We start from the raw sequence: 57,671 nt of genomic DNA on the forward strand, positions 1-57,671 counted from the left end.
GCATTGCGATGGCGGGACGCGGCCAGCATCAAGACGCGGGCGGCAAGATCGTTCACTTTGCGCCCAACACCAGCGGCACGATTGTCAGCAAGTCGATCAGCAAGGATTCGGGCCGTTCTTCTTACCGTGGCCTGGTCAAGATTTACGAAGGCGCGAAGGGCAGCAAAACCAATGTGGAATGCGACGCCCTCTTGCTCGACGAGGAAGCCCGCACCGACACCTATCCTTACATCGAGATTGAGGAAAAGGATGCCCGCGTGGGTCACGAAGCCACCGTCTCCAAGATCAATGACGAGCAGATTCTTTACCTGCAAAGTCGCGGCCTCAGCAAAGATCAGGCGGCAGGTTTGATTGTGCGCGGCTTCATCGAGCCGATTGCCAAAGAATTGCCACTTGAGTACGCCGTGGAGTTGAACCGGCTAATTGAGTTGGAAATGGAAGGCAGCGTCGGATAGTTGAAACCAGCACTGACCCTACTTGCCAAAATTATCTTTGGATTTGTTTTTCTAGTATGGTCGGTGCTTGCTATTACCTTTGACCCAAACATCTTGAAGCGTACTTTCTTTAGGCTTACCCATCAGGTCTATGCTCTGCAAGATATTGGCGAAAGTTATCCAAGACGTGAAGTGGCTGTGCAAGTCAAAGATACTGAGAATCCGAGTGCTGATGCCAGAAGGTGTATCGAAGCTTTTGAAATTTTCTCGTTAGATGATGGACAGACGGCGACTTGCCGAGTTTTTGTCAACCGTACTTCTTACGAGAGATTCAAAGCAGGAAATTCTACTTGTGAATTGGCGCGTGCTGTTCAAGGTGCTTATGCCTCGGCCAAAACTGCTGAAGTTTTTATGAACGAGGGCTCGCTCTGTTCGTAGTTCGGTTTCTATCCTCAAATCGAATTGTCGGGACAGCGGCTGAGCTTTCAGTAATTTCGGACGGAACTTCATTGGAAGAGAGAAGATAAACTTGAAACTCAATCACATCAACTTAGGCGTTACTGACGTTCCTGCCGCCGTCGAGATCTTCGAGCTTTTCTTTGGCCTTAAGCAGGCCGAAGGAATGCCCAGAAACGACAACATGACCTTCCTGCATGACGATGACGGCTCACTCATTTCTGTCTTCAAAAGCAAAGACGTGAGTTACCCTAAAGTCTTTCACATCGGCTTTTTGCAAGATACGCCGGAGCAAGTGCGGGCCGTTCACGCGCAACTCACAGCAGGCGGCCACCAAGTTCAAGCCCCTTACGAAAATCATGGGCGGCTGACCTTTTACTTCAATACTCCGGCTGTCTTTATTATTGAAGTCGAATCGTTCATGGGTTGATCTGATTTTCATCTTTAAGCTGCCCAAAACACTAAACATTTTGACCGGAATCCCAATCTCAACACAGTGGACTGGCAAAAGGAGAACCCCACCGCATGACCAATTCCCCATTCTCTGACCAACTCGCTGCCCACACTGGCCCCGACTGGCTGAATGCCAAGCGCAAGGCCAGCTTCGATCTCTTCGACACGCTCGAAGTGCCTCACAGCGGCGTGGAAGCCTGGAAGTACACCCAAGTCACCATCGATTTCGCCAAGCTGCGCCCGCATCCCAAGCGCGATATGGTCGCCGACCTCTCGGCCTTGCCTGCCAGCGTGCGCGAACGTCTGAGCAGCACCGACGTGGGCGCATTCTTGGTGATGGACGGCCCCGACGTGGTCTACCGCACTGAGTTGCCCACCGAGCTGAGCGCCAAAGGCGTGATCTTCACCGATCTCAAAACGGCGGTGGAGCAGTACCCCGACAAGGTTCAGCAGTACCTCTACAGTGTGGTTCCCGCTGAAGTGCCGGACGACACCACCATTGCCGCGCCCGGCACCACGCCCAGCAAATCACCCGATCCCAGCGAGGGCAAGTTCAGCGCTCTGGCGGCGGCCCTGTGGACAAACGGCGCGTTCGTCTACGTGCCGCGCGGCGTAGAAGTCGAGCTTCCGCTCGGGTCGTTCCGCGTGATGAGTGAGGCCGGCACCTACACCGCTACCCGTACCCTGGTGGTGGCCGAAGAAAACGCCCAAGTGACTTTTATCGACGAGCAAGACAGCGAAGACTTGCCCGGCACCTACGCTATCGGCGCAGTCGAACTCGTTGTCAAAGACGGCGCTCGCCTGCGCTACGTCAGCATCCAGAACTGGGGCAAGGGCGTCACCCACATTCAGCGCCAGCGCGGCGACGTGGGCCGTGACGCGACCCTCAACAGCCTCGTGGTCACGATGGGCGGCACCCTCAGCCGCACCGAAATGCAGAGCCACTTGCGCGGGCAAGGCTCGAGCAGCGAAATGCTGGCGCTCTACTTTGCCAACGAAGACCAGCACTTTGACCACTACACCCTCCAGCATCACGCCGCGCCCAACGCTTACTCCGATTTGCTCTACAAAGGCGTCAGCGACGACCAAAGCGTGGGCGTGTTCAGCGGCATGATCAAAGTGGACCTGGGCGCACAAAAAACCGACGCCTACCAAAAGCACCGCACCCTGATGCTCAGCAGCGAAGCCCAAAACTTCAGCGTGCCGCAGCTGGAAATCAACGCCAACGATGTGCGCTGTTCGCACGGCTCCACCACCGGCCCAGTGGATCAGGAGCAGCTTTTCTTTCTTCGTTCACGCGGCATCAGCAAAGAGTTGGCCGAGAAAATGCTGGTCACCGCTTTCTTGGAAGACGTGCTGGGGCGCGTGCCGCTGCAGAGCGTCGTCAAGTACATCGAAGGCATTATTGCCAAAAAGGTCGGCGCAGCCTAAACCACAACTGAGTGCTTGGACAGTCAGCCTCCGGTGTGGAGCTGGCTGTTTTTTTGGTCGCTGCAAAGAAGCTAAACAGGAGCAAATCGATTCTTCATGGGCAAAACCAGATTGGAAGCGTTTTCGGATGGTGTGCTGGCGAGCATTATTACCATTATGGCGTTGGAACTTGGAGCGCCTGAATGCTGCGAAAGTGTGTTATTCCCGACCAGCGGATCGAGCGAGTGCTGGCTGAGGAGGAAGTACTATCGGGCAGACAAAAACGAAAAAGCAAAAGCCCGTAGATGAATCTCCACGGGCTTCGGCTTTACTGGGGACTTACTGCAAGCGCTTCATGATGTCTTGCAGGCTTTGTGAGTCGGCCCAGTCCATTCCGGCCTGCACGTAGGTCATGGCCGTTTCCTTGTCGCCGCGTTGCAGGGCGATGTAAGCCAGTTTGGCGGCGCTGAGCGAGGCCCACTGCTTTTCGGTGTCGCTCAGGTCGTTGAGGTTCGACCAAGCGTTGTAGGCGTTGATCCACCACTGGGTCTTGGTGTAAAGCTGCGCCAAGTAAGCTCCGTAAGCACGGTCAGTGCTCATGGTGGAGGCGATGTAAGCCTGATCCACCGCCCCTTTCCAAAGGGTGCGGTCATAAAAGGCGGCGGGATAAGCCACGTCAGCCTGCACCGCGAGTTCGCTGGCGCGGTTGAAGTGGTCGCTGGCCGTCATGGTCATCGAATCCGACATGGCCGGATCAGCTGGAGCGGTGTCTTGTGCGCTGGCCAATCCTGCCAGAGCAAACGCTGTCAAAATGAGAATCTTTTTCATATCAACATGTATCTTAAGACGCTAATGTGCAGGACGTCTACGACTTAACCCGCTCTTGAGCCTTGCTTTAAGAGAATGTAAAGGAGAATCCATTTTGCCGCTCGCTTCATTTACCCGACGTTCACTGTTTTTTCCGCTGCTGTGCGCTTCTTTCTCGGTGGCCTTTGCTCAAACGCCTACCGTGGGCGCAGCCCCTCCCATCACCTGGTCAAAAAACATCAAGGCCCTCGGTGCCCTGAGTGTGGCCGACAACGGCGACGTCGTGCTGATCGGCTCGGACGCCAAGTTGCGCCGCTTAGACAGCACTGGACAAGAAAAATGGGCCTTCGCTTTAGGCGACATTGGCCGCGCCGCGCCGGTCATTACTCCTTCCGGCGTCACGCTGGCGGTGGCCTACGACGATAACCTGTACGCCATCGATGCCAGCGGCAAGAAGCTCTGGAATGTGCGTTTTGACGGTGATTTGTATGCCTCACCCGCGCTGAGGTCCGACGGCAGCATCGTGGTGGCCAGCAGTGGCGGCACGGTTTATGCCCTGAACAGCCAGGGCGGACAGCTTTGGAAATACAAAGTCGGCTCTCCCATCTACAGCAGTCCTATCGTCGCCTCAGACGGCAGCATTTACTTCGGCACGCAGGGCAATCAGGTGGTGGCGCTGACTGCAGATGGACAGCTCAAATGGCGCTTCCGCACCGGCAGCACCGTATTTGGCAGCCCCGCTCTGGACGCGGCAGGCAACCTCTATTTCGGCTCTGGCGACAAGAAAATCTACAGCTTGACCCCCGGCGGCGAGTTGCGCTGGACGCGGGCCACCGCTTCGTTTGTCAATGCCAGCCCGATCATTACTTCAAAAGGCTTGGTGGTGGTGGGCAGTTACGACGGTAATGTTTACGCTCTGAGCGACGCCGGACAAGACGTCTGGGTGTATCCGGCGGGCGCGGCCGTCGCGGCCCCAGCCGCCGAGTTGGTGGGCGGCGCGGTGGTGGTCGGCGATATGGGCGGCACCTTGCACTCCATCGGTGAGGGTGGCAAAGCGCTATGGACACTCAAAACCGGCGAGCGGATCGACACCAGCGTGAATGTCAGCTCGGCGGGGATGCTGTATTTTTCCACGGCCAGCGGCAAGCTCGATGCCATCGCCAATCAGCCGCCCCTCGCGGACGGCCCGTGGACGTACTACCGCAGCGTGGCGGCTGGCTATGGCCGCCCTCCAAGCAGCACTGAGGCCGCCGCGCTGACGGCCCTCAAGCGTCCCGCCGCTCAAAAAGCGCTGGCCCTGATCGCCCAGCAAGCGCTGATTGCCCAACAGCCTGTGAATCAGCAGCCTGCGCCCAAGCCGCCAGTCGCGCCGCAGCCAGCCTCGAAGCCCGCTGCCCCGTCAACCGCAGCCCCGCCAATTGCCCCTTCACCAATCACAGCCAAGCCGCAGCCCTCTCCCGCTCCAGTGGCTTCAAAACCAACCTCACCCGTCCCCACCGCTCCGCCCGCTGCCAAGCCTGTGGTGGCCGCTCCGCCTGCTGCCCCGGCCCCGGTAGTGCCTGCTCCGGCTCCGAAGCCGCTAGTACTTACCGCTGATCCTGCCGCGCTTGCTCTTTCCGCTGGAGCCAAAGCACGCGCCGACCAAGGTCAAATCGTGTTGCCGCTGCCGGAAGTCGTGGGAGCGCTCGGCGCTCAAATCCAAGTCCAAACGCCGCGCAGCGTCACTGTGCAGCTCGGCCCAGACAGCAGCACGTTGCCGGTGCGAATGCTGGGCAGTGGAGAGACCCGTGGGGCGTGGGTGGCCCTGAGTGATTTAGAGCGCCTGCGTGTGGGCGATCAATTGGGCCTGAACTCCTACGCCAAAGGCGTTTATCGTTTGCAGCTCGGCAGCAGATTAGCGCTCAGCTTCAAGTTGAATCTCGCCAAACTGCTGCCTTTTATGCCCGCCAAAGAATTTCCAGACGTGGTGGAGCGCCCCGCCAAACCATAAAGAGCAGGCGCTGAACGTCAGTTTCCCAACACATTCAGCGCCCAGTAGCTTTTAGAGTGAAAGCATGAAAGCCATTTGGAACGGTCAAGTCATCGCCGAGAGTGATGACACGGTAGTGGTAGAAGGCAACCAGTATTTCCCACTCAGCAGCGTCAAGGCAGACTTTTTGACGCCTAGCGAAACCCACAGCGTTTGCCCGTGGAAAGGCACGGCCAGCTACTACGGCTTGTCAGTGGATGGCAAGAGCAACCCTGACGCCGCTTGGTATTACCCTCAGCCCAAAGACGCCGCCAAACAAATCAAAGACCATGTGGCGTTTTGGAAAGGAGTGGAGGTTCGGGCTTAGCGCTTTTCATTTGCGCCAGCAAAAAACCGTGAGGAGCCTCAAGTCTTGGCTCCTCACGGTTTTTTGGTTGAGTGGGTTTAGGGCTTGGTGGGCGTGCTGGTGGAGTCAGGAGCGGGGGTCGTGGTCGCAGGCGTCTTGGCCGGCTCAGTACCGCTCGCGGCGGGCGGCGTGGTCACAGGTGTTGTCGTGACAGGCGGTGTGGCGGGTGTGGCAGGCTTAGGTGCAGCCGCCGCGATCCGTTTTTCCTGGGCGGCCAGCACGGCGCTGAGCTTGTTATCCACCTTGATGTCTTTCATCTGGGCTTTGATATACGCTTGCCCCGCTTCGGCCCGCTTCTGGGCCAGCAGTTGCGAGCGAATCACCGCGTCCACTTCTTTGAGCGGCTTGACATTGGCCCGCACCAGATCGGTGACGTAGGCCACGCTGTAAGTCTTGCCGTTCTCGATCACGTCGCTGACGCTGCCTTCACCGGCGGGGCGCAAGCTGGAGGTGTCGAACACGGCTTTGGACAAAGCGGGACTGAGCGCCGCGTCGCCTGCCGTGACGCTGCCGCGCTCCGAGACGGTGCCTCCGGCTTTGCTGGCAGCCTGCACAAAGTTCTTGCCGTCAAAACTCTGGCGGAAGGCCAGCGCTTTGGCGCGGTCAGTAAACACCGCTTCGCTGAGCGTGGCGCTGGCCTTGGTGGTGTACTTGGCGACGTTTTGTTGGTAGTCCTTGATCACGTCTTGGTCAGTAACCGAGGCGTCTTTGGAGCCGTAGAGGGCCAGTTGCTGAGCCAGATTGGCGCGGCTGCCCACCAAGTCCAGTTTCTTGTCGGCCACGATGGTCGGCGCGGCGTACTGCTCAATGAGCTGCTCGGCAATACCGGGCTTGAGAAACTGGTTGACCATGCTGCCGGCTTGATCGGCAGGGACTTGTTGCAGCAGCGAAGCGAACTGCTGGTTGCCGACGACGCCGCTCAGCACATCCGAATAGGGGATGTCTTGGCCGCCCACAGTCGCAACGGTGGGGTTGTTGATCTTCCACGCGGGCAGCACGTAATCGATCTTGGCGGTTTTGCGTAGGCCGTCAAACCACTTTTCGGCGGCGGCGGTCTGAAGGAGCTGGTTGACCTGATCGGTGATCTGCTTTTTGACGCTCTCGTAGGACTTGGCGGCGGCAGGCACGAACTGCTCCACCTTGACGATATAAAACTTGCCGCCCGAGGAAATCACGTCGGTCAGGCCGCCGCCGGTCAGGGCAAAAGCCGCCGCGCTGACTTCCGGTGGCAGAGCCACTTGAGTCACTGCTGCGGGCTTGCCGCCTGTCACGGGGCCGAGTGCGCCGCCACGGTCTTTGAACTCGGTGCTGTTTTCGCGGGCCAAAGTCGCAAAATCCGAGCCGCCCTTGAGTTGGGCCAGCAGAGCAGTAGCTTTGGCTTTGTCGGCCACCACGATTTCGCGCCCGATGATGCGGGCCTCGTCTTGGAGTTGATCTTTGTTGAGGCTGTAAAACTGCTTGAGCTGGGCTTCAGTGGCCTTGGGAGCCGCGTCCGCAATTGATTTTTGCTTTTTCTGAATCGCCAGTCCCGATTGCACTTCCTCACGGTAGGAGGCGTCGGTAAAGCCGATTTGGGCGAGGCGATCCACCCAAGCTTTGTTGTCGGTGAGATTGTTGCCCTTGCGGACTTTGTCTACTTGCTCATTGACATCGGCGCGGCTGATGTTCTCGCCGCTGCTGGCGGCCTTGAGCAGCGCGTTCTCGATTCGGCTTTCCACCGCCACCGTCTTGAGGTCTTCGCCCAAAATGCCTTCGGTGGTGGCGCTCAGCACCGGGTTGCTGCGTTGAAGCGCCTGAATTTCTTCCACCGTTACGGTCTGGCCGTTCACGGTGATGGCAGGCGTGCCGCTCGACTGCTTGCCAAACAAACTGCCGACGTTGGGGGTAAACTGATAAACCAGCCCCACCACCAACAAGACGGCCAAAAACCCCAGCAGGACGCTGGTGAGTACCTTTTTGTTCACTTGATTCCTCCTTGTGGTCATGCTAAGTTACTTGAGCTTTGCTGCTTCTCGGCGGCTTAGAGCCACTTCCGCACCCGTAGCTCAGTTGGATAGAGTGTTGGCCTCCGAAGCCAAAGGTCATAGGTTCAAGTCCTATCGGGTGCACCACCCTAAGCCGCGCCAGTTTCTTGCTGGAGCGGCTTTTTTTGATGGTACTCGGCCAACCTTTTCGGTTTGGAGAGGCGCTTTTTTCCGGCACACGGGCGCAAGTCTAGCACGTGCTTTTGGGGCTGTATGACGCTCAGGTGAGCAGCATGGGAGGGGCGGTGGGGGCTGAGATTTGGACATCGGTAGGGCATCTGTTTCAACTCGAAACTGTTCAATAGACGTCGGGGCGATCACCCACGCCGCCGACCAATCCCTGGAACTCCGTGAAATATTTTCATTCGGCAACTTTTAAGACACTTCACTTACCATCTGCATAGCGGCGATGTGCTTTACTACTGCCCATGACTTCACCTGCTGCTTCTGGATTGCCTGCCACGGAACAACTTTCGGTCGCCATCGTCGGCGGCTCCGGCTACGCGGGCGGCGAGTTTTTGCGCCTCGCCTTGTCGCATCCTCACCTCAAGGTCACGCAGGTCACGTCTGAGCGCAACGCCGGAATGCCGGTGCCGTTGGTGCATCCCAATTTGCGCTCGCTGACCAACCTCAAATTCCGCAAACTGGCCGACCTAGAGGCCGCCGACGTGATCGTGCTGGCCCTGCCGCACAACTCGGCGGCCAAGCAGATCGAGACCTTTGAAGCGCTGGGCCAAGTCATCATTGATCTGTCGGCGGATTTCCGGATCAAAGACCCCGAACTGTATGCCCAATACTACGGCGAAGCCCACCCTGCGCCCCAAAAGCTGAGCGAGTGGGTCTACGGCAATCCCGAACTCCACCGAGGGGACTTGAGGGGAGCCACCCGCATCGCCTGTGCGGGCTGCTTTGCCACCTCAGTGATTTTGGGCCTCTACCCGCTGCTCAAGCTCGGCACGGTGTTGCCCAAAGACATTATCGCCACTGGGCTGGTCGGCTCGAGCGCGGCGGGCGCGAGCAGCAGCGACGCCTCGCACCACCCTGAACGCGAGGGCAGTTTGCGGGTCTATAAGCCGGTCGGCCACCGCCACACCGCCGAGGCGATTCAGGAGTTGCCTGGCAGGTTTCCCCTGCACCTGACCGCCATCAGCACGCCCCGCGTGCGCGGCATTCTGACCACCATCCAAACGTGGCTGCCCGACGGCTACTCCGAGCGCGACGTGTGGGGCGCTTACCGTGAGATCTACGCCGAGGAGCCGTTTATCCGCATCGTCAAGATGCAAAAAGGCATTCACCGCTACCCCGATCCCAAGTTGCTCGACGGCACCAACTTTTGCGACATCGGCTTTGAACTCGACGTGGACACGGGTCGGGTGGTGCTGATGTCAGCGATTGACAACTTGGTCAAGGGCACGGCGGGCCACGCCATCCAGTCGCTCAACATCGCACGCGGCTGGGACGAGCGGGCCGGGCTGGGCTTCGCGGGGCTGCATCCGGCCTAAAGCGGGCTGAGCATCGCACGGCTGCGTAGCAAGTATTGATGAAGCTTCACCCGCTTATTCTCAAAGGGAATGAGCCAAAAGGCGGACGTTTACTAACCGGCATACCCGTATGCTAAACGCATGACGCGCCGCCCGCTGCTCAAGCTTTTGCCCATTTCGTCGTTGTGGAATCCTCGCCCGTCTCTGACACTTTCCGGCGTGGTTTTGGGCGTGCTGCTTTGTCTGCCCGCCCAAGCGGCCACGCTGGTTCGCAGCCAGCCCAGCGCCCCCCTGATCAAAGTCTCGCTGTCTCAACCTGCGTCTACTTCAACGGTCCCCAAGCCTGTTCTTCCCAGTTCTGCTCCTTCCAGCCCCGCCACCAGTTACAGCATTCCTATGTTGATTCCCAAGGTCATTTCCCGTTTTCCACACGATCCCAATGCGTTTACCGAGGGCTTTGAATTGGTGGGCAGTACCCTCTTTGAAAGCACCGGTTTGGTGGGCCAGAGCAGCATTCGCCGCACCAATTTGCAGAACGGCGAGGTGCTGCAAAGCCGAGTGCCGCCGAGCAGCAAAGTCTTTTCCGAAGGGCTGACGGTGCTGGGTGAAGTGGCGTATCAACTGACTTGGCAAGACGGCTTGGTGTACCTCTACAACGCGCAGAATCTCAGAAGCCTCGGCCAGTTGCGCTACCGGGGCGAGGGCTGGGGACTGACCAATGACGGCAAATCGCTGATCATGAGTGACGGCTCAGATACCCTCTACTGGCGTGACCCACTGAGCTTTGCCGTGACCAAAAAGCTCAGGGTCACGGCGGCGGGAGCAGGCATCGACAAGCTCAATGAACTGGAATATCTGGACGGCTTTGTCTATGCCAATATCTGGCTCAGCAACAAAATTGCCCGCATCGACCCGCTGAGCGGCAAAGTCACTGCTTGGATCGATGTCAGCAATCTGGCCCGTGAAGCGCAGGCCGCCGCCGCGAAAAATGGCCGAGAACTCGGCTTTGACGACGTGCCCAACGGCATTGCCCACAACGCTGCCAAGGGCACTTTGCTCCTGACCGGCAAGCGCTGGCCGCTGGTCTTTGAAGTCAAGCTGCCGTAAAGCGCAGAGCTGCTCAATCAGCGGGAGACCAGAAAAGTGGGGGAGGAGCAATTTCGCGCTCCTCCCCCGCTTTTGAACGTTTTCGGCGTTACTGCACGTTCAAGGTGATGGTGCTGATCGGAGTGCTGGTCAAGTCTTTACCGGAGCGCACCACATAAGTGATTTCGCCTTTGCCGGGATTGCTGCTGTAGCTCCAGCCGCACGAGCCGCTGACGGGCAAGGCTTTGTTGCCCACCACCCGCTCGCCGCGTTTGACGGCCACCGTGTAGCCCGCGCCGGAGCCTTGCCCGCCGAACCGGAACGGCGAGGAGACATTCTGGCCGTCGGTGAGAGACAGAGTGAACGCCTGAGTGCAGGCCGCAGCGTCGCCCGTGGCCGCGCCGACGGTGACGTCTGTGGTGGCCTGACCGCCTTCGCTGCTTACCTGGTACTTGTGCTGGCCTGCTGCGGGCGAAGGCACGTTCAGCGTCCAAGTGCCGTCACTGCCCACCGTGGCTGCTCCGATGTTTGCGCCGTCCTCGAGAACCGTGACGGTTTGGCCCGCCGCGCCGCTGCCGGTCAGATCAAACGCGCCCGCTACCTTGCCGCTCGGCGCATTGATGGTGGGTAGAGTGGGTGAAGTCGCCGCATCGGTACTGACACTGGCCGCCGTATCCGTTTGGGCTGTTCCTGTCTGCGTTTGATCGTTGGCTGCCGGAGTGGCCGCAGCGCTGCTCTCCGCTGCTGCCCCGTTTGCCGCGCCCGCCTTGATACGGAGTTGAGCGGTGTCACTTCCGCTGCTGACTTCGTAGGTGTGTTCGCCGCTGGTGGGCGCAGTGATCTCGGCGCTCCACTTGCCGTCTTGGCCCACCGCAGCGGTGCCGATTTCGCGGCCCGCTTCTTTGATGCTCACCGTTTGACCGGCCTTGCCCACGCCGCGCATGCTAAAGCTGGCGGCGGGCAAAGCAGCATTGGCCTGTGGCTCAGTCACGTTAAAGGCGTTGGTCGCTGCCATGTCGGTGCCTGTGGATGCGCCCGTTTCCATGCTCGTCTTGCGGTTCTGGTTGGCCAAAAAGTAGCCGCCTGCCAGCAACAAGGCGGCCAGTGGAATCGCCCACAGCCAACCCGCGCCGCGCCGCCGTTCCTCGCTGGGGGCCGCAGTGGGCTGGGCCGCTTGAGCAGGCTTCACCGTGTTGAAACCGCCGATCAGCGCGGCGAGGCCCACTGGAAGGAGTGCGCCGAGCTGAGGCCGCACAGACAGCAGCAGCGCTCCCAAGCCCGCCGCGCCCAGTGAATTGCTGCGGGCGTGCTCGAGCAGCAGCTTGAGCAGCAGCGGCAAGCTGAGGTGACTCAGGCGCGTCACCGCGCCGCTGGGTACATTCAAGTTGCCAGCGATTTGCCCGTTGATGGTGTCTGCGTTGCTGCCCAGCAAAACGGGAGCTGCCGAAACACCTACTTTTTCGAGGTCATCCAAGCTGCCGGGGCGCTCCAGCAAGGTATCGATGGCCCCGCCGGGCACGCTGGTGGCCAGGTCGAGCAGTTGCTGTCCGCCCGCCGGAAGCTGTGTGTGGGTACTCAGGGCGTCGAGTTGCAGCGGCCAGAGAGCGTTCAGGGCAGTCTCGGCTTGCACTGGGGTGAGGCCGGCGTGGGCGGCGAGTTGCCGGGCAGTCGAAGCGCCGAGGTGGCTGCGTAAAAATTCAAGGAGATCCATTTTTCCTCCAAAAGGAAAGCGGGGGGCTTAAGCTGGAAGACAGCAGTGGTGCGGCTGCCTCCAAAAAAGCGTGCTAGAGAAAATTAGGGAGTGGTGACTCGGAAGCCGAACCACAAGGCCATCTGGAGAGACGTTGAACCTATTTGATTGTTTCACGGGCTTGCCGAGGCCGCTTACATCATGACGTTAAAAAATGCACATTTTTGAAGTGGCCCGCTCAAGTCGAGTGGAAGTCGAAAAGGCCCGCCTCCGATGGACGAACGTCCGTCCCGAAAGGATTAGGCTGAGCAAGATGACTGGTAGAGCCGAGACTCAAGCGCCCCGCTGGCTTTTGGCTGGCGCGGCGGGCCAAATTGGCACCACACTCCGGCAGGGGCGGCGCGGCCATGACGAGGTGCTGCGCCTGACCGACATGGCTGAGATGGCGGTGGCAGCGTGTAGCGAAGAAGTACAGTGCGGTGAAGAAGGTATGCTCGCCGACCTCAGCCAAGTGATGGACGAGGTAAACGCCGTGATTCATCTGGGCGGTATTCCTGACGAGGACACTGACGAGCGGATTCGCGCCGCGCACCGAGCGGGCGTCCGGCGCATGGCATTTTGGAGTCCGTGGCGGTTCGCATCTGCTTGTTGTTGCCGCAGCCGCTCGAAGCCCGCCATCTCGTCGCTTGGTTCTCGCGGCGTGACGCTGTGGCACGCACACGCCTTCGCCGCACCGGATACCAGCTCTTTGACAGTAGCGGGCATCAGCGCCAACACCCAAAGCTGGCTGAAGCCGGACGGCTGATAAGTGCTGGGCCACCAACCGCAGGGCAACGCCAAAGGTTACGCCGCCGAGGTTCGGGGTATTCAGCTTCCCTAGAGTAGTAGCGCCGAGCGTTCTCAAGTCGACGTTTTCACGCACCTGGAATACCGGGGCCACGCTCAGACAGCGCCTTGATTCGCTTCTTCTCCCCCACTTTACTGACCACCCACCGCTCCCTCTCAATCGCCATTTGACCTACCGTTCGGTCAGCAAAAAGGAGTAAACTCAAGTCTATGACCGCTTCCCAAGGTGCGCCGGACGCCCCCGCTTTCAGTGTGGGCCGCGCCAAACTGATTTTGTTTCTGACGATCTTCGTAGCGATGTTGGGCTTGTCTGTCCTGTTTCCAATTTTCGGGCCGCTTTCACGGCAACTGGGTCTGAGCGAATCGCAAACCGGCTGGTTTTCCACCGCCTACAGCTTGATGCAATTTGTCTTCAGCCCAATCTGGGGTGCCCGCTCCGAGCGGATAGGCCGCAAACCCGTGCTGGTGATGGGCCTGATCGGCTTCTCACTGAGCTTCGGGCTGTTTGCTATCGTCGCTGATCTGGGTCTGCGCGGCGTCATCACCGGTACACTTTTATTCGTCCTGCTGGTCGGTGCCCGCTTTCTCGGCGGCATCTTGTCGAGTGCCACCCTGCCCACCGCGCAGGCGATGATGGCCGATTTGACCGACAGAGGCAACCGCGCCGCCGCGATGGGATTGATCGGGGCTGCGTTTGGCCTGGGCGTCATCTTTGGCCCCGGCCTCGGCGGTCTGCTGGCCAACTTCGGTTTGACCGTGCCAGTATATTTCAGCGCCGGACTCGGCCTCGTCACCGCTGTGCTGGCCCGCTTGACTCTGCGTGAAACCCGCGTCCCCAATACTGCTGCGCCCGCTTCCGGCAACCGCTGGGCGTTGGCGCAGGGCCCCGTCGTGGTGTTCTTGGTGATCAGCGCTCTGTTCACGCTGGCCTCGGTGGGCATGGAGCAGACCATCAGCTTTTATGTGCAGGACAATCTGAAGCTGACGGTGGCCCAAACGCCTCAGGTCGTCGGCGGAATGCTGGCCCTCTTCGGCCTGATCTCGGCGGCGGTGCAGGGCGGCGCGATTCGGCCCCTCAGCAAAAAACTCTCGCCGACCATGCTGATTCCGGCGGGCCTGGTGGTGATGGGCGCGGGCATGTTTGCCCTCAGCGCGGCGGGCGCGTTTTGGACGATGGCCGGTTCGCTGGCCCTGATCGGTATCGGCAGCGCCATTCTCGGCCCCAGCCTCTCGGCGGCGCTCTCGCTGAGCGTGAATGAAAATCAGCAGGGCCAGATCGCGGGCCTCAACTCCTCGGCGCTGGCGCTGGGCCGCATGACGGGGCCGCTGATCGGCACGGGGCTGTATCAGAGTGTCAGCCACCACGCGCCTTACATCTTGAGCGGCGGAGTGCTGGTGGTGCTGCTGGGGGTGGTGTTGGTGGTGCGGCCCCAAGTCAGGATGCCCGCGCCGGGGTAAACCGGTTCGGGCTGAGTCAATCCAGCCGCGTCAGGACTTTGATCTCAGCTCCAAAGACGAACTCGCCCACCTCGCCTTCAGGCATCAGAGGGGCGAGTTTTTCATTGAGCCACACCTGCACCTGCTCCACAGTTTCGCGGCCCGCGTCGGTGACGGCGATGGTGTTACTCTGGGTCAAAAAATAGGCGATCAATTGTTCCCGTTTCAGCTCCACAAGGTGGGTAAAATGCTCACTGTGCAGCGAAAACCCTGCCTGTCTTGCCTCTGGTTCGTCAAATGGGCGGCGGTCACGCTCGGCGCTGGGATACCGCTTCAAATACGTCTGCCACACATCCGAAAATTCTGCTTTGCCCACCAACTCGCCTGCAAACCAACTGTTGCAGATCGCCAGCACCCCGTCCAGCTTGAGGAGTCGCCGCGCCTCACGCAAGAAAGCGCCTCGCTCAAACCAGTGGAAAGCCATGAAGACCGTCATCGCGTCGGCGCAGTGATCTGGCAGCGGCAGCGCTTCAGCGGGGGAGAGGGCGTAAGTCACGCGGGGATGCGGGCGGGCGCGTGAAAGCATCTCCGGCGAGATGTCGTAAGCCCGCACCTCAATCACCAAGTCGGCCAGCGCCACACTGCACTGTCCGCTGCCGCAGGCCACGTCCACGCCGAGCGCCGTTCCTGTCAAAAAGGGCTTGAGCCGTTCCAACACCAGAGGTTGAACGTCAGGCCGTCCGGCGGCGTAGCGGGCGGCTCCATCGGCGCTGAGAAAAGGATTGGGCATAGCTGACTTTACAGGGCTGCTGAGTCGGCTTCCCCACTTCTGCTCTAAGGTGAGTTGTGCGGCGGCAGCGCCACGATCGCCAGCCAGAAGGTTTCAAACGTCCTGACCACTTCAAAAAATTCGCCCACGCTGACCGGCTTGGGAATGTAAGCGTTGACGTGCAGATCGTAACTGCGCCACACGTCGGCCTCGGCCCGCGAGGTGGTCAGCATGATGGTGGGAATGCGGCGCAGTTCGGGGTCGGCCTTCAGAACCGCCAGCAGTTCAAGGCCGTTCATGCGCGGCATGTTCACGTCCAGCAAGATCACGTCCGGCATCGGGGCGGTTTGGTAATTGCCCTGCTGGCGCAAAAATTCCAGCGCTTCCACGCCGTCACGGGCCACATGCAACCGGTTGGCGATGCGGGCTTCTTCAAACGCTTCTTCAGTCAGCATCACGTCGGCGGGATTGTCTTCGACCAGTAAAATTTCAATGGTTCTCATGAATGTCCTTCGGGGAAAAAGGGAGTGGAGACGTGCTGAGCGTTGGTGTAAGCGGCTTGGGTTCGGTCAGGGGTGGGCTCACAGCCGCCGGAGCGCGGTGCTGATACGGTAATGTAAACGAAAAGGTGCTGCCCCGTTCCAAGGTGCTGTCGATGCTGAGCTGTCCGCCGTGCCGCTCCACCACATTTTTGACCACGGCCAGCCCGATGCCGCTGCCCTCGAACACCCCGATGCCGTGCAGCCGCTGAAACACCCCGAAGATGCGCTCAAAGTAAGCTGGATCGATGCCGATGCCGTTGTCGGCCACCGAAAACTTCCACGCGTCGGGCAGCGCTTCGGCATAAACTTGCACACGCGGGGGCCGCGCCGGATCGTGAAATTTGAGGGCGTTGCCGATCAAGTTCTGAAAGACGTGGCGCAGCAGTTCGGGATTGCCCCAAGCCTGCGGCAAAGTGCCGACTTCGATGCTGGCGTCGGTGCGCTCGATCAGATGCTGAAAATCCTTGACGATACTGGCGACGAGCGGCTGAACTTCGAACAACTCGGTGGCCTTGGCGTGCTGGCGTACCCTCGAATACAGCAGCAAATCCTGAATCAGCCCTTTGAGGCGGTGGGTGGCGCTCAGCGTAAAAGCGATGTACTGATCGGCCCGCTGATCGAGTTGGCCGCTGTAGCGTTTGGCCAGCAGTTCGGTGTAGCTGCCGATGGTTCGCAGCGGTTCTTGCAGGTCGTGGCTGGCGACGTAGGCGAACTGCTCCAGCTCGCGGTTGCTGCGCTCAAGGTCGCGGTTGGTGCGCTCCAGCACGCTCTGGGCTGCCTTGAGGCCTTCCTCGCGCTGCTCCACGGCGTCGGCCATCCGGTAAAACTGGCCGCGCAGCGCCTGGACTTCCCGCACTGGCACGTCCAGCAGCATTTCGCCGTAGTGGCCCTGAGCGATGCGCTCGGCTCCGGTGTTGAGGGTTTTCAGACCCCGCGTCAGGGTGCGGGCCGAGCGCTGGGCCGCAAAAAAAACCAGCAGCAGGGCGCTGAGCAGACCGGTGATGGTGACGCTGCGGGTCAGGCGCAGGGTCATCAAACTGCTGCTGGCCGCCGCTTCGCGCCTCAGCATCTCGTTACGTTCCAGCATCGCCAGCACGTCCCGCACCGTGTCAATCAGCTCCTTCCCGTCTGCTTTTCCGATCAGCGCTGCCGCCTGCGCCGCCGAGCTGGGCCGCACCAAAATTTCCGGCTCGGCCACCCGCGTAGTCCAGCGCTCCACCAAAGTGCTGACGCGGCTGAGGTTGAGCCGCTGCTGATTACTGACGCTGAGTGTTTGGAGTTGCTTCAAGCGGATTTTCACGCTGGCGCTGCCTCTCCGGTAAGGCTCCAGATACTGCGTGTCGCCCATGATGACGTAGCCGCGAATGCCGGTTTCCATATCGATGATGTCGCGGGCCAGTAAGTTGATCAGATTGAGCCGCACCTGCGCGGCGTTGAGCTGCTGAACTTGCAGCGCGTTGCGGTCAATCCCCCAAATCACCGCCCCCGTGACGGCCAGCAGCAGCAGCAGCGGCCCCAGAAGAGGCAGCAGCAGAAACTGGGTCAGGCTTTGGGTGCTGAGGAGAACCGGGCGCAGGCGCATTCAGGATGCAGTGTAGGGCAAGTGGAAAGCAAAACGAAAAGGCCCAGCCGTGACGCGTGGCTGGGCCTCTCCTTTACACCCTTTACCCGGTCAACCGCTCCGACCTGCGCCGCAGCAGGGCGGCCACCACTTGCCGCACCAAGCTGACGGTAAGGCCGATGCCTGCGGCGATAAACGCCAGTTTTTGAAATTCGGGATTGGAGGGAAACTTGATGGTGGCGTCCACCGAGGGCGCGAGTTTGGCAGCGGCCAGAATCGGCAGGGCAAACAGCGCCGCTGCGAACGGCAGGAGGAACGGCCCCCCGGCGTGTTTGATGACCAGGCAGGCCAGCAGCGCAGTGGCGATCAGCGGGAAGATGGTCCACCACTGCTCCGGCACGCTGGCCACCGGCAAAAACGGCCAGAAGGCCAGCGAAATGGCTCCCAGCGGTAAAATGCCCAGCACAACGGCGCTGTAGCCGAACCAGTTGCCCGCTTCGTCGGCAATCAGGGTCAGCACGATCCAGGCGACCAGTTTGGTCTGCCAGTCGAGCGGTAGGGTCATCACGTAAGCCAGTGCGCCGAGGCTGAGCAAACCCAGCACCCACATCACTGCCACGAACTGCCGGTGGCGGGTCAGGGGATTGGTACGCTCAAGCCGCGTGGCCGCGCTCATGCCGTCCTCTGGCGGGCCGAGACGAGCAGTTCGGCATCTTCATCATCAAGGAGGTCGTCGTCAATCAAACTGCTGTCCAGTGGGTCGGTCAGGGCTTCGCCTTCGGCCAACTCGTCGGCCAGACTGCTGGCAGCTTTCTTGCTCTTTTTGGAAGCGGCTTTGGGCTTGGCTTTGGAAGGTTTTTTCTTGACGGCCCCCAACGCCTCTAACTCGCCCGCGTCCACGAGGCCTGCCGGATCGAGGCCAGGGCGCTCGCTTTCGCTGAGCGGTTCGGGGACCACGTCCACCATCGGTTCGGCTTTGCTAGTTGCTCCGGCACTGATCGCCTTGCTCAGTACAATGCCCGGCACCTTCCGCAAAAACTCGCCGGTGTAGCTCGTCGGGTGCGCGGCGACTTGCTCCGGCGTACCCGTAGCGACAATTTGACCGCCGCGCACGCCGCCTTCCGGCCCCAGATCCACGATCCAATCGGCACACTTCATCACGTCCAGATTATGCTCGATCACGATGAGGGTATTGCCGCCTTCCACGAGGCGCTCCAGCACTTCCATCAGCTTGCGGACGTCCTCGAAGTGCAGGCCGGTGGTGGGCTCGTCGAGAATGTAAATGGTCTTGCCGGTGGCCCGCTTGCTGAGTTCGGACGCCAGCTTGATGCGCTGCGCCTCGCCGCCCGACAAGGTGGTGGACGGCTGGCCGATTTTCATATAGCCCAGCCCCACGTCGCACAGAAGCTGCATCTTGCGCTCGATGTTGGGAATCGCCTCGAAGAAGCTGTAGGCGTCTTCCACGGTCATGTCCAGCACGTCGGCGATGGTCTTGCTGTTGTATTTGACTTCCAGCGTTTCACGGTTGTACCTTGCGCCCTTGCAGACCTCGCAGGGCACGTAAATGTCCGGCAGGAAGTTCATCTCGATCTTCATCACGCCGTCGCCCTTGCAGTGTTCGCAGCGCCCACCCTTGACGTTGAACGAGAACCTTCCGGCCAGGTAGCCGCGCCTGCGGGCTTCGGGAGTGCGGGTAAACAAATCACGGACTTCAGTAAACACGCCAGTGTAGGTGGCCGGGTTGCTGCGCGGGGTGCGGCCAATCGGACTCTGGTCGATCTCGATGACTTTATCGAGGTAATCGATGCCGGTGATGGCGTCGGCCTTGCCGGGGGTGGTTTTGGCTCCGTTCAGGTCACGCGCCAGGGTGGCGTGCAGGATATCGTGAATCAGGGTGCTTTTGCCCGAACCGCTCGGCCCCGTCACCACCGTCATGGTGCCCAGCGGCACGTCCAGCGTCACGTTCTGGAGATTATGTTCGCGTGCGCCGATCACTTTAAGGCGCTTGCCGTTGCCGCGCCGCCGCTTGGTCGGCACTTCAATCTTGAGTTCGCCGCGCAGGTATTTGCCGGTGAGGCTGTCGGGATTGGCTTTGATTTCTTCGGGCGTACCCACCGCCACCACCTCGCCGCCGTGGACGCCCGCGCCCGGCCCCATGTCCACCACGTAGTCGGAGGCCATCATGGTGTCCTCGTCGTGTTCGACGACCAGAAGGGTGTTGCCGAGGTCGCGCAGCCGCTTGAGGGTTTCGATCAGCCGTCCATTGTCTTTGGGATGAAGCCCGATGCTGGGTTCGTCGAGCACGTACAGTACGCCGGTCAGGCCGCTTCCGACCTGAGTGGCCAGCCGAATGCGCTGCGCCTCGCCGCCCGACAAGGTGTTGGCGGTTCTGTCGAGGCTCAGGTAATCCAGTCCCACATCCACCAAAAAGGTCAGGCGGGTGCGAATGGCCCGCAAGACGGGAGCGGCCACCGCCGTGCCGAAGGCGTTGAGGCCGTACTCGTAGTGGCGGGGACGGGCAACCTTGGCCGCGCCGCCGTCGTGCTGGCCGAGGTAGGGCGCGATGACGTCGTGGTTGACCTCGCCCGCTTGCAACTCTTTGAAAAACTGATCGGCGTCGAGCACGCTCATCCCGCTGGCCTGCGAGATGTTGAGGCCGCCGACGCGCACCGCCAGAATTTCTGGCTTGTAGCGGGTGCCGCCGCAGGTCGGGCAGGGTTGCAGCTCCATCATCTCTTCGAGCTTTTCGCGCATGAATTCGGACTCTGTTTCGGAGTAACGGCGATCCAAGTTGACCAGCACGCCCTCAAACTCGGTCATGAAGCGCATGGTTTCCTTGCCGCCGCGCCGGTAGACCACCTCAAAGGGTTCGCCGGGGCCTTGCAGCACGGCGTCCTGGGCCGATTTGGGAAGGTCGCGCCAGGGGGTCTTGAGTTCAAAGCCGAGATGCTCAGACAAGGCTTTGAGCTTGTCCCAGTAATACACGCCGCCGCCGGTGCCCTTCTTGCTCCACGGCAAAATCGCGCCTTCGGCGATGCTGAGTTTGTCGTCGATCACTAAGTCTGGCGAGAACTCGCGCTTGCTACCGAGTCCGGCGCAGTCGGGGCAAGCGCCGTAGGGGTTGTTGAAGCTAAACGAGCGGGGTTCCAACTCTTCCAGTACGCTGCCGTGTTCGGGGCAGGCAAACTTCTCGGAATACAGTTCTTCCTCGCCGGAATCGGGAAACAGGACGCGCAACAGCCCTTCGCCGCGTCTCAGCCCCAGTTCCACGCTTTCGGCCAGTCGGCTCCGGTCTGCTTCGCGTACGGTCAGGCGGTCGATCACCACGTCCACATCGTGCTTCTCGAACTTTTCGAGCTTGAGTTTCTCGGCCTCGTCGAGTTCGTAGAGCACCCCGTCAACGCGCACGCGGGCGTAGCCTTCGCGGCGGACATCGGCGAACAGTTTGCGGTACTCGCCCTTGCGCCCGCGCACCAATGGAGCCAGCAAAATGGCCCGCTGATCGGTGAAGCCCAGCATCAGCTTATCGGTGATCTCGCTGGGACTCTGGCGCTCAATTTTGCGCCCGCAGACCGGGCAATACGGCGTGCCGACGCGGGCATAAAGCAGGCGCAGGTAATCGTGAATCTCGGTGACGGTGCCCACCGTGCTGCGCGGGTTGTGTGAGGTGGTCTTCTGATCAATCGAGATGGCCGGTGAAAGGCCCTCGATGCTCTCCACGTCCGGCTTTTCCATCAGCCCCAGAAATTGGCGGGCGTAAGCTGAGAGCGACTCAACATAACGGCGCTGCCCTTCGGCGTAGATGGTGTCGAAGGCCAGCGTGCTTTTGCCGCTGCCTGAGACGCCGGTAATCACGATGAACTTATCGCGGGGCAGTTCAACGGTGACATTTTTGAGGTTATGTTCTCTTGCGCCGCGCACAATCAGGTTTTGCAAAACGGGAACCTTCCTTTTGAAGCGGCTTTCCCGCACCTTGCCGGGTCGCCGCATGCTTGCTAAGAATATATGTTGAGGGCAGAAGTGAAGGGGCCGCTTCTGGGTAAACGTCATATTCTACACCGTCAGGGGGGGTAAGCGTATGGGTGGAGAGGTACGGTGAGCCGGGGAAGTGAGCGGCCATTCATGTGACGCAAGCTCACCAGTTGGACGCCCATTGCTACAGGGTTTGATCAGCCCACAGCACTTGTTCGGCGTGCCAAGCGCTGAAGGCCAGATAAGCTGGATTGGTCAGATTGGCCCAGCCTGCAGCCGAGAGGCCGGTGGCTGGGAAGGAGTCATTCTTGTCAAAGAAGCCACGGCGTGAGCTGAGGTAGACGACGCGCTTCTGCCAGCACAGGGCGACAAATTCAAGATCCGGCTCCACCACGAAGAAGTCGGCGAACTGAGATGGCAAAACGTCTGCCAAGGCATGCCAGTTGATCCGCTGCAAGTCCAAGTATTCCGGAACAAAACGTCTGGGTCGGTACTTGGATTCGTAACCGAGACTGGGGCCGTTAAACTCTGGTGTCATATCGATCATGCTCCGGTTTGTCAACCCTTCATACGTTCCAGCTACAGCAAGGAAATGGCGAGTGCCGAGTAGATTCCTTGATTGAACGATCTGGTTGAAGTGATGAACAGTTCCGCCGAGAAGGAGGCCATCAAAACTATATTGGGCGCTTCCAAGTCTTTCCCCTTTGATCTCCAGCACTTGGGCAATATCTTTTGTCAGGCCGCCAAAGGATTCGATTCGGAGACCATCACGCAAAGAACCTTCGTCTGCCCAGCGCGACCAGAGGAAAAAATGAGAGCTGAACCATTCGCTCTCGATTAGAAGCTCGCGGTCTGCATAGCTCTTTCCACAGCCATGCTGGATTCTTATGCAGCGCTTCTTTGAGTCATATTCGACATAGATGCGAACCCAGTAGGACGCAAATTGATCGTAAGCTTTAATCATTCCACGGTAAATTCGGCCTCGATCTTTCTGTCTGATATGTTGCCCATCGGTTCTGTAAATTTCGTAGTAGGACGTAATAATGTTAGACACTGAAAGTGTTTCCCCTTCAGCTCATTTTCACTCAAGCCGTCTCAAGGTCAATCGGGCGTCGGGCGACAGGTTGGCCGAGTGAAACGGCTTCATTTTAAAGTCTTCAGGGAACAGCTCGAAGCGGCCATGCGTGACCGTGGTTGCCAGCATGGTTGCCAGCAGCGCCTCGGCCATGCCCGCCCCCAAACAGGTGTGCGCTCCAGCACCGTAAGGCTGGAAGGCTCCTTTTTGTTTGTGCTCGTGGCGCGGTTCCAGAAAGCGGTCGATGTCGAAGCGGTCTGGCTCGGCAAAGAGTTCCGGGTTGCGCTGGGCGGCGAAGAGGGCCATCAGCAGTTTCTCGCCTTTCTTGATGGGGAAGCCCTGAATCTCGAAATCCTGTTTGGCGGTGCGCGGCAGATTGTTGGCGATGGGATGGAGCCGCATCACTTCCAGCACCACCGCGTGCAGCACCTTCAGTTCGCGCAGTCGGGCGGCAGGCAGGCCAGCTTCGACAAGCGGACGCGCCTCGGCCTGTACCCGTGCCAAGACCTCGGGTCGGCGGTACATCTCGTAGAGGCACAGCGAAAAAACGCTGACCACCGTGTCCAGACCGGCCATATAGGGGATCAGCATCATAAACAGCAGTTCGTCGCGGTTGAGCAGATCGGGACGCTCGTTCATCAGGCCGCGCAGATCGGCGACGTAGGTCGATGACAGAGCGGGCAAACCCTCCGGCGTATCCGCTTGATCGAGAATGTCTTGCGCGATGGCGCGGGCGCTCTGTTGGGCCTTCAGATAAACTGGGCGGCGCAGGGACGAGGGCCGGGCTGAGCCGACAATATGCACCGCCAGTTGGGCGTGCCAGTAGGTGATGAAATCATTTAGATGGGGGCCAGGACGGCGTCCTAGCGTCAGGGTGCCGATGCAGTCGGCCACCAGCCGCTGCGCGAAGGGAACGACCTTGAGGTGGCCGCTGACCCGAGTCTGGTCGAGCGCCTGACGGGTCAGATTCATAATCAGTGGGAGTTGCTCCAGCAGCCGGCTCTTGGCAAAGCCGTTTCTGGCTGCCGCCCGGTACTTGAGGTGGTCGGCCCCCTCCAGCATGGTCAGGACTTGCCTGCCACCAAATTCGCGGATCATGCCTTCCCAAGTGTCCCAAGCATCCACCTCGCCGGTATTGTTGGCCATTGTCTCGGCGGCGGTGGGGCCGCCCACCACGATCAGCGACTGACCCAGAATCTTGACCCGGTAACATGGCCCCAGACGGCGGTACTGGTGGGCCAGAAAGGTTTCGGTGTCGCGCACCATCGGGATCAGGCTGCCGAGGAAGGGAAGGCCGGGAGCGACGGGCAGGGTTTTGGTGGTCATGACATTCTCCAGAAGAGTAGCTTGGGGCCGGGCTTCAGCTTAAGCCAAGAGGCAAGCAGATGCTGGAGCTTCAGCGCTGGAGCAGAGTTGCAGCGGACGGCCAGCGCTAAACTGAACGAATGCTCGCCCGCTGGCAGACCGCTCCGCTGCATACCCGCGTGTCTCGCCTCTTTCCAGTGGGTGTGATCGTTTTGGTGCTGGTGATGCACAGGGCATTGCCCCTCCCCGATTCGCCATTTCCGCTGGCTTACGCCGCTCTGTTCGACGCGACCGTCACGGCCTCCGCGCTGGTGTGGTGGCTGACGCCCAAAGCCTCGCGTCGCCCCAAGCAACTCATGATGGTCGCCGCTCAGGGTGTGGCCCTTTGCGTCCTGGCTTTTCCAGCGCTGCGGCATCTGTTGTGGCTTGAACTGGGTGGGCTGGGGCTGGCGGGTTGGCAAGCTTATATGGGCTGGCGTCAGCCGCTGCCTGCCGACTTTGCCGAGCGTGACGACTTAGAGCGGGCCTACCTGTGGTGGGAGCGCCTCAGCTTGCGGCCCCGCTTGTTCAGGATGGTCGTGTTTGAAATGACGCTGCTGAGCCACCTCGTCCGGCGGCCCCGCTTTGCCGCTGGGCGGCAGTTTGGCACCCGTAAAGATGCGACAACCGGCGGAATGCTCGGCATGTTGCTGTTTCTGAATTTGGTGGAAGGCTGGCTGTCTCATCTGCTGCTCTCACACTGGAATTTGACTGCGGCTTGGCTATGGACAAATCTGAACATTATGGTCGCAGTGTGGCTGCTCGCTTATGGGCGGGCTTTGGCGCTGCGGCCCGTAACCATCAGCCAGCGGCGGCTCTACCTGCGCTCCGGCCTACACTGGACGCTGAGTGTGCCGCGCTCGGAGATGCTGGAAGCGAGCTTGCTCACCGCTCAAGACACCGAAGCCTTCAATTTGGCAATAGACAACCCGCCGAATGTGCGCCTGACCTTCCGCCGCCCGCTCACCTTGCTGGGGATTTACGGCACTGAGCGCCAAGTGTCGGCAGTCAAACTCCATTTAGATGATCCGAAAATGTTTTTAACTTGCCTTGCTGAGGGTATTGAACAGAAATAAAGTAAAAGTATTATCCTTTTTTACAGTAACGGTTCTTTACTTAAATCTGCTCAGATTGGCTGGGCAAGCTTTCTCTTACTGCCCCAAACATTTCTCGACTACGGCGGTGCAGGGTGCGGTAAAATTCTCCAGCCTGCCGCACTCATGTATGGTCAACTAACAGTGTCTTTAGCTCTATGGAGTGGCAATCTCATTGTATGGCCTCATACCGACTAGGGCTGAACGGTTCCTTAAGCTGGCAGCAGGTCAGAGAAAATGGGCACTAAAAAGCCTAAATTGGCATCGTTCTGTATACTTTTCAAAAAGTACAGATCCGAGGGCCAAAGCTCACTCTGTGCCTTAAAAGGAGCCGGTTATGCTTAAGAAAACCCTGCTTTTGACGACAGCCTTGGTTCTCGCTCCCTCTGCGTTTGCTGCTGGTGAGACCCCCACCTTACCCAACAACAGCATCGCTGGAATCGTAGTGAGCAATCCTGATTTCAGCACCCTGCTGGCAGCCGTAAAAGCAGCTGGTTTGGTGGATACGCTGAACGGCTACGGCCCCTTCACAGTGTTTGCGCCGACCAACGCGGCCTTTGCCAAGGTTCCAGCCGATCAGCTCAAAGCGCTGCTGAACGACCCGGCCAAACTCAAGGCCGTGCTGCTCTACCATCTCGTGTCGGGAAGAGTCATGGCGGCGGACGTGGTCACCATGACAAGCGCCAAGAGCTTGCAAGGCTCTCCGCTGAATATCATGGTCAATGGCAGCACCGTGATGGTCAATGACGCCACCGTTACTGCAACCGATATTTCGGCCACCAACGGCGTGATTCACGTGATTGATACTGTACTGCTGCCGCCCAACTGAGGCAGGCTGCAACAAGCGAATTTTAGAGAAGAAAAGCGCCGCTCCTTTCATAGGAGCGGCGCTTTAGTCATGTCAGTTCAGCTCAGATACTAATCTCAGCGAAGCGGGCATTTTCGCGGATAAATTCCTTGCGAGGCCCCACGTCCGTTCCCATCAAAGCTTCAAAGACTTCGTTGGCAATAATCAAATCTTCGATGCTGACGCGCTTGAGTACCCGGCCTTCAGGATTCATGGTGGTGTCCCAAAGTTGGTCGGCGTTCATCTCGCCTAGGCCCTTAAAGCGCTGAATCTCGTACTTCTTGCCTTCTTTGTTGGCAGCGGCCACATGCTTTTTCAACTCGTCTTCGGCGTACAGGTAAGTGCCTTTGTTGCCGCTGGTCTGACGGCCCACCACGATGCGGTAAAGTGGCGGCTGAGCAATGTAAAGGTGGCCTTGCTCCACGATAGGGCGCATATACCGGAAGAAAAAGGTCAACAGCAGCGTGGTGATGTGTCCGCCGTCCATGTCGGCGTCGGTCATGATAATGACTTTGTGATACCGCAAGTTGGAGAGGTCGAAGTGGACGTTGTCGCCCGTTCCCTCCACGCCCGCGCCAATCGCGCCGATCAGCGAGCGGATTTCAGCGTTCTTGAGGATCTTGTTGAGTTCGGCTTTCTCGACATTGAGGATCTTGCCGCGTAGAGGCAAAATCGCCTGGAAGCGGCGTTCGCGTCCGCCCTTGGCGCTGCCGCCTGCCGAGTTGCCTTCCACGATAAACAGCTCGCTCTCGGCAGGATCCTGCGAGGAGCAATCGGCCAGCTTGCCTGGCAGGTCATCGTTTTCCAGCGGGTTGCTGCGGCGGATGATGTCGCGGGCCTTGCGGGCCGCTTCACGGGCGCGGGCGGCTTCGGCGGCCTTCTCGACGATGGTTTTGCCGATTTTGGGGTTCTCTTCCAAGAACTCGGCGAACTTGTCGCCCACCACCGCGTTGACGGCGGTCTGCGCCTCGCTGTTGAGCAGCTTGACTTTGGCCTGCGACTCGAACTGCGGCTCTTCTACCTTCACAGACACCACGCAGTAGATGCCTTCCAAGAGGTCGTCTCCGCCGGGGATGGGGTTTCCGGCCTTGATCATGTTCTTGTCGCGGGCGTACTTGTTCAGGATGCGGGTGTAAGCGGTTTTGAAGCCGGTCAGCGGCGTGCCGCCGTCGCGGGTGCGGATCATGTTGGCGTAGGTCAAGATGTTGTCGCTGGAGTAGGTGTTGGCGTGAATGAACGCCACTTCCACGTCCACGCCGCTGTGCCTGCCGCGCATCACGATCGGCTGGTCGTACAGCAGCTTGGTGTCGTCAATCACCAGAGCGCGGGCGAAGTTGGCGATGCCGCCCTTCTCATGGAAGGTTTCTTCCTTGATCTCGTCGCCGTGCAGCTCGATACGCTCGTCGCGCAGCACGATCTTGAGGCCGGTCAGGTAGGCCAGCTCCCGCAGACGACCCCGGATGCGGTCGTAGTTGAAGCTGTTGTCGAACTCGTTGAACACCTCGGCGTCCGGCAAGAAGCTGACTTTGGTGGCCCAGCGCACGTCGGCTGGAGTGTCGCCCAGCACTTCCAGCGGCGTGACCACATCGCCCTTTTCAAAGCGGATGTGGTGGAGCTGGCCGTGCTTATTGACGGTCACGTCGAGGTAGGTACTCAGGGCGTTGACCACGCTGCTGCCGACGCCGTGGAGGCCGCCCGACACCTTGTAAGCACCCTGGCCAAACTTGCCGCCCGCGTGCAGCTCGGTGAAAATCACTTCGATGGCGCTGCGGCCCTCGGACTTCATGATGTCCACCGGAATACCGCGCCCGTTGTCGGTGACGGTGGCCGCGCCGCCTGCGTGCATGATGATATGCACTTCGTCGGCAAAGCCCGCTAGGCCCTCGTCAATGGCGTTGTCGATGATCTCGGTCATCAGCTGGTGGTAGCCGTCAACGCCGGTGCCGCCCTGCACGTACATGCCGGGGCGTTTGCGAACCGCTTCTAAGCCTTTGAGGACGCTGATCTGGCTGGCGTCATATTCTTGGAAGGGTTGCTCCTGAAACTGCTCAGGCTCTTGAACTTGTTCGGGAGACAGCGCCACTTCGGGCAAATCAGATGAGGTCATGAAACTCCTTTATGTTGTGGGCGTAGCTTGGCCGGGGTCGAACGCGCCTGTGATTTCTTGCGACAGGACACGCTTCTTGTTACTCCTCAGTATAGCATTTCGTGGCAGATCGGTCAAGGAAATTACGCTATGAGCGGAAGCGGTCCGGTGTGTTTCATATCGCCGTTTTTGCCGCTTGGGCGCGGGTTTTCAGCGTCTTCTTGCTTTTACTCGCCGCCCGACCCGTTACCCTAAGCAAATGGACTTGCTGCGTGCTTTTCACGATTGGACTTTCAACACGCCTTACGCCAAGCTGGCTCCCAATCCCTTCACGCTGATTTGCCTGATCCTGATGATCTGGAGCGTGGTTCCGGCGATTCGGGGCGTGGTGGACGCGGGCTTTGTATGGGTGACCCGCCTGAGTTGGGCCGTCTTCTTGCTCTACGGAGCCAGCGGCATCGCACTGGCAATCACCGGCCTCAAAGTGCCGAGCGCGGTGCTGGAGGCAGGCAAAACCGTCACCAAGTACGGCTTCTTGCCCGACCCCAAGCGCAACTTGGAGCATTCGATGTACGCCATTTTCGCGGTGGCGAGCTTGTATTTTATCGAAGTGCTGATCGCGGGCAAAATCATCGAGCGGCGAAAAGGCTTGTATTTTTTGCCGGTGGTGACGCTCTTTTTGTGGGGCTGCGCCTACATGGTCGGGCGGGTAGCGGTCTTTCCAGGCGAGTGAGGTGGGGGCGCTACGCTTCTAGCCCGCTTTCGTCTACCGCTTCGCCCACGCTCAAGACTTTCAGAACTTCCTTCAGGGCAGAGCTGTCCTCGGCGCTGATGCCGTGCCGCTCGGCCAGGTAAGCCGCGACCCACGCGCCGAAGTACCAGAGGGCCAGCGTGCCCGCGTAGCCACTCGACTCTTCTGGAAACGGAACTTGCAGCACTTCATCTATTCGCGTCTCCAGAACTTCACGGGCCAGCAGCAGCTCCGGCGTTTCGTCACCCAAAATGACGGCCACCTTGCTGTCGCCCTTTTCGTGCTGGGCTTCAAACGCGCCGGTCACCACGTACAGCGGCTCCTCAGCAACGGCGATGCTCAGCGTTTTGCCGACGCGGGCCAGCAGGTGTTGCCAGATGTGGGTCAGGGCGGCGTCTTCGGGGGCGGCCAGCAGCAGCGGCGTGCGTTGCCACAGCGTCCAAGCCAAATCGCGGGCGGGGTTGCCCTCGTCCACGTCGGGGGCGCACTTGGCGGCCAGAGCGCCGAGCAGTTGGTCGGCGGCTTGGGCGTCTTCGGCGTGTCCGGTGGCGTAAGCGGCGAACTGGGCCAGATGGTAGGTCGCGCCGATACCGCTGGGAGCCAGAAAGGTCAAATCGCGGTTGGACGCGCCGATTTGCTGAACGCCCGCCCGCACCACCGCCGCGCCGCTGACTTCGCTGAGTCCGGCGTAGTCGCGGGCGATCTGGGCGGCGTCGGCACTTTCCAGCACGATCTGGGTGCCTTCTTTGGTGAGTTTGCGCTCAACCAAGGTGTCCAGCACGGCGGCGCTCAGCGCTCCCGCACCCACCCCCACGACCCCGTAAGGCGCGGTGAGGGCGCGGGTCGGCCCCTGATAGGAAGTAGGCAAGCTCAGCAGGTCGTCAATCAAAGAGGTCTTGGGCAACATGGCCCTACGTTGCCACGCCCAGCCGCCAAAGGCAAAGCACGCGGGCACACTCCAGCAGATATGAGAGCGGGGAGCGCTTCCTCTACCCGCCAAACGAACAGTAAAGTTTGAGAATGTCTTTGCACCATTCTCTCAATGTGAGCGCGTGAATCCCTATTTGATACTAATCTTTGCCATCGTGCTGGAAGTCATCGGCACCTCTGCGCTCAGGGCCAGCGCGGGGTTTTCCAAGCTGCTGCCGAGTCTGGTGGTGGCGCTCGGGTACGGCGGCGCGTTTTACCTGATCAGCAAAGTGCTGACCGCCTTGCCGCTGGGGCTGACCTACGCCATCTGGTCAGGCGTGGGCACGGCGCTGACTGCTCTAATCGGCTGGTTTTATTTCCGCGACGCCTTCAGTTCGCTGGCCCTGCTCGGCATCGCCCTGATTATCGCGGGCGTGGTGGTGCTGAACTTGGGCGGCGCGGCACACGGCAAGTAAAGCGCTCAGCCTCTAAACTACCCGCATGACCTTCATCGTGATTTCCGGCTTATCGGGCAGCGGCAAAAGTACGGCGCTCAAAACGCTGGAAGACGCCGATTATTTTGCCACTGACAACTTGCCGCCGGAGCTGTGGGGGGCGCTGGGCGACCTCGCGGCGGCCCGCAGCATTGACCGGGTGGCCGTGACCACCGACGCCCGAACCCGCGATTTTCTGGCGGCTTTAGACAGCAGCTTGTCGCGTCTCAAGCAGCGCCGCCTTGACGTGCGGGTGCTGTTTTTGGAAGCCGACTCGGAAGTGCTGCTCAGGCGCTACAACCTGACCCGCCGCGAACACCCGCTGGGCGATCCGAGCTTGATGCTGGACTTCCGGCGCGAACGCGACCTGCTCGCGCCGCTGCGGGCCGTTTCCGATACCGTGATTGACACCACCACCTTCAGCGCCGCCGACCTCAACAAGCGGCTGCTCGACTGGCTCAACATCACCAGCAGCTTTGATTTGCGCTTGTTTACCTTCGGCTTCAAACATGCCCCGCCCCGTGACGTGGATCTGGTGCTGGATATGCGGACGCTGCCCAATCCGTTTTACTCACCGGAACTGCGTGAGAAAACGGGTTTAGATGCCGATGTGGCCGCTTACGTGTTCCAAGACGGAGCCAGCGAAGCCTTTTATCAGCACACCCTCACTTTTTTGCGCGACGTGGCGGAGCGTGCCCACACTGGAGGGCGTCACAGTTATAATGTCGCCATCGGCTGCACGGGAGGCCAGCACCGCAGCGTGGCGGTGGCGGCCCGCTTGGAGCGTGACCTTACCGATTTGGGGGCACGCATCATCGACCACCGCGATATGCCGACTCAAGGAGGCTAAGGATGTCCTGGCTGCCATTTCGGGTTGTTGACCAGGGCAGCGCCGATGACGGTGCTTGGCCGCACCTCTCGGGCCTGCCCGCGAAGAGCGCCCCACCTCTACACCCTCGCCAAGACTTATTTTCTTCCTCACTCGCTCGGCTCGGTAAAGCTTTACGAGGAGATGCTTAGTGGTGCAAAAATCGCAAAAGCCCTCAGTGCCCTTGCCCGGCTTGACCTCAAAAACCAATACCTTTAATCCGTCCCAATCTGCTCGCTGGGGCCGGGCGCTGAGCAATTTCAAGTCGGCCAACCACATGCGCCGTGCCAAGCGCTGGCTGATGCCGGGCATGGGCATCAAGCGTTGGTTTGCGCTGTTCGCCGTCTGCACCTTCATTGGCGCGTTGGGCTTTTTGCACTTCACTTGGACGGGGCCGCTGCATTTCGTGGCGACCCGCTGGATTTTGTGGCTCAATAATTTTACTGAGCCCGAAGTGCTGCCGCTGTGGGTCGTCGGCAGCGTGGTGATGGCGCTCTCACTGGCCGGCGCATTTACCGCCATTACCATGCTCAACCGCTCGCTGCTGCGCTCAGTGGGCACCGATCCCGGCGAAGCGGTCAACGTGATCTACTCGCGCACCACGCTGGCACGCGGCCCCAGAGTGGTGGCGGTGGGCGGCGGCACTGGCCTGTCCAACGTGCTGTCGGGTCTCAAGGCCTACTCATCTAATCTGACAGCGGTGGTCACGGTTTCCGATGACGGCGGCAGCAGCGGCCGGCTGCGCGAGGCGCTGGATATGATCGCTCCGGGCGATTTGACCGACTGCTACGCCGCGCTTTCCGACAGCCCGGTGCTCGCCCGCTTGCTGCTGCACCGCTTTGCGCGGGGAGAAGGCATCGAAGGGCACACCTTCGGCAATTTGCTGCTGGCGACCTTGTCTGAGGAGCAGGGCGGGCTGGGCGGCGCGATGCAAGAAATCCACGAGGTGCTCAACGTGCGCGGCGCAGTGTATCCGGCGACCACTCAGCCCGCCACGCTGATCGCCCGCCTCAAAAACGGTCAGGAAGTGCGCGGTGAAAGTCATCTGGCCGACTGGGGTGGGGGAGACGGCAGTGGAGTCAGCGCGGGCGCGGTGGGCATCGAGGAAGTGCGCCTTGAGCCGCCGAACTTGCCGACCCTCAGCGCCGTCACGCAGGCGATTGAGGGCGCTGAGCTGATCGTGTTGGGGCCGGGGAGTTTGTTTACTTCCATCATTCCGGCGCTGCTGGTACCGGGCATTCAAGCGGCCATCTGCGCTTCATCTGCGCCGCTGGTGTACGTGGCCAGCATCATGACCGAACCCGGTGAAACCGATGACCTGACCTTAGATGATCACCTGCGGATGATCGAGCGTCATCTGGGCCGCTTTCCCGATTTGGTGGTGGTCAACAACGAAGCGGTGCCCAGCACCGTGCAGGCCCGTTACCGCGAAACTGGAGCTGTCTTGATCGCGCCGCACAGCCAGGATGCCCGTGTCCGGTCAAGTCTGCGTCACAGCCCGATGCTGCTTTCTGGCCAGGCCCATCACGATCCGCACAAGCTGGCGCTGGTGTTGGTGGGCCTCCTCGGCAACGGACATTCCCGTTGGCACAGCTTTCAGGCAAACAGCCTTCAAGCAAGGAGCAAGCAGGGGTGAGGGTTTTTGTTCAAGGCGACCGTACTCCAGCGGCCTTGCCGCCGCCCGTTCGCAGCACCGTTTAAACAACCACTAAACAACCACAACCCACATCCAAGTTCCCGTACAAATGCGCTAACGTGCGGTCATGACATCTTCTCCCAGCCACGACGCCGAATACACCCGCAAGGTGGCGCTGGGCATTCTCAGCACGTTGCAGCACAAGGGCCTGATCAGTTCCGCTGAAGTGGACGCTATTTTGCGGGCCGCCATGCCCAAGCCGCCTGCGCCCTCGGCTCCACTGGAAGTGACGCCCGCTTCTCCGCCGCCCAAGTCTGACCCGACCCGCGTGCGCCGTGAGCCGTTGCCGCCGCCGGTCTTTGACATCGAGCTTTAATCCTGTCGATAAGCCGCTTGGCCCTGCCGAGCGGCCTTTTTCTTGGGACCGTAACTGTCTTCTTTGGTTTGGATGAGAAGCTGATAAGGTTGACTCCATGAGACAGGTGACCTTGCATTGTGGCGAACGTGTAATACAGTGCATCCCAAATGACACTGCTTTCCTTCACCTTGTTTCTCCCGCTGCCCTTGGATACCCCTCATGTCTAATACCCTGATCATCGTCGAAAGCCCCGCCAAAGCCAAAACCATTGCCAAATACCTCGGCAAGGGCTATACCGTCGAGTCGTCCATCGGCCATATCCGCGACCTCCCCAAAAGCGCCGCCGAGATTCCCGAAAAATACAAGGGTCAGGCTTGGGCGCGGCTGGGCCTTGATATCGAAGACGATTTCAGGCCGCTTTATATCGTCTCGCCGGACAAGCGGGCGCACGTGGCGTACCTGCGCAAACTCGCCCAGCAAGCCGACGAAGTGATTTTGGCCACCGACGATGACCGCGAGGGTGAGAGCATCGCCTGGCACCTCTACCAAGAACTCAAGCCCAAAGGCGTCGTCAAGCGGATGGTCTTTCACGAGATCACCAAAGCCGCCATTGAAGCTGCTATTGCCAACCCGCGTCAGATTGACAGCAACCTCGTGGAAGCCCAAGAAACCCGCCGCGCTCTCGACCGCCTTTACGGTTACGAAGTCAGCCCGGTGCTGTGGCGCAAAGTCGCTCCCAAGCTCTCGGCGGGGCGGGTGCAGAGTGTGGCGACCCGAATGCTGGTCGAGCGTGAGCGCGAGCGGATGCGTTTTGTGGAAAGCCAGTGGTGGGATATTGAAGTCGGCTGCGTCACCGCCGACGGCGAAGGCTTTCCGGCGCGGCTCCTCGAAGTCGGAGGCGTGCGGCTGGCTCAGGGGCGCGACTTTGACCCGCTCACCGGCAAACTCAAGCCGGACGCCCAAGTGCTGCGCCTTGACGAAGAGACGGCCCGCGCCTTGGCCGATTCGCTCAAGGAACAGGCCCTCAAAGTCCTGAGCGCCGAGGAAAAGCCGTTCAGTCAAAAGCCCTACGCGCCGTTTATCACCTCCACGCTCCAGCAAGAAGGCAGCCGCAAGCTGGGTTTCGGCGCTCAGCGCACCATGCGGGCGGCTCAGAAGCTCTATGAGGGCGGCTATATCACTTACATGCGAACCGACAGCACCACCCTCAGCGGCGAGGCGATCAGTGCCGCCCGCGCTCAGGTCAAAGCGCTTTACGGTGACGCTTACCTCCCGGCGCAGCCGCGCAGTTACACCAAAAAAGCCAAGAACGCCCAGGAAGCCCACGAAGCCATTCGCCCCGCCGGAACCGCTTTCCGCACGCCGGACAGCCTCAAGGCCGAACTCGGCAGCGACGAATGGAAGATGTATGACCTGATCTGGAAGCGCACGGTGGCCTCGCAGATGGCCGATGCACGCGGACGCCGGATGCAGGTGCGCCTGGGCGGTCAGACACAGGGTGGTCAGACGCAAGACGCCCGTGAAGTGCTGCTGAGCGCTTCGGGCCGCTCGATTGATTTCCCCGGCTTCCTGCGGGCCTACGTGGAAGGCCGCGACGACCCACAAGCGGCGCTCGAAGACCGCGAAACGATTTTGCCGCCGCTCAAAGAAGGCCAGCAAGTCACTGCCGCCGACCTGGTGCCGTCGGGCCACCAAACCCAGCCTCCAGCCCGTTACACCGAGGCCAGCTTGGTGCAGTCCCTGGAAGGCGCGGGCATTGGGCGGCCCAGCACCTACGCCAGCATCATCGGCACCATTCAAGATCGGGGTTACGCCGCCAAGAAGGGGCAAGCGCTGGTGCCGACTTGGACGGCTTTCGCCACCTCTGCTCTCCTTGAGCACCATTTCGGCACGCTGGTCGACTACGATTTCACCGCCAAGATGGAAGAAGACCTCGACGATATCGCGGGCGGGCGGCAGCAGCGCGGGCCTTATCTGCGCTCGTTCTTTTTGGGTGAAGGCGGCGGCATGGGGCTGCGCCCGCTGATCGAAACGCAGATGGAAACCATCGACCCGCGCAGCATTGCCACCATCGCCGTGCCGAAGCTGGAGGGCAGCGGCATCGAGGTGCGGGTGGGTAAGTACGGCCCTTATCTGACGCGGGGCGAAACCAAAGCCAACATCCCCGAAGACCTGACGCCCGACGACCTCGACATGGCCAAAGCGGAAGAACTGCTCAGCCGTCCCAGCGGAGATAGGATCATCGGGGAAGATCCCGGCACCGGGTTGGCAGTGGTCGCTAAAGCCGGACGCTTCGGGCCTTACGTACAAATTGGCGAGGAAAACCCACCGGTTCGCACCGCCAGCCTGTTTCCCAGCGACGATCTGGCCACGCTCGGTTTAGACAGAGCGCTGAAACTGCTGTCGCTGCCGCGCATGGTCGGCGTCTCGGAAGGCGAAGAAATCTGGGCGCATAACGGCAAATTTGGCCCCTACCTCAAGCGCGGCAACGATTCGCGCAGCTTGGCGATTCCCGAGCAGCTTTTTACCACCTCGATGATCGAAGCCGAGGCGCTGTTCATGCAGCCGCGCTTCAAGGGCGGGCGCGGCGCGTCGGCGGCTCCGCTGGCCAGCTTCGAATTCCCTGACCGAGCGCCGATTACCCTCAAAAGTGGGCGCTTCGGGCCGTATCTGACTGACGGCGAGCGCAACGCCACCTTGCGCAAGGGCGAGGATCAGAGCAGCCTGAACGCCGTGGACGCCCGCAACATCTTGGAAGAGCGCGGCAAAGAGCCGAAGAAAAAAGAAGCCAAGGGCAAGCGCACGGCGACCAAGGCATCTGGCAAAGTGCCTGGTAAAACAGCGGCCAAGCCTGCAACTAAGAAAGCGGCCCCTAAAAAGTCAGCCGCTAAAAAACCCGCCGCCAGCAAAACAGCCGCCAGTGCTGCGGCCAAACCCAAAACGCAGCCGCTGACGTGGGCGCAGCTTAGGCCCCACCTCAGCGTCCTAAGCGACCAGGAACGCGCCCTCGTGACGGCCACCCGTGAGCGCGGCGAGAAAGTGGAGGCGGTGGCTCCTGAGCTGGGGTTGGACGTGAAAAAGGCCAAAGGCATGGCCCTGCAAGCCAGCAAGAAACTCAACCAAGCCGCGCGGGAAAGCGGAGCGCCCACCGGAAGCTGAAGCGGTGCCAAGCCTGCCGCCGCACCCACCTGCCGCGCTCAATGTGCTGCGGCTGGCCAAAGTCACGCCGGACGTTGCCGTATGGCTGCCCGCGACCAACTTGCGGGCGCTGCACCTGACCCGGCCCACCTCTGGCGCGGCGGGCGGAGCGGTCATCTGCTCGGAAGGTGAGTTGCTGATCGACTTCGAAGGGGGCGCTTTCTTGCATCTGCGGCAGGGCGAAGCCTGCGCCCTGCCCAGTGCCCACCGCCTGCTGCCGGCACGCGGCACTTGCACGGTGCTCTTGGTCGCCCAAGGCACTTGAATAGAGCCTGACCGAGCGCTCCAAGCCTTTTTTTGAGCCTTAATTTTAATTTTAACCTGTCAATTGATACGGTTACAGCCGCATTTGGTGTGGCCTAATGACACGCAGATGACGTATTTGGCAGATTCCAGCGGGCTTTTTACCGCCAGCGAAGTGGAGGCGCAACTCGGCGTACCCGCGACCACTTTGCGTCAGTGGGAGCGCCGGTACGGCCTGCCGAATCCTGAGCGCAACGCCAGCGGGTACCGGCTCTACAGCAAGCGCGACGTGGCACTGATCGACTTCATTCGTCAGCGCATCGAAGAAGGTGTGCCCGCCAGCCGCGCCGCTGAGCTGGCCAGAGGGCAATTCGGCTTGTTAACCGACGCGCCTCAGCAGACCCCGTCTTACTCGCCAGCTGCCCAGTCCACACGGCCCGCTACTGGGCAGACCGATACCGAGCCGACCAGAACTGGGACAGCAGGATCTGAGCTGGCCGACGCTGATCCTGTCTCCGTCCAAAACTTGACGGCGGCGCTGCTGCGGGCCGATTTGAGCCGCGCTGAGGGGCTGCTCGCACAGGCGCAGGCCCAGCTCGGCACCGAGGGCCTGCTGATGAAGCTGATTCAACCGGCGCTGCTGGACATCGGTGAGCGCTGGGAGCGCGGCGAGATCACGGTGGCCCACGAGCATCAAGCCAGCGCTTTTCTCAGAACGCACATCACCAACTTGCTGAATGCGGCGGGTCACAGCCGCTTCGGGCCGAGCGTGGTGGCCGCCTGCGGGCCGCGTGAGCAGCACGAGTTGGGCCTACTGATGCTGTGCGTAATGCTGCGGCGCATGGGCGTGCAGGTGCACTATTTGGGAGCCAACACCCCGCTGGCCGATTTGGGCGTCTACGCCCGCAGCGTCGGAGCGCGGGCCATTTTGCTCAGTATCAACACCCATGAAGCGCTGCAAGAAGCTCTTGAGCAGCGCCACGACCTGAACTCCGGCCAAAAAGGGCAGGCCAGCGAGATTCCGGTGTTCGTGGGCGGTCACGTCATCAATGTCCACCCCAGCGCCGCCGCCGAATTGGGGCGCTGGGCGGGCAGTGACGGCCTGCAAGCCGCCCAAATGATCGTCGCCACCTTGGAGAGCCGCTGATGATAGAGCCGAACAGCCGCAGCGTAGCGGGCAAAGTGGGAATGCGCTACGCCAGAAGCACCTACATCTTCCGGCAATATGACCCGGTGATGGGCCTTTACCGCGTCGAAACAGGGCTCATTCGGCTGGGCCAAGTCACCTCGCGGGGCCGCTTACTGACCCTGCGTTTGGTGCAACCCGGCGATTATTTTGGCGAAGACGCTCTGCACGCCGCCGTCTACGGCCACCACGCCGAGGCCCTGACCAACTCGGCAGTGGTGGGCATCGATCCGGTGCAGTTATCCGAGACGGCTCTGCTCGACCTGGCCCGCAGCTTGGGCAGTCAGCTGGGGCGGGTGCTGGATCATGAAGTCAATTTGCAGTCCGGCGACCTCAAATCGCGGGTGGTGCGCTACCTTCTGCACCTCGCCGATACGCCGCTGGGCGCGGAAGACCCCGAAAACCGCTTGTATGTGCGGGCCACCCACGAACTGCTCGCCGAGGGCAGCGGCAGCACCCGCGAATCGGTCAGCAAAGCGATTACCGAGCTGCGGGCAGCGGGCCTGATCGCCACCGGCTACCGCCACATCACGCTGACGGATTTGGCGGGTCTGAGGGCGCTGCTGGCGGGCGCTCTCCAGCCTCAGCTCAAAGGCTGACAGTGCCGAAGGTAAATGAACGCCCCAATGTAAAGGAAGCGCAGAGTAGCTAGCCTAAAGCAAAAGAACGCCGAGGAGACTTCACTGTGATTCAATCTGATTTCGTTCAGTCTAATAAAACGCAGCGCATCTTGGTGACGGGAGCCACCGGCTTTGTCGGCAAAGCGGTGGTCACGGAGCTGCTCAAAAGGGGCTACACGGTGTTTGCCGGGTCGCGTGAGGGCAAAGGGCTGTCCGGCGCGGCAGGGGTCAAAGCCGATGTGACCAACCGCGAGGGAATGCTGACGGCAGTCGGTGACGTGCAGCCCAGCGCGGTGATTCATCTGGTGGGGATCATCGCCGAAAAAGGCGACCAGACGTTTGGCAGGGTGCATGTGGAAGGCACCCGCAACGTCCTCGCTGCTCTGCCTACTGGAGCACGGTACGTGCACATGAGCGCTCTGGGCGCAGATCCCGCCAGCAAAAGCGGCTACAGCTCCACCAAGGGTCAGGCCGAGCAACTGGTCAGAACCAGCGGCGCGGCTTACACCATCTTCGAGCCGTCGCTCATCTTCGGCCCCGGCGACGATTTCTTTGGGCGCGTTCTGAAGAACTTGGTGTCTCAGGCACCGATTGTGCCGCAGATTGGTGACGGGCATTTTCCCTTCCGCCCCGTCAGCATTCAGGACGTGGCCGCCGCTTTCGCGGGCGCACTCGAGCGGCCTGCAACGGTGGGGCAAACCTACCAACTCACCGGCCCGGTGCAGTACAGCTTCCGCGAGCTGCTGCAACTCGAACTGGGAGCGCTGGGGAAAAGCAAACCGGTGGTGCCGGTGCCGCTGCCGCTGATGAATCTGGCGGTGCCGCTGATGAACTTGTTGCCCAACCCGCCGATCACCAAAGACCAGTACGCCATGCTGCTGGAAGGCAGCACCGCCGACCCCGAACCGGCCCGCCGCGCTTTTGATTTGCCGATGCTGAATCTGGAAGAAGAGTTGCCCAAGTTGCTGGGGAAGTCGGCAGCTGACAGTAAGAAAGCGGAGAAATCCAGCGCCTGAAGGTAGAGCGTGAGCCTCGGAGCTGCGCGGGAGCTTTGCCGACAACTGAACCTCAAAGACGAACCCGCTTTTCTGGCGGCGGGCGCGACTTGCCGGGTTTACCGAGTGGGCGAGGCGGCGCTGCGGATAGGGAAGGGCCGTTTCACGGTGGACGCCGAACTGCGCCGCGCTTTGCTGGCCTCCGGCGTTCCTGTTGCTGCGCCTTTGGTGTTGGGCGGGGGCTGGAGCCTCGACACGTTCCTCAAGGGCGAGTCTACGCTGCGCATTGGCGAAGCCCAAGCCGAGCAGATCGGCGCAGCGGTGTCGGTTTTGCATTCGCTTCCGGTATTGGGCTGGGGCCTGCTAAGCGATCAGTCGGGGCCATTCGTGGGCCAAGCGGAGAACTTGCTGAGCGGCGTCCAGACCCGCCTGCAAGACGCTTGGCCGTTTGGAAGCACGCCTCTCGAACACCATCTGCTGATCCGCTTTGCTCCCGATCTGCTGCCGCGACTGCGCCCACTGAAAGCTGCGATTCTGGCGCTGGCCGACCTCGCGCCCGTCATCAATCACAGCGACCTTCACCGCGAACAGTTTTTGTTTGAAGACGGGCAGCTCACCGGCTGGCTCGATTTCGGCGACGCTGTGGCGGGGCCGCCGGGCTGGGACGCGGCCTCGTTCGCTTATTTTTGGGGATGGAAGCGGCTTCCCGCGTTTTTAGAAGGCTACAGTTCATCTGCGCTCATTCAGTCTCAGCTTGCCGCCCAGGCCCGCTTGATGGCCGTGCCGCTGGCATTCCATAGGGCCAGCTGCCTGGCCTTCCAATCTCAGCGTTTGATGCGGGCAACGGCCTTCGTGCGCTCAGCGCTGGGCGATTAGAGGCAGGCGGTCAGCGTCCGTACACCAACTTTCTGACCAGCCATTCCAGTGGCCCACTTTGAAAGCGCCTGAGGTAGAGATTAGACAGCCCGACTTGCAAGAGGCCTAGGCCCAGCGCCAGCACTAAAGCGGGTAGCGCTCCCCACTGGCGGTAGAGGCCCGCGCCATACGGATAAAACAAACTGGTCATGATCAGCGACTGGGCAATGTAATTGCTCATGGCCAACCTGCCGGACGCGCCAAAGGCTGTGAGCCAGCCGAGTTTGCCTGAAGCGCTCAACAAACCCAGTCCGCCGATGTACGCTAGGGCCAGCGCCAAGCCGCCCGTCAGGCGCACCAAAATGCCCCAGTAGTCGGCGCTGTAGCTGGCTTGGGTATTCAAATAGGCCAGCAGAGCGCTCAGCGGCAAGCCCACCACTGCGCCGCCGAAGAGCATCAGCCGCAGCGTGGAGCGGTGCTGCTCCGGCCACCACAGTACGCCACTGCGGTACAGTGCTCCGCCGAAGCAGAAGAGTGCCAGCAACCAAAACCCGTCGAAGCTGATCACCGAGACGATACTGGGCAGCGCTTCGTGACCGCGCTCCTGCACGATTTGGGCATAAGTTTGCCCCGTCTGCACGGTGTCGGGAATGCTCCGCAGGCCATTCGGGACGCTGAGCGCTTGTAGTGTGAAGGGGAGTGCCCAGAGGCCGCCAGAGAACACGCCCACCCACACCAGCAATTTGGGCCGCGCCGTTTCCAGCAAAATCAGGGCCACGCCCACCAAAGCGTAATTGGCAATGATATCGCCGTGCCACACCAAGACGTAATGCAGCGCCCCGGCGGCCAGTAGCACCGCCAAGCGTCTCAGCAGCAAACCGCGCCCGCCGCGTTCCAAAAAAGTAAAGGCCCCCGCGCCAAACAGCATGGCAAACACGCTGATGAATTTGCCATTGAAGAACAGATCAATCACGACTTGGGCGGCCCGGTCTGCGCCGCTTTGCTGCCACTCGGCGTAGCCCGCGAAGTCTTGGGCGTTGACGCACAAAATGCCCAGCAGCGCCAGGCCGCGCAGCACGTCCGGTAGCGGGGCGCGGGCGCTTGGGCGAGTGGCGGCGGGCGGGTCAGGCGAAAGCATGGCTCAGCCTACGGGAAAGCGGGGCGGGGCAGAGCAAGTGAAAAGGCGGAGAAAAAGTTCAATCACAGGCCGACAGCAAGTTGGGCCGCGTTTCCAAACCGCGCCGGGTTCTGAAGTTTTGCCAGCGCAGCAGTTCGCTGACCTGAGCGCTGATGATCTCTTCAGCTTGGGGCAAGGCTCCTCGCCGCCAAGCCAAGTTGCGGCTGACCACGCTCTCCAAATCGTCCAAATTGTAGAGGTGCGCTCCCTTGACCGTATCAATATCGGGATTGAGAATGCGCGGCACGCTGATGTCGATCAGCATCATCGGTCGCTCTGGGCGGCCCTCCAGAGCACTCTCTACCCCAGACGCGCCCAGCACGTAATGCGGCGCGGCGCTGCTGGCGATCACCACGTCGGCTTCCGGCAAAGCTTGATGCAAGTAGTCGGCGGCGCAGACACGGCCCCCCAACTTGTCGGCCAGTTGGCGGGCGCGGGCCTCGGTGCGGTTGACCACGATGATGTCGGATACGCCCGCCGCTTTAAGATGGATCAGGGTCAGCTCGGCCGTTTCGCCCGCGCCGAGAATCAGAGCGGTGCGGCCCGCCAGGTTGCCCAGCCGCTGTTTGGCGAGGTCAACGGCGGCGCTCGACACGCTCACCACGTTATCGGCCAGCCCCGTTTCAAAGCGCACTTTCTTGCCCGCGCTCAACGCTCCCTGCGCGGCCTTGTTGAGCAGCGCTGCCGTATCGCCCGCCTCGGAAGCGGCCTGCCACGCCCGCTTGACTTGCCCCTGAATTTGAGTTTCGCCGATCACCAAGCTGTCCAGGCCCGCTGCAACCCGGTAGAGGTGTAGGGCAGCGGCCTCACCCTCATAAAGGTAGAGATGCTCGCGCAAAAAGTGGCCCCACGCGCCCTCGAAAGCGGATAAAGGATCGCCGTCAATGCCTGCCAGGTAAACTTCAGTGCGGTTGCAGGTGGAAAGCAGCATCACTTCCTGGGCGTGCAGACGCAGGTGGGCCAGCAAAGCTTCCCGCTCGTCCTCGCGCACGGCGGCCCGCTCGCGAACTTCAATCGGCGCGGTGGTGTGGTTGAGGCCCACGACAGCCAAATCCAGTGCCGGAAGGCTCAGCACGCGGCTCACAAACCCACCGCCGTGCGAATTTGAGCGCGGAGATCACGGATGGCCACCTGTTTGGCCTCGCCACTCAGCAGCAAAGCCGCGTCACGCTGGCTTGTCCAAGTGGGAATGGGCAACTCGGCAGGCAAACACAGTGCCACCTTTTCGCGCAGAGCTTGGGCCAGCATCGGCAGTTCGGCTCCGGTGCTGATGCTGACGCTGACGCCGCCGCGCTCCAGCACCGCCGGAAAGCGCAGATTGCCCGCCTCGGCCCGCCCCGCGTGGTTGATGAGCAAACCTGCGGCTCTGGCCAAACGGGTCACTTCATCATTCACGTCGGCGTTGCCTGTGCAGGCCACCACCAAACGCACCCCAATCAGATCGCCTAGCTCAAAGGGGCGCTGGATGATTTCAATGTTGAGGGCTGCCAGTTCCGGCAGAAGTTCAGGAGCGACAACCCGTACCGTTAGGCCAGCCGTCAGCAGCGTAGCGGCGCGGCGCAGGGCCACTGTTCCGCCGCCGACCAGCAGCGCTGTTTCACCTTCGAGATCGAGCATAGCGGCCAAATTCACTGGGGCAGTATAAGCCTCGGTACAGGGCGCAACGTCCCCGACCGAACGGTAGGAAACCCGCGCTGCAACGCAATTTTTGCCGATCCGCAACGCAGCTTCTTTAGATGCCCTCAAAGAAATCGCTGTCTACTTTTTTGATCTGGTAAGTGGTGCGGGTGATCACGCCCACGCCGTACTGGATCATCAACTCGGCCAGCGTTTCGCCGTCAATCAAGATGATGTTGCCGATCTGGCGGGCGGTGTCGTTGGCGCTGGGACTGAAGCCAGCGGTGGTGATCAGCACGCCTTTTGAGGCTTTGTGGTAGGTCAGGCTGTCGGAAAAGTTGCGAACTTCCTGACTGCCCACGTTGCTGGCCCACTGCTTGGCCTGAATATAAACTTTGTCTAAGCCGAGCGGGTCTTGCTTGACCACGCCGTCAATGCCGTTGTCACCGCTGCGGCCCAGCGCCTGACCCGCGTCGCGCACGCTGCCGCCGTAGCCCATCGCCACCAGGAGTTGCACCACCAAAATTTCAAATTGTTGCGGTGTCAGGGCGCGGACTTGGCTGAGGAGTTCGTCGGCAAGGGCGGCGCTGAGTTCGGTGTAGAGCTGGTCAAGCTGTTCTTCGGGGGAGACGTCAATGGATTCAACTGCGCTCAAACTTGGCCCGGCTTGAGTGTCCTGCTTCCCGCGTCCAGCGACTTTAAAAGCTTGAAACTCTGGATAGACTTTCAGGTCATTTTGGACGATGCGGCCTGAGACACGTTCCAACAGCTCACGGCCACGCGCTGTGATTTGCACATTGCCGCGCCCCACCGTTTGCACCACTTGCGCTTTGCTGAGGTAAGTTTTGGCCCAGCCAACACGATTGGCAAACGTGGTTTGCCTGCCACTCGGCAAGAGTTCTTCAAGCTCCCTCTGGGTCAACTGGAAATGCGCCACCAACTTCGCGGTCACCGCTTGCATAGTCTGAACTTGGCCGTCTTGCAGGGCTTCTAGCAGGGGACGCATCAGGGTTTGATAATCGAGAACGGCCATGTCTCAGTTTAGCCCAAATTAAAAGGCCGCCCACTCTTCGGCAGACGGCCCCAATTCAATTTCTGACGCTCAGTCCGTATACGCTCCCACTGCCGCGCTGCTCACCAATTTGGCGTACTTGGCCAGCACCCCGCGCTTATACCTCGGCTCCGGCTGCACCCATGCTTGGCGGCGGCGCTCGATCTCGGCTTCGTCTACGTGCAAAGTCAGCTGGCAGGTTTCGGCGTTCAGCTCGATGGTGTCGCCTTCCTGTACCAAAGCAATCGGCCCGCCCACATACGCTTCCGGCGCGACGTGGCCGACGACCAGCCCAAAAGTGCCACCTGAAAACCTGCCGTCGGTGATCAGGCCCACGCTGTCGCCGAGGCCCTTGCCAATGATGGCCGAAGTGGGCGAGAGCATTTCCCGCATCCCCGGCCCGCCTTTCGGCCCCTCGTAGCGAATCACCAGCACGTCACCAGCTTTGATCTGGTCTGACATAATGGCGTGCATAGATTCTTCTTCCGATTCGAACACGCGGGCCGGGCCAGTAATTTTGATGGATTTTAGGCCGCTGATTTTGGCCACCGAGCCTTCCGGCGCGAGGTTGCCGCGCAAAATGGCGAGGTGTCCCTGCGCGTACAGCGGTTGATCGTAAGGCCGAATGACGTCTTGCCCGGCGTCGGGAGTGTCCTGCTCGTCGGCCAAGTTCTCGGCGATGGTCTTGCCCGTCACGGTCAGGCACTCGCCGTGCAAGAGGCCCACCTTCAGCAGCATTTTCATGACTCTGGGAATGCCGCCGACTTCGTGCAAATCGGTGGCGACATAGTTCCCGCTAGGCTTGAGATCGCAGAAGACCGGCGTGGCCTCACGGATGCGCTCGAAGTCTTCCAGCGTCAAATCAACGTCGCAGGCGTGGGCAATCGCCATCAGGTGCAGCACGGCATTGGTCGAGCCGCCGACGGCCATGATGACCGTGATGGCATTTTCAAAAGCCTTCTTGGTTAGGATGTCCAGCGGGCGGACGTTGTGCTCAATGAGTTTGAGCAGGGCGCGGGCGCTGTCGGCGCTGGAGGTGGCTTTCTCAGCGTCCACCGCGCTCATGGTGCTGGAAAACGGCAAGCTCATGCCCATCGCTTCGAAGGCGCTACTCATGGTGTTGGCGGTGTACATGCCGCCGCAAGAGCCGTTGCCCGGACAAGCGCGGCGCTCGATTTCGTTGAAGTCTTCGCGGCTCATTTTGCCTGCGCCAAGTGCTCCCACCGCTTCGAACACGCTGACGATGGTCAGGTCTTTTCCGGCGTAGTGGCCGGGTTTGGTGGTGCCGCCATACACAAAAATAGCCGGGATGTTCAAACGGGCAATCCCGATCATTGCCCCCGGCATATTTTTGTCGCAGCCGCCCACCACGATCACGCCGTCGTGTGACTGGCCCCGTGAAACGGTTTCGATGCTGTCGGCGATCACCTCACGGCTTACCAAGCTGCACTTCATTCCCTCGGTGCCCATGCTGATGCCGTCAGACACCGTGATGGTGCCGTAAACCTGCGGCATCCCGCCGCCTTCACGAATGGCGTCGGTGATGTGGCCAGCCAGCTCGCCGAGGCCGTTGTTGCAGGGCGTGATGTTGCTCTGGGCGTGCGCCACCCCAATGATCGGCTTTTCAAAGTCGCCGTCTTGAAAACCCACCGCCCGCATCATGGCGCGGTTGGGGGCGCGTTCGTCGCCCTGAGTGACGTGGTAGGAATTCCAGTTGAGCTTGGTCTTTTGAGCGGTATCGGTCATCACTCAGTTTAACCCTTCTGGCCGCCCGACTTTAAGTCAGCTCCACTTCGCTGGCATCCGATAAGGTCAGTTTGAGGGTACGCGGGATGCGCCGCCCCCCTCTGACGATGGCTCGCAGCCCGATCAAGCAGTCTTGCAAGCGGATCTCCACATTTTCGATTCTGACAAACGACTCGATGACGCTGTGCTCGATCTCAGCGTTGCGAATCATGCTGCCCTGCCCGATGCTGGTAAACGGCCCCACATAAGCGTCTTCAATGATGACGTCTTCACCGAGCAAGACCGGGCCGACAATCTTGCTGTTGATGACTTTTGCCGAAGCCGGAATTTGTACCCGCCCACTAATCCGCGAATTGACCACTTCCCCTTCGACGCGGGCCTCGATCCGCTCCAGCAGCAAGCGGTTGGCGTCGAGCAGATCGATTGGTTTGCCGGTATCTTTCCACCAGCCCTGCACGCGCTGGCCCAGCACAGTGTCGCCCTCAGTAATTAAACGCTGAATCGCGTCAGTAATCTCGTACTCACCGCGTGCTGAAGGTGGTAAACCGTCAAGCGCTTCGAAGATTCGGCTGGAGAAAAAGTAAGCGCCTGCCACCGCCAAGTTGCTGACGAGCGTTTTGGGTTTCTCAATCAGCTCGACGATGCGCTGCCCTTCTAGACGGGCCACTCCAAAAGCGCTGGGATCAGCCACTTCGACCAATGCGATGAGGGCGGCGGGACGTTCACGCTCAAATTGCTGGGCAAAACTGCTGATGCCGAATTCAAACAAGTTGTCGCCCAAGTAGACGCACACGTCCTCACCTGCGGCCCACTCCCGCGCCATTGCAACGGCGTGGCCCAGCCCGAGCTGCTGGTGTTGATCAATCAAGGCGATACGCACTCCACTCACGGCACTGAGCGTGTACTCGATTTCGGTACGCGTCAGATCGGAGACAATGATGGCGATATCGTCGATTCCGGCTGCTTGTAGCGTCTCAATAGCGTGGATGATGATCGGTTTCCCCGCGACCTTGAGAACAGGTTTAGGTCGTGTGAAGGTGAGGGGCCTGAGGCGGGTGCCCAAACCAGCGGCGGGAATAATGCCTTTCATGTGAGATACAGTTTAACGTATGAAGGTGTTCTAGGCGTTTCAGCCCTCTGAAGAGCTCCTTTAATGAAGGAGGCGCAGCCAGATGGAAAAAATTAATCCAAGCAATGCCTGCGACTTCGGTTAGGTGACTCAATTTCCTTTCTGTTTGAACCTGATCAATAAATGAGAAATTGACTCTTGCCCTTCCCAAATCATGAGTGGTCTACTCTTGGGAGCATGATAAGGTGTGCTGGATTTTGCGGTATCTCAAGGGAGTTAATGTTCGATGAAAATTCACTCGTTTCTCATGAAAAGCACTGACCAGCTTAAGCTGTTCGTTCAGCCACTTGGTTTGGGCTCACGGTGACCATTGAAGATGGCGCTCTGCCTCTTTTCATTCCAGTCGTCTTGGCGGGTGGCAGCAGTGAGCGCTTCTGGCTGTCGTCACGCAAAAGTAGCAAAGTGACCTCGGTGGCCCGTAAAGACAGTACCCAGGATATCAAAAAAGTGATACGACAGATTAAAGCCCATCCCGAATTGGAGTGTTCCGTGTGAGTGACCGGTATAGAGAAAACCAACCCCTCGACACTGTTGAGAACGAAATTGAACTCGGCGTTTTATGGCGCGGTATTCGCCGCCGCTTGCCGATCATTCTCGCGCTGACTTTCCTTATCGGTCTTCTTACCTACTTTTGGTCACGGAGCCAGCCCCGCGTGTATGAAGCTTCATCAAGCCTGATTACCGTTCGGCCTGCTGACGGTGTAGTGGGAGCCACTTTGCTGCCAGCATCACCTTTACCAGTTGGAGCGCTTGACGAAGCATTACGGGGCTCAACGGTGGTTGGAAGTGTGATCAGCGCTCTCAATAGTAGCCAGCTTGCACTGACCACGAAAAAAGAGTTGGTCAAAGCATTGCAGTTCGAATTGCAGAGCAGCAAAATTTCAACGATTGGTCTGACTTCTCAACTCGATCAAGGTGGCAACGGTGTCTATACCATCACTGGTCAGGCTCCTAGCGCCCAATCCGCTCGGGTGCTGACAAACTTGACCACCCAAGCGCTGCTGAATTGGGATGAGAACCGTGCACTTTTGTCGGTACAACGTGCCCTCAAAGTGCAGCGTTCTCAGTTGGCTGAAATTGACCAGCAACTCAACGCAGCAGGTTTGCCTGATCTAGAAAGGCAGACGCTCATCACGACGCGTGCACTCACGCAGCGCAACTTGGCGCAGACCAGTATCTTGGCACAGGCCACAACTGGCTCGCTTTCGCTAGTTTCACCTGCCATCGAACCTCTTAATCCAATTGCGCCCAAGCCGACGCGTAATGCCATTTTGGCCAGTCTTCTAACGCTGTTGTTGGGTTTAGGGATTGCGGCGCTGCTGACCGTCACAGACCGAACTATTCGCAGCGAAGAGGATTTGCTAACGTTTGGTTTACCGACTTTAGGCATGATTCCCCGACTTCGGAAGCGCGATATTGTGTTGATGGGAATTGTTCGGGCTGCCAGACAAGCTGGGCTTTATGAGGCGATTGGCTTTCTGCGGGTCAATCTACTGTCAAATATGGATACTCACCAAGGCAAATGCATTATGGTGTCGTCCACGGCACCTGGGGAAGGAAAGAGCAGTTTGACAGCCACCCTCGCAGATGGAATGGCCTCGTCAGGTCAGCGGGTACTCATCATTGATGCGGATTTGAGACGCGGGACCCAGCAAGACGTTTGGAATAAATACCAACGTCAGCATGAGTGGCAGCAGTTGGTTGGTGAAGGTGGGGCACGCAATCTGCAAGAAGCACTGCGTGATCCGGAAAATGTACAAGTCATCGAAGCTGAGCCGAATGTGTATTTGCTTCCGGCTGGTCCTGGCCTACATGACAGTTTGACTTTGCTCAACCGCAGCGATCTGGGTGAAATTTTCAAGCGTTGGGGAGAAAATTACAGTATCGTTCTGATTGATAGTCCTCCATTACTAGCCCTTGCGGACGGTTTGGTATTAGGTAGACACGTTGATGGAGTTATCCTTGTTACTGAAGCTGGACAAACTACATTGCAAGCGGTAAAACAGGTGATGCGCCGTACTAAAGAAGCAAAAGTACCGATGATGGGCTTCGTTCTAAACAAAATGACTCAATCGAGCCGTGAGGGTTACGGTTATGGTCAGAACTACAGTTACGCTACTCGCGTTACTGAGGGAAGCTGAAGATGGGTCTGCATACACCTAGTGCGCCAGCCGTTCGGACGGCTAGTCGTGGCGTTCTGTTGGGTCAGCGTGGAGTATCTCAAGGGGCAGTGCTGGCCTTAAGTGATATTTTGAGTGGTGTACTGTGCATTGGTTTTACTAATTTAGTATTGAGATTTTTTGGCAAGGTGAGTATCAACTGGGAGACAATCTTAATCTGGTTAGGTGTCTGGCTTTTCTGGCGCTTTTATCAAGGCCTTTATCCAGGTTATGGCAAATCGCCCCAAACGGAATTACGGCTCCATACGGTCAGTACGGTTCAGGTCTTGCTTGTTCAACTGGCAGCGGTGCTGGCTTTTGACCGGCTGGCCATTGGTGTGGGTGGAGTGGTAATTGCCTGGCTGCTGATTCTTCTGCTGGCCTTGCTGGTTCGTTACGGGGTGCGCTCACTCCTTATTCGGGCAGGCAACTTTGGACGGCCTGTCAGCATCATCGGTGCCGGTCAAACGGCAAGCCTTTTAATTGCTCACTTGCAAGCCAATCCTGCTTACGGGCTTATTCCCTTGGCGGCCTATGACGATAATCCGGTTTTGCAGGGAACGTTGTTGCATGGTGTTCCCATTCGGGGTTCAATCGAGCAAGCTTTAACTGATCCTCTTACCGAGCAGGCCTTGATTTCCATTCCCAGTGCTCGCGCAGAGACTCAGCAAAAGTTAGTTAATAGTGTTTACGCGGCGTTTCCTGTTACCTGGGTCGTCCCAGATCTGTTTGGCATTCCCAATCAGGGCCTCTTGCCACACAACATTGGAAGTATCGCTACTCTGGAGGTTCGCAATAATTTGCGGAGTCGGCGTTCTAAGATGGTGAAACGGACGATGGACTTGCTGGCCTCGGTGCTGGGTACACTTGTTATCTCCCCGATTCTGCTTGCGATTGCTATTGCGATTAAGGTAGACAGTCCCGGCCCCGCTGTTTACCGCGCCCGACGTCTGGGGCGTGACGGTAAGCTTTTTGATTGTTTCAAGTTTCGCAGTATGCACCGAGATGCGGAGGCTAAGTTACAAGAAGTTCTGTCTACTGATCCCCAGTTGAAAGCTGAGTTTGAAGCTACTCATAAGCTGAAAGATGATCCTAGAGTGACGCGGGTAGGAAACCTTCTGAGGAAGACCAGCTTGGACGAGTTTCCTCAGCTCTTTAATGTTATCGTGGGTGAGATGAGTTTGGTTGGGCCACGCCCTATTGTGGAAGCAGAAGTCGTCAAATATGGCGAAATATACACTGCATATAAGCAGGTGCGCCCAGGCATGACTGGCTACTGGCAAGCTAACGGCCGGAGCGACACAAGCTATAGCGAGCGTGTGGGCATGGACAGCTTCTATGTAACGAATTGGACACCTTGGCTAGATTTAGTGATTTTGATTCAAACAGTGAGGGTGGTACTTATGGGAAAGGGCGCATATTGAAAAATATGCCTAAGCTCTTAAGCTATCTGTCTCTTTATGGTGCTCATGGCCTAAAAGTATTCTCATTCATAATCTTGATCCCCCACTTTACATCTATCTTCCCAAAATCGGTTTGGGGCCAGATTTTAACTGTGCAAGCCTTGGCGTTGTGGTTCCAGATCATTATAGAGTATGGATTTAACCTGTCTGCGACCCGGAGTATATCGCGCGTCAAAGCTGACGAGCTGGCAATATCTTCACTAGTAGCAGGAGTTATGGGAGCGAAAATAATACTTTCGTTAATTGTCATTGCCCTATCTATTTTAAGCGTCTTATTTCTAGATAGCATTTCTGGCTTAGGTCACCTCGTTTTTTGCGCAACTGTTTTTGCTATTGCTCAAGGTTTTAATCCAATATGGTATTTCTTGGCCAGAGGTAAATTTACAGCTTATGCCTCGATAGACTTTATAAATAGGTTTCTTTATCTGGTAGCCTGTTTCTTCCTAATCAAGCATGAAAACCAAGGGCAAATGATATTTATCTACGGATCTTTGACTGCCTTATTTGCGAATATGTACGGATATTTTGTTATGAACAAACAAATTGGTCTCAAACTACCTGATTTATATAGCTCTCTAAGAGCTCTTAGGGAAGGAGCTGGGCTTTTCGCATTCGTGGGTATAACTAGTGTCTATACAACGCTCAATGTCGTAATTCTAGGTTTTTCGCAAAGCTCGTCGCTTGTCGCTTTATATGGTACTGCTGATAGAGTGGTTCGTGCGATTGGTGGAGTATTTGAGCCGCTGAATAGAATCGCCTACGCAAATTTATCTTATCTTTACCACGTAGACAGACAAAAAGCCATGATTTTATTGAGAAAATCCTCACTGACCTTGGCGCTTTTTGGTCTAGCTGTATTTATATTTGGTGAAACTTTTGCCTCCGCACTCATTAAACTATTTCTTCCAAATTATTTGGAGGCGACAGTTTATGTAAAAATCCTGCTTTTTTTCATACCTGTCCTGATACTCAATAACATATACGGACTTTATATTATGTTACCTAATAAGATGGATAGGCAATTCAATGTCTCGTTTATCGTGGCCAGCATTTTAAGTTTTATCGCCATGGTTTGGCTAATCCCCCGATATGGAGCCACTGCACTGGCTTGGATAACAGTCGCTACAGAAGGGCTAGCCTGTGTGTTTATGGTAATACAGGTTTCCGCTAGTGGAATTCTTACTGAAAAGGAAGTGTGATTTGTGATGATTAAATCTGCTCTAATCAAAATCAAGAACCGAGGCTTCAGATTTGTCTTTGGAAGGGTTTTTGATCGAATAGTGTCATATTCAGTTGCCTCAGCAAACAACTATAGCAAAGATTTTTATATACATCATAGCGTTATCTGGCAAGGCGGAAGGCACATAAAAGTAGGCAAGAGTTTTGTATCCGGACGTAATTGCCGAATAGAAGCCATACTAAACTATGCTGGGATGACCTTTATACCCCGTATAGAGTTCGGCGATAACGTAACACTCAATGACAATATCCATATCGGCTGTGCTAGGTCAGTTACCATAGGCAATAATGTGCTCATGGCAAGCAATATCTTCATAAGTGATCACAATCATGGGAAATATTCGGGGACAAATCAAGACAGCCCCTTAACTCCTCCAGAGCACCGTGATCTAGATGTTAGTGATGTGTTTATCGGAAACAACGTGTGGATCGGTGAATCTGCGAGCATCCTTCCTGGAGTTATCATTGGAGAAGGCTGTATCGTCGGAGCAAACAGCGTCGTCACGAAAGATATTCCGAAATTCTGTATAGTGGCCGGAAATCCCGCCAGAATCCTGAAATACTATGACGAAAAGAGTAGAGTGTGGAGAAGAGCTGATGACCGTTAAAGACACGTCGTCTATGAGGAATATGATAAGTGTATGCATGGCAACTTACAACGGGGAAAGACATATCGCTGAACAGCTTTCAAGTATCATCTCTCAAATCAGTGAGTACGATGAAATTGTGATTGTCGATGATTGTAGCAGTGATTTTACGCTGGAGATAGTGAGAGGATTCGATGATCCCAGAATACGGATATTTAGGAATTCAAAAAATTTGGGGGTCATCAGAACGTTTGAAAAAGCCATAGAGGAGTCGATCGGCGATCTGATATTCCTTAGTGATCAGGACGACGTTTGGATGCCTTGCAAAGTTCAAACATCATTAGAAATCTTCGACGGGCAACACGCTGATCTGATTTTAGCTGACGCATATATATTAGTCGATGGATCAGTACAACTGGACACTTTCTTTGAGTTTAGGAGATCATCTCTGGGATTTACCAGAAATTTCTTCAAAAACTCATTTGTAGGATGTTGCATGTCTTTCAGATCATCTATGAAAGATTATTTCCTTCCTTTCCCTGATATTATCTCCATGCACGATTTTTGGATAGGAGAAATCATCTCAGTTTTTGGAAGTGTTGTCAAAACAGATGAACGAATGATTTTATATCGTAGGCACGAGAATAACGTTACCGATATGTCGAGGTCATCTATTCCAAAAATCGTGGTGATGAGATTTAAGAATTTCTACGCGCTTTTTATAAGAATAGTAGGTATTAAATTCTTATGATTAATATCAAATTCTTCTTCAATCCATGGTTTCCGCTTTTTCTAAATTTTATACTGGGATTAATTGCTATATTTATTCCCAATTACTTTTATCTTTCAAGAATAAACGAGAAATCCATGATTACATTCAACCCACTAGTTTTTATGTGGATAACCGTATGTTGTGTGTTTTATGCAATTGGAGTCACAGTTTTCGATAAACTGGTTCCAACTGTTCGAGATAGTCGGCTACTAACGACTAAGAAACAGAGTCAAAAAGCAATCTACAGGATTATATTCTTGGTTCTGCTGGCTTCAGTTTTAAATCTTCTTGGCTTGATACAGCTCTACAAGATATTTGGCTTGTCAGGGCTTATTGATACAATTTTAGGTAGAGGGAGCACAGATCTTAGATTAACAGTATATTACGCCCTTAAAACAGTCAATACGGGCTGGGCTATAGCGTTCACGGTGCCCGTAATCTGTGTGGCTTACGTTTCATTAGTATTGACTAAAAATAGATTGTTGGGCTACATATTCTATCTGTTGCTGACTCTTCACTTTTTACTCATCGCTATGACTCAGACAAAAGGACCTGTACTTATAATTATATTCGCTCTAGTAGTGTGTGCATGGATGATGAAATATCCCAAAATGTTTTTAAGAAAAAGAGATCTTTTTTATATCCTGGTCGTATTGTTCCTTTCAGTAACCATCTTTTTGGTTTTACAGTCGAGGAGAAATGGGTTCGTTTTGTCCTACGAAGGATTTATAAACGAAATTGCTTCCTATACTGTAGTCTCTTTTAACAGACTTGCATATCTACTTTCTCATAAACTCACTATTCCCAATATGTTTGAAGGTTTCTGGACGAACAGATGGTTCTGGGGCTTACCTGGAGAACAATATACTGACCAAGTCTTGCACAATCTTCAATTTGATATTCCTACTGATGCCTTTAATGCTTGGCTTGACACTTTTAAGTCAGTTGCTCGCTCAGGACTGAACAGGGACTATATCTGGGTTACCACTTACGGCGAGGCTTTTGCTGACTATAGTTGGTTTGGCTGCCTATGGTTCTTACTTTATGGATTCTTTGCAAAATTTGCCTACCATGATATATTACTGGGAAATCTAAGGGCTTATGCACTCTACCCTTTTGTAATACAATGTAATTTTCAATGGTTTGCCGGTGCTAATATAGGTACAAGGGCGACCTTATTTTGCATCCTCATAAGTCTATTCCTAGGTATGAGAAGAGTAGTTTTTTCTACCAATAAGATGGAAGACGAGGGAAATTATGTCTAAACAAACAAAGGAAGACTACTTTAGATCCGTAACTATAGTACCGTACCTCGATTCGCCAGATGAAATGGACTTTTTGATTAGTCAACATAGCAATGCTTCACAACCAATAATTATATTGGACTCCGATTCTTCTATCGAGCCATCATGCAAGAATCTGGCTCTTCAATATGTCGTTATTGAGAAGAGACATTTTAATCATGGCAGCACTCGCAATCTCGGGGCAAAGCTGGCTCGCGAGCAAGATGCAGCGATTCTGGTATTCATGACACAGGATGCCCTGCCCACTGATACGCGTTGGCTTGAGGAACTCACCGCCCCTATTGCTTCTGGTGAGGCCGTCGCCACTTTTGCCCGGCAGTTGCCCAGGCCGGGTGCCTCGCTCCTTGAACAGTTCTCGCGTTATTTCAATTACCCAGATACCAGTCGCTCACGCAGACAATCTGATATCAAGCAACTGGGTGTTAAGGCATTCTTTTTCTCAAATGTCTGCTCAGCTGTGCGGGCCGATGTGTTCTGGGAGGTCGGCGGTTTTCCCGAAGATGTTATTATGAATGAAGATATGATGATGGCGGCCCAACTGTTATTGGCGGGCTACACCATCAAGTATGTGGCCGAATCGGAAGTCATTCATTCACATGATTACACCCTCAAGCAGCAATTTCGGCGCAACTTTGATGTCGGTGCTTTTTTTGCAGACGCTGGCCCACTTCTGGCAGGTGCGCGAGTTAGTGGCGAAGGATTGCGCTTTGTGCGTGAGCAGATGCGCTACGTAGTGCGGCATGGTCGTGCCGATCTGCTGCCACTGGTTGTTCTGGAGGCGGCAGCCAAGTTCACAGCGTTCCAATTGGGTAAGCGTCACACCCTTCTCCCACTTGGTATTAAGAAAAAACTGAGCATGCACAGTTACCACTGGGATCAATACAAGGAGACTCTATGACCCGACTTCATCCCATCAACCTTCTCGTTACCGGCGGCTGCGGCTTTATCGGCAGCAACTTCGTTCGTTACTGGATGCGGCAGCACCCTGAAAGCAAAGTCGTGGTCTATGACAAGCTGACGTATGCGGGCCGCAAAGAGAACCTGGCCGATCTGTGGGACAGCCCCAACCTCAGCCTGGTGGTGGGCGACATCGGCGATATGGACGCGGTGCGCCGCGCTTGCCAGGACAACGCCATTGATCTGATCGTCAATTTCGCCGCCGAAACCCACGTGGACCAGAGCATCCTGGGGCCGCTGGTCTTCACTGACACCAACGTGCGCGGCACCCACGTCCTGCTGGAAGTTGCCCGAGAACTCAGCATTCGGCTGCATCACATCAGCACCGATGAAGTGTACGGACACATCAGAGACGATCACCAGAGCGTGGAAACTGACGAACTCGCACCGCGCAGCCCTTACGCCGCTAGTAAAGCTGCCGCCGACCAACTGGTGCAGGCCTACGCCATCACCTACGGCATTCCCGTGACCATCACGCGCGGGGCCAACAACGTGGGGCCTTATCAGTATCCTGAGAAAGCCGTGCCGCTGTTCAGCACCAACGCCATTCTGAACGAGCCGATTCCGGTTTACGGCGACGGTTTGCAGATGCGCGACTACGCCCACGTTCACGATCACTGCACTGGCATTGAAACGGTGTTGCTGCGCGGCATCATCGGTGAAGTTTACAACGTCGGCACCGGACGCGAGATGACCAACCTGGAAATGGTGGACATCGTGCTGGACACGCTGGACAAGGATCACGCGCTGGTCAAGCACGTCACCGACCGGCCCGGCCATGACCGCCGCTACAGCATGAACGTGGATAAACTCAGGGCACTGGGCTGGCAACCCCAGTACGACCCCAAACAGGCGGTAGCTGAAGCGGCCAGATGGTACGCCGAGAACCGGACGTGGTGGGAGCCGATCCGCAGTGGCGAATTCCGCGAGTACTACGAAAAGCAGTACGCCGAGCGCTTGGCTGGAGCGGGTCAGTGACGGCAGCGGCCTCAAGTCGCAGGGGCATCATTTTGGCGGGTGGCAGCGGGACACGCCTTTATCCGGCGACGCTGGCGGTCAGCAAGCAGCTCCTCCCCATTTACGATAAGCCGATGATCTATTATCCGCTGACTACTTTAATGCTTGGCGGTATTCGCGAAATTCTGATTATCTCGACGCCTGAAGATACCCCGCGCTTCAAACAGCTTCTCGGCGACGGCTCGCAGTGGGGCATTGAACTTGAATACGCCGTGCAGCCGAAACCGGAAGGTCTGGCCCAAGCTTTCCTGATCGGCGAAGACTTTGTGCGGGACCATGACAGCGCCCTGATTCTCGGCGACAACATTTTTTACGGCAATGATCTTTCCGACTTGATGAACGCGGCCAACCAAAAAACGGAGGGAGCCACTGTCTTTGCTTATCAAGTCAGCGATCCGGAGCGGTACGGCGTCGTTGATTTCGACGATCAAGGTCGGGCAATTTCCTTGGAAGAAAAGCCAGCCAAGCCTAAATCGGATTTTGCGGTGACGGGCCTTTACTTCTACGATCAGAATATTGTCGAGATCGTGAAGGGGATTCGGCCCTCCGCACGCGGCGAGCTGGAAATCACCGACGTCAACATTCACTACCTGGAAGCGGGCTTGCTCGATGTTCAGTTGATGCGCCGGGGCTTTGCTTGGCTGGACACTGGCACGCACGAGAGCTTATTGGAAGCCAGCAGTTTTATTCAGACCATTGAACACCGGCAAGGCTTAAAAGTGGCCGCCCCCGAAGAAATCGCCTGGCGCAATCACTGGATCAGCACGGAAATGCTAATTGAGCAAGCCCAGAAGCTCGCCAAAAACAAATACGGCCAATATTTGCTGAAACTCAGCACCGAACACCGGAGCCAGTTATGACTGACCCAGACCACAAAATCAAGTTAGAAACTCAGTACGCCCAGGCGCTCAAGTTCGAGGCGTATCCCGCCGCGCCGCAGATCGAGGGCGTCTGGTTTCACGCGCTCAAGAAAAATCGTAGCGAGAATGGGGCCTTTATGGAGTACCTGCGCCTGGGTGACGGGGGCGTTGAGGGGTTGCCGGGCCAGCTCACGCCGCGTCAGATCAGCGTGTCGTGGGCGGCGGCGGGGCGCGTCAACGCCTTTCATATTCACGTCAAGGAAGAGCAGAACGAGATCTGGTGCGTGATCGGCGGGCAACTGATGATCTGGCTGGTGGATTGCCGTGAGAACAGCCCGACTGCTGGTGTGAAGCGCAAATTGGTCTTTAGCGGCGAGCAGCCGATGATGGTCTATATCCCCAGTGGCGTCGCACACGGTTACCAAGCTGGCGATCAGGGAGCGACGCTCATCTACGCGATGGACGCCCAATTCAACTTGGCCAACCCCAACGAAGGCCGCTTGCCGTGGAACTTTTTCGGTGACGATCTGTGGGCCGAGGACATGGGGTGAGGAGTGGAGTGGTCAACCGGAGGAGTGGCCCCATACGGGTGCTGCCCACGACGACAGTTCGTTCACGACGACAAGTCAAAATCCTGATCACTGGCGGTAGTGGGCGGCTTGGAACAGAGCTGCGCGACCTCATTCCTGAC

At 58.2% G+C, this 57,671-nt stretch carries 53 protein-coding genes and 1 tRNA gene (2 of these 54 only partly in view); 36 read left to right on the forward strand and 18 right to left on the reverse strand.

The annotated features are described in order from the left end of the window. From sufB to FNU79_RS19410, 5 genes are all read left to right on the forward strand, one after another. On the forward strand, positions 1–455 hold the end of the coding sequence (gene sufB / locus FNU79_RS07895) for a Fe-S cluster assembly protein SufB (protein WP_143720331.1). Its footprint begins 952 nt before the window's first position; 455 of the gene's 1,407 nt are visible here — the last part of the coding sequence; its start codon lies off the left edge, out of view; the stop codon is at positions 453–455. After that, positions 456–872: a hypothetical protein gene (locus FNU79_RS07900; RefSeq protein ID WP_143720332.1), complete on the forward strand. Its 417-nt coding sequence runs from the start codon at positions 456–458 to the stop codon at positions 870–872. 91 nt (positions 873–963) lie between these two features. After that, a complete protein-coding gene (locus FNU79_RS07905; RefSeq protein WP_143720333.1) occupies positions 964–1,320 on the forward strand; it encodes a VOC family protein in 357 nt (118 codons plus the stop codon). A 95-nt stretch (positions 1,321–1,415) separates the two neighbouring features. Further along, positions 1,416–2,774, forward strand: a complete 1,359-nt coding sequence (gene sufD, locus FNU79_RS07910) for a Fe-S cluster assembly protein SufD (protein WP_143720334.1) — start codon at positions 1,416–1,418, stop codon at positions 2,772–2,774. 96 nt (positions 2,775–2,870) lie between these two features. Continuing rightward, positions 2,871–3,062, forward strand: coding sequence for a TMEM175 family protein (locus FNU79_RS19410; RefSeq protein WP_225429952.1), 192 nt, complete (start codon positions 2,871–2,873; stop codon positions 3,060–3,062). Between the two features lie 30 nt (positions 3,063–3,092). Here FNU79_RS19410 and FNU79_RS07920 read toward each other — a convergent pair whose 3' ends face one another. Beyond that, positions 3,093–3,581, reverse strand: coding sequence for a hypothetical protein (locus FNU79_RS07920; RefSeq protein WP_143720335.1), 489 nt, complete (start codon positions 3,579–3,581; stop codon positions 3,093–3,095). A 94-nt stretch (positions 3,582–3,675) separates the two neighbouring features. Here FNU79_RS07920 and FNU79_RS07925 point away from each other — a divergent pair, with 94 nt between their 5' ends. Next, on the forward strand, positions 3,676–5,550 hold the full coding sequence (locus FNU79_RS07925; RefSeq protein ID WP_185974646.1) for an outer membrane protein assembly factor BamB family protein: 1,875 nt from the start codon (positions 3,676–3,678) through the stop codon (positions 5,548–5,550). A gap of 64 nt (positions 5,551–5,614) precedes the next feature. After that, positions 5,615–5,896: a DUF427 domain-containing protein gene (locus FNU79_RS07930; protein ID WP_124868289.1), complete on the forward strand. Its 282-nt coding sequence runs from the start codon at positions 5,615–5,617 to the stop codon at positions 5,894–5,896. A gap of 77 nt (positions 5,897–5,973) precedes the next feature. Here the strand turns inward: FNU79_RS07930 and FNU79_RS07935 are convergent, their stop codons facing one another. Next, positions 5,974–7,899 carry a peptidyl-prolyl cis-trans isomerase gene (locus FNU79_RS07935; RefSeq protein ID WP_143720337.1) on the reverse strand — a complete coding sequence of 642 codons (1,926 nt, stop codon included), beginning with the start codon at positions 7,897–7,899 and terminating at the stop codon, positions 5,974–5,976. 70 nt (positions 7,900–7,969) lie between these two features. On the opposite strand from FNU79_RS07935, the gene FNU79_RS07940 reads away from it, so the two are divergent. From FNU79_RS07940 to FNU79_RS07950, 3 genes are all read left to right on the forward strand, one after another. Beyond that, positions 7,970–8,046 (forward strand) — tRNA-Arg (locus tag FNU79_RS07940). A gap of 341 nt (positions 8,047–8,387) precedes the next feature. Next, positions 8,388–9,461: an N-acetyl-gamma-glutamyl-phosphate reductase gene (gene argC / locus FNU79_RS07945; RefSeq protein WP_143720338.1), complete on the forward strand. Its 1,074-nt coding sequence runs from the start codon at positions 8,388–8,390 to the stop codon at positions 9,459–9,461. Between the two features lie 120 nt (positions 9,462–9,581). Next, on the forward strand, positions 9,582–10,547 hold the full coding sequence (locus FNU79_RS07950) for a glutaminyl-peptide cyclotransferase (RefSeq protein WP_143720339.1): 966 nt from the start codon (positions 9,582–9,584) through the stop codon (positions 10,545–10,547). A gap of 88 nt (positions 10,548–10,635) precedes the next feature. Here FNU79_RS07950 and FNU79_RS07955 read toward each other — a convergent pair whose 3' ends face one another. Continuing rightward, entirely contained in the window at positions 10,636–12,237 is a 1,602-nt protein-coding gene (locus FNU79_RS07955; protein ID WP_143720340.1) for a DUF937 domain-containing protein, read from the reverse strand. A 292-nt stretch (positions 12,238–12,529) separates the two neighbouring features. Here FNU79_RS07955 and FNU79_RS07960 point away from each other — a divergent pair, with 292 nt between their 5' ends. Both FNU79_RS07960 and FNU79_RS07965 read left to right on the forward strand, forming a co-directional pair. After that, positions 12,530–13,021: an NAD-dependent epimerase/dehydratase family protein gene (locus FNU79_RS07960; protein ID WP_185974647.1), complete on the forward strand. Its 492-nt coding sequence runs from the start codon at positions 12,530–12,532 to the stop codon at positions 13,019–13,021. 251 nt (positions 13,022–13,272) lie between these two features. Then, positions 13,273–14,520, forward strand: coding sequence for an MFS transporter (locus FNU79_RS07965; RefSeq protein ID WP_143720341.1), 1,248 nt, complete (start codon positions 13,273–13,275; stop codon positions 14,518–14,520). 16 nt (positions 14,521–14,536) lie between these two features. Here FNU79_RS07965 and FNU79_RS07970 read toward each other — a convergent pair whose 3' ends face one another. The 7 genes from FNU79_RS07970 to FNU79_RS08000 all read right to left on the reverse strand — a co-directional run bounded on the left by FNU79_RS07970 (position 14,537) and on the right by FNU79_RS08000 (position 23,744). Then, a complete protein-coding gene (locus FNU79_RS07970) occupies positions 14,537–15,289 on the reverse strand; it encodes a class I SAM-dependent methyltransferase (protein WP_143720342.1) in 753 nt (250 codons plus the stop codon). Positions 15,290–15,333: 44 nt separating this feature from the next. Next, positions 15,334–15,771 (reverse strand): response regulator, encoded by a 438-nt coding sequence (locus tag FNU79_RS07975; RefSeq protein ID WP_124868271.1) that lies wholly within the window; start codon positions 15,769–15,771, stop codon positions 15,334–15,336. Next, complete coding sequence (locus tag FNU79_RS07980) at positions 15,758–17,392, reverse strand: sensor histidine kinase (protein WP_143720343.1); 1,635 nt, start codon at positions 17,390–17,392, stop codon at positions 15,758–15,760. Before FNU79_RS07980 ends, FNU79_RS07975 begins: the two co-directional genes overlap by 14 nt. 82 nt (positions 17,393–17,474) lie before the next feature. Continuing rightward, a complete protein-coding gene (locus FNU79_RS07985) occupies positions 17,475–18,047 on the reverse strand; it encodes a hypothetical protein (RefSeq protein WP_143720344.1) in 573 nt (190 codons plus the stop codon). Next, the gene (gene uvrA / locus FNU79_RS07990) at positions 18,044–21,361 is read right to left on the reverse strand and encodes an excinuclease ABC subunit UvrA (protein WP_143720345.1); all 3,318 of its coding nucleotides are present in this window, start codon (positions 21,359–21,361) and stop codon (positions 18,044–18,046) included. Before uvrA ends, FNU79_RS07985 begins: the two co-directional genes overlap by 4 nt. A gap of 166 nt (positions 21,362–21,527) precedes the next feature. Continuing rightward, positions 21,528–22,397, reverse strand: coding sequence for a hypothetical protein (locus tag FNU79_RS07995; protein WP_143720346.1), 870 nt, complete (start codon positions 22,395–22,397; stop codon positions 21,528–21,530). A gap of 27 nt (positions 22,398–22,424) precedes the next feature. Beyond that, a complete protein-coding gene (locus FNU79_RS08000; protein ID WP_143720347.1) occupies positions 22,425–23,744 on the reverse strand; it encodes a cytochrome P450 in 1,320 nt (439 codons plus the stop codon). A 119-nt stretch (positions 23,745–23,863) separates the two neighbouring features. On the opposite strand from FNU79_RS08000, the gene FNU79_RS08005 reads away from it, so the two are divergent. Both FNU79_RS08005 and FNU79_RS08010 read left to right on the forward strand, forming a co-directional pair. After that, complete coding sequence (locus tag FNU79_RS08005; protein ID WP_225429953.1) at positions 23,864–24,838, forward strand: hypothetical protein; 975 nt, start codon at positions 23,864–23,866, stop codon at positions 24,836–24,838. A gap of 355 nt (positions 24,839–25,193) precedes the next feature. After that, entirely contained in the window at positions 25,194–25,685 is a 492-nt protein-coding gene (locus FNU79_RS08010) for a fasciclin domain-containing protein (protein ID WP_143720348.1), read from the forward strand. Between the two features lie 82 nt (positions 25,686–25,767). Here the strand turns inward: FNU79_RS08010 and FNU79_RS08015 are convergent, their stop codons facing one another. Further along, positions 25,768–27,810: a DNA topoisomerase subunit B gene (locus FNU79_RS08015; RefSeq protein ID WP_143720349.1), complete on the reverse strand. Its 2,043-nt coding sequence runs from the start codon at positions 27,808–27,810 to the stop codon at positions 25,768–25,770. 238 nt (positions 27,811–28,048) lie between these two features. Between FNU79_RS08015 and FNU79_RS08020 the strand changes: the two genes are divergently transcribed. Then, on the forward strand, positions 28,049–28,522 hold the full coding sequence (locus FNU79_RS08020; RefSeq protein ID WP_143720350.1) for a hypothetical protein: 474 nt from the start codon (positions 28,049–28,051) through the stop codon (positions 28,520–28,522). A gap of 10 nt (positions 28,523–28,532) precedes the next feature. On the opposite strand, the gene FNU79_RS08025 is transcribed toward FNU79_RS08020, so the two are convergent. Continuing rightward, the gene (locus FNU79_RS08025; protein ID WP_143720351.1) at positions 28,533–29,447 is read right to left on the reverse strand and encodes an SIS domain-containing protein; all 915 of its coding nucleotides are present in this window, start codon (positions 29,445–29,447) and stop codon (positions 28,533–28,535) included. A 145-nt stretch (positions 29,448–29,592) separates the two neighbouring features. On the opposite strand from FNU79_RS08025, the gene FNU79_RS08030 reads away from it, so the two are divergent. From FNU79_RS08030 to FNU79_RS08075, 10 genes are all read left to right on the forward strand, one after another. Continuing rightward, entirely contained in the window at positions 29,593–29,925 is a 333-nt protein-coding gene (locus FNU79_RS08030) for a DMT family transporter (RefSeq protein ID WP_143720352.1), read from the forward strand. 25 nt (positions 29,926–29,950) lie between these two features. After that, positions 29,951–30,793, forward strand: a complete 843-nt coding sequence (gene rapZ, locus FNU79_RS08035) for an RNase adapter RapZ (RefSeq protein WP_143720353.1) — start codon at positions 29,951–29,953, stop codon at positions 30,791–30,793. 211 nt (positions 30,794–31,004) lie between these two features. Next, a complete protein-coding gene (locus FNU79_RS08040) occupies positions 31,005–32,447 on the forward strand; it encodes a gluconeogenesis factor YvcK family protein (protein WP_318636137.1) in 1,443 nt (480 codons plus the stop codon). Positions 32,448–32,574: 127 nt separating this feature from the next. Beyond that, positions 32,575–32,823, forward strand: coding sequence for a hypothetical protein (locus tag FNU79_RS08045; protein ID WP_143720354.1), 249 nt, complete (start codon positions 32,575–32,577; stop codon positions 32,821–32,823). A gap of 201 nt (positions 32,824–33,024) precedes the next feature. Beyond that, positions 33,025–35,964, forward strand: a complete 2,940-nt coding sequence (topA, locus tag FNU79_RS08050; RefSeq protein WP_143720355.1) for a type I DNA topoisomerase — start codon at positions 33,025–33,027, stop codon at positions 35,962–35,964. Positions 35,965–35,968: 4 nt separating this feature from the next. Next, positions 35,969–36,268 carry a hypothetical protein gene (locus FNU79_RS08055; protein ID WP_143720356.1) on the forward strand — a complete coding sequence of 100 codons (300 nt, stop codon included), beginning with the start codon at positions 35,969–35,971 and terminating at the stop codon, positions 36,266–36,268. Positions 36,269–36,376: 108 nt separating this feature from the next. Next, positions 36,377–37,393, forward strand: a complete 1,017-nt coding sequence (locus FNU79_RS08060; RefSeq protein WP_143720357.1) for a MerR family transcriptional regulator — start codon at positions 36,377–36,379, stop codon at positions 37,391–37,393. Beyond that, entirely contained in the window at positions 37,393–38,031 is a 639-nt protein-coding gene (locus FNU79_RS08065) for a helix-turn-helix domain-containing protein (RefSeq protein WP_225429954.1), read from the forward strand. The genes FNU79_RS08060 and FNU79_RS08065 overlap by 1 nt, the downstream gene beginning before the upstream one ends. An 86-nt stretch (positions 38,032–38,117) precedes the next feature. Beyond that, positions 38,118–39,068, forward strand: coding sequence for a complex I NDUFA9 subunit family protein (locus FNU79_RS08070; protein WP_225429955.1), 951 nt, complete (start codon positions 38,118–38,120; stop codon positions 39,066–39,068). Between the two features lie 9 nt (positions 39,069–39,077). Continuing rightward, on the forward strand, positions 39,078–39,923 hold the full coding sequence (locus FNU79_RS08075; protein WP_143720358.1) for a phosphotransferase family protein: 846 nt from the start codon (positions 39,078–39,080) through the stop codon (positions 39,921–39,923). 10 nt (positions 39,924–39,933) lie between these two features. On the opposite strand, the gene FNU79_RS08080 is transcribed toward FNU79_RS08075, so the two are convergent. The 6 genes from FNU79_RS08080 to FNU79_RS08105 form a co-directional block, all read right to left on the reverse strand. After that, the gene (locus FNU79_RS08080; protein WP_143720359.1) at positions 39,934–41,040 is read right to left on the reverse strand and encodes a DUF418 domain-containing protein; all 1,107 of its coding nucleotides are present in this window, start codon (positions 41,038–41,040) and stop codon (positions 39,934–39,936) included. Between the two features lie 58 nt (positions 41,041–41,098). Continuing rightward, positions 41,099–42,163: a glutamyl-tRNA reductase gene (gene hemA / locus FNU79_RS08085; protein WP_225429956.1), complete on the reverse strand. Its 1,065-nt coding sequence runs from the start codon at positions 42,161–42,163 to the stop codon at positions 41,099–41,101. Beyond that, positions 42,160–42,711: a precorrin-2 dehydrogenase/sirohydrochlorin ferrochelatase family protein gene (locus FNU79_RS08090; RefSeq protein WP_225429957.1), complete on the reverse strand. Its 552-nt coding sequence runs from the start codon at positions 42,709–42,711 to the stop codon at positions 42,160–42,162. Before FNU79_RS08090 ends, hemA begins: the two co-directional genes overlap by 4 nt. A gap of 100 nt (positions 42,712–42,811) precedes the next feature. Continuing rightward, positions 42,812–43,729, reverse strand: coding sequence for a restriction endonuclease (locus tag FNU79_RS08095; protein ID WP_143720360.1), 918 nt, complete (start codon positions 43,727–43,729; stop codon positions 42,812–42,814). Positions 43,730–43,798: 69 nt separating this feature from the next. Continuing rightward, complete coding sequence (gene ilvD / locus FNU79_RS08100; RefSeq protein ID WP_143720361.1) at positions 43,799–45,493, reverse strand: dihydroxy-acid dehydratase; 1,695 nt, start codon at positions 45,491–45,493, stop codon at positions 43,799–43,801. Positions 45,494–45,524: 31 nt separating this feature from the next. Continuing rightward, positions 45,525–46,583 carry a glucose-1-phosphate thymidylyltransferase gene (locus FNU79_RS08105; protein WP_143720362.1) on the reverse strand — a complete coding sequence of 353 codons (1,059 nt, stop codon included), beginning with the start codon at positions 46,581–46,583 and terminating at the stop codon, positions 45,525–45,527. A gap of 530 nt (positions 46,584–47,113) precedes the next feature. Here FNU79_RS08105 and FNU79_RS08110 point away from each other — a divergent pair. The 11 genes from FNU79_RS08110 to FNU79_RS08160 form a co-directional block, all read left to right on the forward strand. Further along, a complete protein-coding gene (locus FNU79_RS08110) occupies positions 47,114–48,763 on the forward strand; it encodes a polysaccharide biosynthesis tyrosine autokinase (protein WP_225429958.1) in 1,650 nt (549 codons plus the stop codon). Positions 48,764–48,852: 89 nt separating this feature from the next. Further along, on the forward strand, positions 48,853–50,205 hold the full coding sequence (gene wbaP, locus FNU79_RS08115) for an undecaprenyl-phosphate galactose phosphotransferase WbaP (RefSeq protein WP_225429959.1): 1,353 nt from the start codon (positions 48,853–48,855) through the stop codon (positions 50,203–50,205). A gap of 5 nt (positions 50,206–50,210) precedes the next feature. Beyond that, on the forward strand, positions 50,211–51,443 hold the full coding sequence (locus FNU79_RS08120; RefSeq protein ID WP_143720365.1) for an oligosaccharide flippase family protein: 1,233 nt from the start codon (positions 50,211–50,213) through the stop codon (positions 51,441–51,443). Positions 51,444–51,677: 234 nt separating this feature from the next. Next, positions 51,678–52,091, forward strand: a complete 414-nt coding sequence (locus FNU79_RS19415) for a DapH/DapD/GlmU-related protein (protein ID WP_225429960.1) — start codon at positions 51,678–51,680, stop codon at positions 52,089–52,091. Continuing rightward, positions 52,081–52,821, forward strand: coding sequence for a glycosyltransferase (locus tag FNU79_RS08130; RefSeq protein ID WP_185974648.1), 741 nt, complete (start codon positions 52,081–52,083; stop codon positions 52,819–52,821). Before FNU79_RS19415 ends, FNU79_RS08130 begins: the two co-directional genes overlap by 11 nt. Beyond that, the gene (locus tag FNU79_RS08135) at positions 52,818–54,107 is read left to right on the forward strand and encodes an oligosaccharide repeat unit polymerase (protein WP_143720368.1); all 1,290 of its coding nucleotides are present in this window, start codon (positions 52,818–52,820) and stop codon (positions 54,105–54,107) included. Before FNU79_RS08130 ends, FNU79_RS08135 begins: the two co-directional genes overlap by 4 nt. Continuing rightward, positions 54,100–55,044: a glycosyltransferase family 2 protein gene (locus tag FNU79_RS08140; protein WP_143720369.1), complete on the forward strand. Its 945-nt coding sequence runs from the start codon at positions 54,100–54,102 to the stop codon at positions 55,042–55,044. Before FNU79_RS08135 ends, FNU79_RS08140 begins: the two co-directional genes overlap by 8 nt. Beyond that, the gene (gene rfbB / locus FNU79_RS08145) at positions 55,041–56,081 is read left to right on the forward strand and encodes a dTDP-glucose 4,6-dehydratase (protein WP_143720370.1); all 1,041 of its coding nucleotides are present in this window, start codon (positions 55,041–55,043) and stop codon (positions 56,079–56,081) included. The genes FNU79_RS08140 and rfbB overlap by 4 nt, the downstream gene beginning before the upstream one ends. Then, positions 56,078–56,980: a glucose-1-phosphate thymidylyltransferase RfbA gene (gene rfbA / locus FNU79_RS08150; protein ID WP_225429961.1), complete on the forward strand. Its 903-nt coding sequence runs from the start codon at positions 56,078–56,080 to the stop codon at positions 56,978–56,980. The genes rfbB and rfbA overlap by 4 nt, the downstream gene beginning before the upstream one ends. After that, positions 56,977–57,531 carry a dTDP-4-dehydrorhamnose 3,5-epimerase family protein gene (locus FNU79_RS08155; RefSeq protein WP_143720372.1) on the forward strand — a complete coding sequence of 185 codons (555 nt, stop codon included), beginning with the start codon at positions 56,977–56,979 and terminating at the stop codon, positions 57,529–57,531. Before rfbA ends, FNU79_RS08155 begins: the two co-directional genes overlap by 4 nt. 38 nt (positions 57,532–57,569) lie before the next feature. Beyond that, positions 57,570–57,671, forward strand: the beginning of a protein-coding gene (locus tag FNU79_RS08160; RefSeq protein WP_225429962.1) for an SDR family oxidoreductase. The gene runs 666 nt beyond the window's last position; the window shows 102 of its 768 coding nt (coding positions 1–102); its start codon is at positions 57,570–57,572; the stop codon falls past the right edge of the window.

It is taken from the genome of Deinococcus detaillensis (genome assembly GCF_007280555.1).
In the GTDB taxonomy this organism is placed as follows: Bacteria; Deinococcota; Deinococci; order Deinococcales; family Deinococcaceae; genus Deinococcus; species Deinococcus detaillensis.

What these genes read in the sequence shown, in the direction of transcription:
- sufD (WP_143720334.1), top strand. Translation starts at nt 1,416, where the DNA reads ATGACCAATTCCCCATTCTCTGACCAACTCGCTGCCCACACTGGCCCC.
- FNU79_RS19410 (WP_225429952.1), top strand. Translation starts at nt 2,871, where the DNA reads ATGGGCAAAACCAGATTGGAAGCGTTTTCGGATGGTGTGCTGGCGAGC.
- FNU79_RS07920 (WP_143720335.1), bottom strand. Translation starts at nt 3,581, where the DNA reads ATGAAAAAGATTCTCATTTTGACAGCGTTTGCTCTGGCAGGATTGGCC.
- FNU79_RS07930 (WP_124868289.1), top strand. Translation starts at nt 5,615, where the DNA reads ATGAAAGCCATTTGGAACGGTCAAGTCATCGCCGAGAGTGATGACACG.
- argC (WP_143720338.1), top strand. Translation starts at nt 8,388, where the DNA reads ATGACTTCACCTGCTGCTTCTGGATTGCCTGCCACGGAACAACTTTCG.
- FNU79_RS07950 (WP_143720339.1), top strand. Translation starts at nt 9,582, where the DNA reads ATGACGCGCCGCCCGCTGCTCAAGCTTTTGCCCATTTCGTCGTTGTGG.
- FNU79_RS07955 (WP_143720340.1), bottom strand. Translation starts at nt 12,237, where the DNA reads ATGGATCTCCTTGAATTTTTACGCAGCCACCTCGGCGCTTCGACTGCC.
- FNU79_RS07960 (WP_185974647.1), top strand. Translation starts at nt 12,530, where the DNA reads ATGACTGGTAGAGCCGAGACTCAAGCGCCCCGCTGGCTTTTGGCTGGC.
- FNU79_RS07965 (WP_143720341.1), top strand. Translation starts at nt 13,273, where the DNA reads ATGACCGCTTCCCAAGGTGCGCCGGACGCCCCCGCTTTCAGTGTGGGC.
- FNU79_RS07970 (WP_143720342.1), bottom strand. Translation starts at nt 15,289, where the DNA reads ATGCCCAATCCTTTTCTCAGCGCCGATGGAGCCGCCCGCTACGCCGCC.
- FNU79_RS07975 (WP_124868271.1), bottom strand. Translation starts at nt 15,771, where the DNA reads ATGAGAACCATTGAAATTTTACTGGTCGAAGACAATCCCGCCGACGTG.
- FNU79_RS07980 (WP_143720343.1), bottom strand. Translation starts at nt 17,392, where the DNA reads ATGCGCCTGCGCCCGGTTCTCCTCAGCACCCAAAGCCTGACCCAGTTT.
- FNU79_RS07985 (WP_143720344.1), bottom strand. Translation starts at nt 18,047, where the DNA reads ATGAGCGCGGCCACGCGGCTTGAGCGTACCAATCCCCTGACCCGCCAC.
- uvrA (WP_143720345.1), bottom strand. Translation starts at nt 21,361, where the DNA reads ATGCGGCGACCCGGCAAGGTGCGGGAAAGCCGCTTCAAAAGGAAGGTT.
- FNU79_RS08000 (WP_143720347.1), bottom strand. Translation starts at nt 23,744, where the DNA reads ATGACCACCAAAACCCTGCCCGTCGCTCCCGGCCTTCCCTTCCTCGGC.
- FNU79_RS08005 (WP_225429953.1), top strand. Translation starts at nt 23,864, where the DNA reads ATGCTCGCCCGCTGGCAGACCGCTCCGCTGCATACCCGCGTGTCTCGC.
- FNU79_RS08010 (WP_143720348.1), top strand. Translation starts at nt 25,194, where the DNA reads ATGCTTAAGAAAACCCTGCTTTTGACGACAGCCTTGGTTCTCGCTCCC.
- FNU79_RS08015 (WP_143720349.1), bottom strand. Translation starts at nt 27,810, where the DNA reads ATGACCTCATCTGATTTGCCCGAAGTGGCGCTGTCTCCCGAACAAGTT.
- FNU79_RS08020 (WP_143720350.1), top strand. Translation starts at nt 28,049, where the DNA reads ATGGACTTGCTGCGTGCTTTTCACGATTGGACTTTCAACACGCCTTAC.
- FNU79_RS08025 (WP_143720351.1), bottom strand. Translation starts at nt 29,447, where the DNA reads ATGTTGCCCAAGACCTCTTTGATTGACGACCTGCTGAGCTTGCCTACT.
- rapZ (WP_143720353.1), top strand. Translation starts at nt 29,951, where the DNA reads ATGACCTTCATCGTGATTTCCGGCTTATCGGGCAGCGGCAAAAGTACG.
- FNU79_RS08045 (WP_143720354.1), top strand. Translation starts at nt 32,575, where the DNA reads ATGACATCTTCTCCCAGCCACGACGCCGAATACACCCGCAAGGTGGCG.
- topA (WP_143720355.1), top strand. Translation starts at nt 33,025, where the DNA reads ATGTCTAATACCCTGATCATCGTCGAAAGCCCCGCCAAAGCCAAAACC.
- FNU79_RS08060 (WP_143720357.1), top strand. Translation starts at nt 36,377, where the DNA reads ATGACGTATTTGGCAGATTCCAGCGGGCTTTTTACCGCCAGCGAAGTG.
- FNU79_RS08065 (WP_225429954.1), top strand. Translation starts at nt 37,393, where the DNA reads ATGATAGAGCCGAACAGCCGCAGCGTAGCGGGCAAAGTGGGAATGCGC.
- FNU79_RS08080 (WP_143720359.1), bottom strand. Translation starts at nt 41,040, where the DNA reads ATGCTTTCGCCTGACCCGCCCGCCGCCACTCGCCCAAGCGCCCGCGCC.
- FNU79_RS08095 (WP_143720360.1), bottom strand. Translation starts at nt 43,729, where the DNA reads ATGGCCGTTCTCGATTATCAAACCCTGATGCGTCCCCTGCTAGAAGCC.
- ilvD (WP_143720361.1), bottom strand. Translation starts at nt 45,493, where the DNA reads ATGACCGATACCGCTCAAAAGACCAAGCTCAACTGGAATTCCTACCAC.
- FNU79_RS08105 (WP_143720362.1), bottom strand. Translation starts at nt 46,583, where the DNA reads ATGAAAGGCATTATTCCCGCCGCTGGTTTGGGCACCCGCCTCAGGCCC.
- FNU79_RS08120 (WP_143720365.1), top strand. Translation starts at nt 50,211, where the DNA reads ATGCCTAAGCTCTTAAGCTATCTGTCTCTTTATGGTGCTCATGGCCTA.
- FNU79_RS19415 (WP_225429960.1), top strand. Translation starts at nt 51,678, where the DNA reads ATGACCTTTATACCCCGTATAGAGTTCGGCGATAACGTAACACTCAAT.
- FNU79_RS08130 (WP_185974648.1), top strand. Translation starts at nt 52,081, where the DNA reads ATGACCGTTAAAGACACGTCGTCTATGAGGAATATGATAAGTGTATGC.
- FNU79_RS08135 (WP_143720368.1), top strand. Translation starts at nt 52,818, where the DNA reads ATGATTAATATCAAATTCTTCTTCAATCCATGGTTTCCGCTTTTTCTA.
- FNU79_RS08140 (WP_143720369.1), top strand. Translation starts at nt 54,100, where the DNA reads ATGTCTAAACAAACAAAGGAAGACTACTTTAGATCCGTAACTATAGTA.
- rfbB (WP_143720370.1), top strand. Translation starts at nt 55,041, where the DNA reads ATGACCCGACTTCATCCCATCAACCTTCTCGTTACCGGCGGCTGCGGC.
- FNU79_RS08155 (WP_143720372.1), top strand. Translation starts at nt 56,977, where the DNA reads ATGACTGACCCAGACCACAAAATCAAGTTAGAAACTCAGTACGCCCAG.